The sequence below is a fragment of the Aestuariibaculum marinum genome (assembly GCF_014596975.1).
GTDB classification, from domain to species: Bacteria; Bacteroidota; Bacteroidia; order Flavobacteriales; family Flavobacteriaceae; genus Aestuariibaculum; species Aestuariibaculum marinum.
Genome location: NZ_JACVXD010000001.1, coordinates 130,944 through 188,614 on the forward strand (window position 1 = coordinate 130,944; position 57,671 = coordinate 188,614).

At 35.4% G+C, this 57,671-nt stretch carries 48 protein-coding genes, 1 tRNA gene and 1 pseudogene (2 of these 50 cut by a window edge); 16 read left to right on the forward strand and 34 right to left on the reverse strand.

Annotated features, from left to right (window positions below; translation table 11 throughout):
• From ICJ85_RS00550 to ICJ85_RS00575, 6 genes are all read right to left on the reverse strand, one after another.
• Window positions 1-146, reverse strand: partial view of a TolC family protein gene (locus ICJ85_RS00550; RefSeq protein WP_188221821.1) — the start only. The gene continues 1,270 nt to the left of window position 1, outside the view; 146 of the gene's 1,416 nt are visible here — the first part of the coding sequence; it begins with the start codon at window positions 144-146; its stop codon lies off the left edge, out of view.
• A gap of 41 nt (window positions 147-187) precedes the next feature.
• A complete protein-coding gene (locus tag ICJ85_RS00555; protein ID WP_188221822.1) occupies window positions 188-1,546 on the reverse strand; it encodes an HlyD family secretion protein in 1,359 nt (452 codons plus the stop codon).
• Window positions 1,547-1,551: 5 nt separating this feature from the next.
• A complete protein-coding gene (locus tag ICJ85_RS00560; RefSeq protein WP_188221823.1) occupies window positions 1,552-3,216 on the reverse strand; it encodes a peptidase domain-containing ABC transporter in 1,665 nt (554 codons plus the stop codon).
• Complete coding sequence (locus ICJ85_RS00565) at window positions 3,206-3,886, reverse strand: TetR/AcrR family transcriptional regulator (RefSeq protein ID WP_188221824.1); 681 nt, start codon at window positions 3,884-3,886, stop codon at window positions 3,206-3,208. Before ICJ85_RS00565 ends, ICJ85_RS00560 begins: the two co-directional genes overlap by 11 nt.
• Before the next feature lie 285 nt (window positions 3,887-4,171).
• Window positions 4,172-5,689, reverse strand: coding sequence for a DUF4091 domain-containing protein (locus ICJ85_RS00570; RefSeq protein ID WP_188221825.1), 1,518 nt, complete (start codon window positions 5,687-5,689; stop codon window positions 4,172-4,174).
• Window positions 5,690-5,763: 74 nt separating this feature from the next.
• A tRNA-Ser gene (locus ICJ85_RS00575) sits at window positions 5,764-5,848 on the reverse strand.
• 194 nt (window positions 5,849-6,042) lie between these two features.
• On the opposite strand from ICJ85_RS00575, the gene ICJ85_RS00580 reads away from it, so the two are divergent.
• From ICJ85_RS00580 to ICJ85_RS00590, 3 genes are all read left to right on the forward strand, one after another.
• Window positions 6,043-6,672 carry an NAD(P)H-dependent oxidoreductase gene (locus ICJ85_RS00580; RefSeq protein WP_188221826.1) on the forward strand — a complete coding sequence of 210 codons (630 nt, stop codon included), beginning with the start codon at window positions 6,043-6,045 and terminating at the stop codon, window positions 6,670-6,672.
• Window positions 6,673-6,786: 114 nt separating this feature from the next.
• Complete coding sequence (locus ICJ85_RS00585) at window positions 6,787-7,983, forward strand: DegT/DnrJ/EryC1/StrS family aminotransferase (protein ID WP_188221827.1); 1,197 nt, start codon at window positions 6,787-6,789, stop codon at window positions 7,981-7,983.
• Window positions 7,984-8,105: 122 nt separating this feature from the next.
• On the forward strand, window positions 8,106-9,071 hold the full coding sequence (locus ICJ85_RS00590; RefSeq protein WP_188221828.1) for a hypothetical protein: 966 nt from the start codon (window positions 8,106-8,108) through the stop codon (window positions 9,069-9,071).
• Here the strand turns inward: ICJ85_RS00590 and ribB are convergent.
• The 6 genes from ribB to tpx all read right to left on the reverse strand — a co-directional run bounded on the left by ribB (window position 9,068) and on the right by tpx (window position 16,263).
• The gene (gene ribB, locus ICJ85_RS00595) at window positions 9,068-10,213 is read right to left on the reverse strand and encodes a 3,4-dihydroxy-2-butanone-4-phosphate synthase (RefSeq protein ID WP_188221829.1); all 1,146 of its coding nucleotides are present in this window, start codon (window positions 10,211-10,213) and stop codon (window positions 9,068-9,070) included. The two genes, ICJ85_RS00590 and ribB, sit on opposite strands and share 4 nt — an antisense overlap.
• A 30-nt stretch (window positions 10,214-10,243) precedes the next feature.
• A complete protein-coding gene (locus ICJ85_RS00600) occupies window positions 10,244-12,211 on the reverse strand; it encodes an LptF/LptG family permease (RefSeq protein ID WP_188221830.1) in 1,968 nt (655 codons plus the stop codon).
• An 11-nt stretch (window positions 12,212-12,222) separates the two neighbouring features.
• Window positions 12,223-12,858 (reverse strand): LolA family protein, encoded by a 636-nt coding sequence (locus ICJ85_RS00605; protein WP_188221831.1) that lies wholly within the window; start codon window positions 12,856-12,858, stop codon window positions 12,223-12,225.
• Between the two features lie 13 nt (window positions 12,859-12,871).
• Complete coding sequence (locus tag ICJ85_RS00610) at window positions 12,872-15,313, reverse strand: DNA translocase FtsK (RefSeq protein ID WP_188221832.1); 2,442 nt, start codon at window positions 15,311-15,313, stop codon at window positions 12,872-12,874.
• A gap of 64 nt (window positions 15,314-15,377) precedes the next feature.
• A complete protein-coding gene (locus tag ICJ85_RS00615) occupies window positions 15,378-15,746 on the reverse strand; it encodes a diacylglycerol kinase family protein (protein ID WP_188221833.1) in 369 nt (122 codons plus the stop codon).
• 16 nt (window positions 15,747-15,762) lie between these two features.
• Window positions 15,763-16,263 (reverse strand): thiol peroxidase, encoded by a 501-nt coding sequence (gene tpx, locus ICJ85_RS00620; RefSeq protein ID WP_188221834.1) that lies wholly within the window; start codon window positions 16,261-16,263, stop codon window positions 15,763-15,765.
• 280 nt (window positions 16,264-16,543) lie between these two features.
• On the opposite strand from tpx, the gene katG reads away from it, so the two are divergent.
• Window positions 16,544-18,718 (forward strand): catalase/peroxidase HPI, encoded by a 2,175-nt coding sequence (katG, locus tag ICJ85_RS00625; protein WP_188221835.1) that lies wholly within the window; start codon window positions 16,544-16,546, stop codon window positions 18,716-18,718.
• An 86-nt stretch (window positions 18,719-18,804) separates the two neighbouring features.
• Here katG and ICJ85_RS00630 read toward each other — a convergent pair whose 3' ends face one another.
• Window positions 18,805-19,122 (reverse strand): outer membrane beta-barrel protein, encoded by a 318-nt coding sequence (locus ICJ85_RS00630; protein WP_241739462.1) that lies wholly within the window; start codon window positions 19,120-19,122, stop codon window positions 18,805-18,807.
• Window positions 19,123-19,677: 555 nt separating this feature from the next.
• Window positions 19,678-20,799, reverse strand: coding sequence for a histidine decarboxylase (locus tag ICJ85_RS00635; RefSeq protein ID WP_188221836.1), 1,122 nt, complete (start codon window positions 20,797-20,799; stop codon window positions 19,678-19,680).
• A gap of 183 nt (window positions 20,800-20,982) precedes the next feature.
• Between ICJ85_RS00635 and ICJ85_RS00640 the strand changes: the two genes are divergently transcribed.
• A complete protein-coding gene (locus ICJ85_RS00640; protein ID WP_188221837.1) occupies window positions 20,983-21,435 on the forward strand; it encodes an Lrp/AsnC family transcriptional regulator in 453 nt (150 codons plus the stop codon).
• Window positions 21,436-21,440: 5 nt separating this feature from the next.
• Here ICJ85_RS00640 and ICJ85_RS00645 read toward each other — a convergent pair whose 3' ends face one another.
• From ICJ85_RS00645 to ICJ85_RS00700, 13 genes and pseudogenes are all read right to left on the reverse strand, one after another.
• Complete coding sequence (locus ICJ85_RS00645) at window positions 21,441-22,235, reverse strand: cation transporter (protein ID WP_188221838.1); 795 nt, start codon at window positions 22,233-22,235, stop codon at window positions 21,441-21,443.
• An 87-nt stretch (window positions 22,236-22,322) separates the two neighbouring features.
• The gene (locus ICJ85_RS00650) at window positions 22,323-23,342 is read right to left on the reverse strand and encodes a TQO small subunit DoxD (RefSeq protein WP_188221839.1); all 1,020 of its coding nucleotides are present in this window, start codon (window positions 23,340-23,342) and stop codon (window positions 22,323-22,325) included.
• Window positions 23,343-23,356: 14 nt separating this feature from the next.
• A complete protein-coding gene (locus tag ICJ85_RS00655) occupies window positions 23,357-23,779 on the reverse strand; it encodes a sulfur reduction protein DsrE (RefSeq protein ID WP_188221840.1) in 423 nt (140 codons plus the stop codon).
• Between the two features lie 175 nt (window positions 23,780-23,954).
• Complete coding sequence (locus tag ICJ85_RS00660; RefSeq protein ID WP_188221841.1) at window positions 23,955-24,329, reverse strand: hypothetical protein; 375 nt, start codon at window positions 24,327-24,329, stop codon at window positions 23,955-23,957.
• A 64-nt stretch (window positions 24,330-24,393) separates the two neighbouring features.
• Window positions 24,394-24,840 carry an SRPBCC family protein gene (locus ICJ85_RS00665; RefSeq protein ID WP_188221842.1) on the reverse strand — a complete coding sequence of 149 codons (447 nt, stop codon included), beginning with the start codon at window positions 24,838-24,840 and terminating at the stop codon, window positions 24,394-24,396.
• A gap of 263 nt (window positions 24,841-25,103) precedes the next feature.
• Complete coding sequence (locus ICJ85_RS16630) at window positions 25,104-26,621, reverse strand: outer membrane beta-barrel family protein (RefSeq protein ID WP_317173036.1); 1,518 nt, start codon at window positions 26,619-26,621, stop codon at window positions 25,104-25,106.
• Window positions 26,622-26,939: 318 nt separating this feature from the next.
• Window positions 26,940-27,479: pseudogene (locus ICJ85_RS16635) on the reverse strand (carboxypeptidase-like regulatory domain-containing protein); the annotation flags it as partial.
• A 181-nt stretch (window positions 27,480-27,660) separates the two neighbouring features.
• Window positions 27,661-28,479, reverse strand: coding sequence for a helix-turn-helix domain-containing protein (locus ICJ85_RS00675; RefSeq protein ID WP_188221843.1), 819 nt, complete (start codon window positions 28,477-28,479; stop codon window positions 27,661-27,663).
• A gap of 196 nt (window positions 28,480-28,675) precedes the next feature.
• A complete protein-coding gene (locus ICJ85_RS00680; protein WP_188221844.1) occupies window positions 28,676-28,933 on the reverse strand; it encodes a DUF6952 family protein in 258 nt (85 codons plus the stop codon).
• Window positions 28,914-29,228 (reverse strand): thioredoxin family protein, encoded by a 315-nt coding sequence (locus ICJ85_RS00685; protein ID WP_188221845.1) that lies wholly within the window; start codon window positions 29,226-29,228, stop codon window positions 28,914-28,916. The genes ICJ85_RS00680 and ICJ85_RS00685 overlap by 20 nt, the downstream gene beginning before the upstream one ends.
• Window positions 29,229-29,235: 7 nt before the next feature.
• Window positions 29,236-29,877, reverse strand: coding sequence for a peroxiredoxin (locus ICJ85_RS00690; protein ID WP_188221846.1), 642 nt, complete (start codon window positions 29,875-29,877; stop codon window positions 29,236-29,238).
• A 139-nt stretch (window positions 29,878-30,016) separates the two neighbouring features.
• Entirely contained in the window at window positions 30,017-31,486 is a 1,470-nt protein-coding gene (gene nhaC, locus ICJ85_RS00695) for a Na+/H+ antiporter NhaC (RefSeq protein WP_188221847.1), read from the reverse strand.
• Window positions 31,487-31,711: 225 nt separating this feature from the next.
• Window positions 31,712-32,926, reverse strand: a complete 1,215-nt coding sequence (locus ICJ85_RS00700) for an aminotransferase class I/II-fold pyridoxal phosphate-dependent enzyme (RefSeq protein ID WP_188221848.1) — start codon at window positions 32,924-32,926, stop codon at window positions 31,712-31,714.
• Window positions 32,927-33,086: 160 nt separating this feature from the next.
• Here ICJ85_RS00700 and ICJ85_RS00705 point away from each other — a divergent pair, with 160 nt between their 5' ends.
• The 4 genes from ICJ85_RS00705 to ICJ85_RS00720 all read left to right on the forward strand — a co-directional run bounded on the left by ICJ85_RS00705 (window position 33,087) and on the right by ICJ85_RS00720 (window position 35,710).
• Window positions 33,087-33,548 (forward strand): Lrp/AsnC family transcriptional regulator, encoded by a 462-nt coding sequence (locus ICJ85_RS00705; protein ID WP_188221849.1) that lies wholly within the window; start codon window positions 33,087-33,089, stop codon window positions 33,546-33,548.
• A gap of 95 nt (window positions 33,549-33,643) precedes the next feature.
• Window positions 33,644-34,150, forward strand: coding sequence for a hypothetical protein (locus ICJ85_RS00710; RefSeq protein WP_188221850.1), 507 nt, complete (start codon window positions 33,644-33,646; stop codon window positions 34,148-34,150).
• A 21-nt stretch (window positions 34,151-34,171) separates the two neighbouring features.
• Window positions 34,172-34,885 carry a hypothetical protein gene (locus tag ICJ85_RS00715; protein WP_188221851.1) on the forward strand — a complete coding sequence of 238 codons (714 nt, stop codon included), beginning with the start codon at window positions 34,172-34,174 and terminating at the stop codon, window positions 34,883-34,885.
• A gap of 24 nt (window positions 34,886-34,909) precedes the next feature.
• Window positions 34,910-35,710 carry a sensor histidine kinase gene (locus ICJ85_RS00720; protein ID WP_188221852.1) on the forward strand — a complete coding sequence of 267 codons (801 nt, stop codon included), beginning with the start codon at window positions 34,910-34,912 and terminating at the stop codon, window positions 35,708-35,710.
• Here the strand turns inward: ICJ85_RS00720 and ICJ85_RS00725 are convergent.
• Genes ICJ85_RS00725 through ICJ85_RS00740 form a run of 4 tightly spaced genes read right to left on the reverse strand, consistent with a single transcriptional unit; the run spans window position 35,707 to window position 39,943 of the window.
• Window positions 35,707-36,402: an RluA family pseudouridine synthase gene (locus ICJ85_RS00725; protein WP_188221853.1), complete on the reverse strand. Its 696-nt coding sequence runs from the start codon at window positions 36,400-36,402 to the stop codon at window positions 35,707-35,709. The two genes, ICJ85_RS00720 and ICJ85_RS00725, sit on opposite strands and share 4 nt — an antisense overlap.
• A 21-nt stretch (window positions 36,403-36,423) precedes the next feature.
• Window positions 36,424-37,242, reverse strand: a complete 819-nt coding sequence (panB, locus tag ICJ85_RS00730; protein ID WP_188221854.1) for a 3-methyl-2-oxobutanoate hydroxymethyltransferase — start codon at window positions 37,240-37,242, stop codon at window positions 36,424-36,426.
• Window positions 37,243-37,283: 41 nt separating this feature from the next.
• Window positions 37,284-38,582: an acetylxylan esterase gene (locus ICJ85_RS00735; RefSeq protein ID WP_188221855.1), complete on the reverse strand. Its 1,299-nt coding sequence runs from the start codon at window positions 38,580-38,582 to the stop codon at window positions 37,284-37,286.
• 5 nt (window positions 38,583-38,587) lie between these two features.
• Entirely contained in the window at window positions 38,588-39,943 is a 1,356-nt protein-coding gene (locus tag ICJ85_RS00740; protein WP_188221856.1) for a rhamnogalacturonidase, read from the reverse strand.
• Window positions 39,944-40,098: 155 nt separating this feature from the next.
• On the opposite strand from ICJ85_RS00740, the gene ICJ85_RS00745 reads away from it, so the two are divergent.
• Window positions 40,099-40,560, forward strand: coding sequence for a nuclear transport factor 2 family protein (locus tag ICJ85_RS00745; RefSeq protein WP_188221857.1), 462 nt, complete (start codon window positions 40,099-40,101; stop codon window positions 40,558-40,560).
• Between the two features lies 1 nt (window position 40,561).
• On the opposite strand, the gene ICJ85_RS00750 is transcribed toward ICJ85_RS00745, so the two are convergent.
• The 3 genes from ICJ85_RS00750 to ICJ85_RS00760 all read right to left on the reverse strand — a co-directional run bounded on the left by ICJ85_RS00750 (window position 40,562) and on the right by ICJ85_RS00760 (window position 43,643).
• Entirely contained in the window at window positions 40,562-41,983 is a 1,422-nt protein-coding gene (locus tag ICJ85_RS00750) for an L-serine ammonia-lyase (protein WP_188221858.1), read from the reverse strand.
• A gap of 125 nt (window positions 41,984-42,108) precedes the next feature.
• Window positions 42,109-42,606: a hypothetical protein gene (locus ICJ85_RS00755; RefSeq protein WP_188221859.1), complete on the reverse strand. Its 498-nt coding sequence runs from the start codon at window positions 42,604-42,606 to the stop codon at window positions 42,109-42,111.
• 44 nt (window positions 42,607-42,650) lie between these two features.
• A complete protein-coding gene (locus tag ICJ85_RS00760; protein WP_241739464.1) occupies window positions 42,651-43,643 on the reverse strand; it encodes a BamA/TamA family outer membrane protein in 993 nt (330 codons plus the stop codon).
• Window positions 43,644-43,941: 298 nt separating this feature from the next.
• Here ICJ85_RS00760 and dnaK point away from each other — a divergent pair, with 298 nt between their 5' ends.
• The 6 genes from dnaK to ICJ85_RS00790 all read left to right on the forward strand — a co-directional run.
• The gene (dnaK, locus tag ICJ85_RS00765) at window positions 43,942-45,849 is read left to right on the forward strand and encodes a molecular chaperone DnaK (protein WP_188221861.1); all 1,908 of its coding nucleotides are present in this window, start codon (window positions 43,942-43,944) and stop codon (window positions 45,847-45,849) included.
• A gap of 272 nt (window positions 45,850-46,121) precedes the next feature.
• Window positions 46,122-46,571, forward strand: a complete 450-nt coding sequence (locus tag ICJ85_RS00770; RefSeq protein ID WP_188221862.1) for a hypothetical protein — start codon at window positions 46,122-46,124, stop codon at window positions 46,569-46,571.
• A gap of 343 nt (window positions 46,572-46,914) precedes the next feature.
• On the forward strand, window positions 46,915-48,225 hold the full coding sequence (locus ICJ85_RS00775) for a hypothetical protein (RefSeq protein WP_188221863.1): 1,311 nt from the start codon (window positions 46,915-46,917) through the stop codon (window positions 48,223-48,225).
• Window positions 48,226-48,429: 204 nt separating this feature from the next.
• Complete coding sequence (locus ICJ85_RS00780) at window positions 48,430-49,869, forward strand: T9SS type B sorting domain-containing protein (RefSeq protein WP_188221864.1); 1,440 nt, start codon at window positions 48,430-48,432, stop codon at window positions 49,867-49,869.
• 1 nt (window position 49,870) lies between these two features.
• Window positions 49,871-52,570, forward strand: coding sequence for a PorP/SprF family type IX secretion system membrane protein (locus ICJ85_RS00785; protein WP_188221865.1), 2,700 nt, complete (start codon window positions 49,871-49,873; stop codon window positions 52,568-52,570).
• A gap of 73 nt (window positions 52,571-52,643) precedes the next feature.
• A protein-coding gene (locus ICJ85_RS00790) for a T9SS type B sorting domain-containing protein (RefSeq protein WP_188221866.1) crosses the window boundary here: on the forward strand, window positions 52,644-57,671 show its beginning. The gene runs 8,781 nt beyond the window's last position; 5,028 of the gene's 13,809 nt are visible here — the first part of the coding sequence; its start codon is at window positions 52,644-52,646; its stop codon lies off the right edge, out of view.

The window sequence follows — 57,671 nt, forward strand, 5'->3', positions numbered from 1 at the left end:
TTTACAATGGGATGGTATTGTTTTACATAACCTAAATATTCCTCAAGAGTAAAAATACTATCAGATACCGATTGTGCTTGTGTCTTAAAATTGAAACACAAAATAAACAGTAACAGTGTTGTTAATTTAAGTTTTGTAAAATGCATATGATGTAAAACCATTATGTATAATTGAATGATTTGTCTTGTTACTTTTCTTTACTTTTTTCAGAAGTATCTGCGTTATCCGGAACATAGAAATTAGGAGGGAAACTGTTAATCTGCCTCCATATCTCAAACCAAATAGGAACATCTTCTAAAAGCGCTATGGTTTTTGCTCCAGAGCCAACACGAAGGGCTTCAGGCCAAGGTCCGTACTCAGGATCTCTGGTAATTAAGACACGGTACTGACCATTTTTACTGGCAAAATTTTCAATAGCAACAATAGTTGCACCGTAGGTTCCATACGATACATTTGGCCACCCGCTGAAGACAATAGCAGGCCAGCCTTCGAATTCTACCTGAACGTGTTCTCCTTTATGAAGAAGCGGTAAATCTATAGGTCTTACCCACATTTCAACAGCCAATTCGTAATTAGCCGGCATAATGCCAACCAAAGGCTCACCTTCTTTGAATGTCTCTCCAATACCGGATTTAATAGCCTTATTAATGTATCCGTCTTGAGGAGAAGTGATATATAATAAGCTGTTTCGTTTTTCGTAGTTTGCTAGACTGTTTTCAAGTTTCGAAACTTGAGCCTCTGTATCTAATGCACTAGATTCAGCAGAATAAAAATCACTTTGTGCTTTCGATAGTTTATCAGCATAAGTTGCTTTGATGGTTGAAATATTCAATTTAGCATTTATCACTTCATTTTTAGAGGCTAGCCATTTGTTTTCTTGAGATACATATTTAGCATTGGCTTCCTGTAATTTGTTTCGATATTCTTCAACATCTTTAACAGCTTTAAGCCCTTGTTCTTGTAATGATACCGTACGAGCAAACTGAATTTCGGCAATTTTAGCTTTCGTTTTAGCAGCTTCTAAATCTATACTATCTGATTCTACTTTTAATTTAGATTGCAGGTACTTGTTTTTTGCTTGTTCTAACTTAAGTTGTTGCTCTTGTTGTAACGCAGCGTATTGATTTTTTAAAGCTTGAACTTTTGAGCGGTAAGCATCAACAGAAGCTGATTTTGCTTTAATTTGATCACCGGTACGCTCGGTAAGTAAGTCGTCGAAATATTCGCTTTTAATTTCTGAAATTTTAAGAATGGTATCGCCTTTTTTTACAAAATCACCTTCTTGAACAAACCAACGATCAATGCGTCCCGGAATGGGAGACTGCAAGGTTTGCGGACGTTGGTTTGGTTTTAAAGTGGTTACCAATCCTTTACTAGTTACATTTTGTGTCCATGGTAAAAACAAGATAATGATTACCAATATGCTACTCACCAAAAGCACACGTCTAAACAAATTATGCTGATTGGTATGTTGTGTAGCTTTTCCCGATTTAAATTTGTTTAAATCCAGGAGTTCAGAAACTTTATTATGAGATATATTTAGCATGTTTTTTACGAATTAATTATGTGACCTTCCTCTAAAATGATGTGCTTATTACACATACGTTTCCAGAAATTAAGATTGCTAACCACTACAACACTCCAAGGGTTAGATTTATCACATAGGTACTCGAATATTTTTTCAGATTCTTTATCATTAAATTGTTTTAAGGGCTCTTCTAAAATAAGTACTTTAGGTTTCTTTAAAATAGCTCTTGACAATAGTAGTTTAGCTGAAATAAAGTACGGAATTTGTTTTCCTTCAGGTTTTAATAAGGTATTAAGTCCTTCAGATTGACGTTTTAGGAACGTACTTAAGCCAACTTTTTCAAATACTTCAAAAATTTCTTCGTCGGTAATATCTTTATTGCCAAAGGTGACATTCTCTCTTATCGTACCCTCAAAAGGTGATTCTTCAGAAAGAACCATTCCTAAAAGCGATCGGTATTTATTAATTTGTAAACTTTCAATAGAAAGATTATCAATGTAAATGAAACCGTCGGTAGGAGCAACAACACCAGAAATAAGTTGTAACAGGCTTGATTTTCCTGCTCCACTTTCTCCTTGAATTAAAACACGATCTGTAGGTTCAATTTTAAATGAGATATCCTCTAAAATTGGTTTTTTTCTGTTAGCAACTCGATAACCGGCATTTTTTAATTCTATAGTAAAGGGTCTTGAGTTAGAAACTTCTTCGCCATATTGGTTTTCAATAGACTTGTCTACAACCTGTCCTAGCTTTTCAATAGAGGTTAATACATCGTAAAATGATTCCAGACTTAAAATTAGCTTTTCAACAGAAGCGATTATTAAGATGATAATGATTTCGGCCGCTACAAATTGTCCGATATTCATTTGTTGTTCCAGTACCAAATATCCCCCAACAAGCAGCAGACCTGCTGTAACAATAACCTTAAAGCTAATCATTTGCTTAAACTGGAGCATTAAAATTTTAAAATGTTTTTCTCTTCCGTTTACATAGTCCAGTACTAAATCATCGGTTTTATCGATGGCTAAACTGGTTTTTCCAGATAGTTTAAAACTAATAACCGTTCTTGCAACTTCCTCAAGCCAATGGGCCATTCGGTATTTATATTTTGATTCTTTTAAGCTGGTGTCTAATCCTTTTTTAGCTGTATACTTAAAAACAACAAATATGAGACCTAGTAATAAGAGTCCGAAAAAGATAAAGAAGGGGTGATAGAATGAAAGTAGGATGAGTGCAAAAATAACTTGTAAGAAGGCCGAAGGAATATCAATTAAAATTTTTGATAACCCTTTTTGGATAGTTAGGGTATCGAAAAAGCGGTTGGCTAATTCCGGTAAATAATAATTACGCATTTCGTTCATTTTAATTTTAGGAAACCTATAAGCTAAATCGAACGAGGCTCTTGCAAAAATACGTTGTTGAATACTTTCAATAATACGAATTTGTATCAATTTTAAAATACCCGTGAAAGCAACACCAGAAGTAACCAGAACAACTAAAACAATCCAGGATGTAGATACCTGTCCGCCTTGTAAAAGTGTTATGATGGCTTGTATTCCCAAGGGGAGGGTTAAGGCTAAAATTCCTTCGAATATAGCAAAGTAGGCAACTCTAAAAATGTCTTTCTTTTCAAGTTGAACGAGGCCTAAAAAACGTTTCCAAGGTGATAAAACGCTATTATTCTTCATGCTTTAGGGTGTTTAGGATTAAGTTGGTATAAAATTCGGTAACTGAATGATATTCATTGCAGTTTGTTATGGTTTTTATGTGCTGTTGAAAAAAATGTTGATGCAAAGCGCCTTCAATGGTAGAACTAGCTAAACTTAAAGGGTGTTTATAGGTTTTGCTGAACTCTAAAATTATTTCAGAAAAACGCGTTACTACTCGCTTGAAAGGTTTAAAGAAACCTTCTTCATTTTCTGTGTCTACATCGCAGGTTAGGTAAGCTTTTGCATTTTCACTGATGATTATTTTGTTTAGAATAACCTCGTTAATATGTTCAAAATTACTATCCTCTTCGGTAGTTCTGGTAAGGACTTTAATGGCGCTTTTAAGCTTTTCTTCGGTGTTTTTTAAAGCAAAGGTTTCTAAGACCAGCTGATATTCTATCCAAACCCAATACCAGGAGGTGAGGTACATTAATAAATGATGTTTACTCTCAAAATATCTGTAAATAGAACTTTCATTCGAGTTAATAGCTTGTCCAAGTTTTTTAAAAGTAAACTGCTCAAAGCCTAGTTCATCAATTAATAAAATACTATGCTTAATGATGCGCTTTCCTAAATCTGATGTTTCCGGGTCTTTAATAAAAATGCCTTTCGGGACTTCTATTTTAAAGCTTTGTAAAAGGTTAATCATACTTTTTAAATGTGTACCTCACAAATTTAATAGTAATACTTTTAAAATAGTGTTATTATATATTAAAAATTTGTGAATGTTTTTGAGATATTGATAATTCTAATCGGTATAACTATGAGATACCTAAATTAAGAATAAATTGGTTTTTAATGAATTATAGTAGTGGAATTGTTGGTTTTTATTTACAATAATATTGGTAAAAATAGAATTCTTTAAAAATTATGAAACCCCATGTAAATTAAAACATGGGGTTTGAAGAGTTTAACTATTATGATTAAAACTAAATTATTGGTCAAGTATCTTTAGCATCTTTAATCTAAAGGCATCAACAGTTTCAGCATTATTAGTTGATATGTTTGGTTTTGTGTATACTGTACTTAATAACTCCAAAGCCTTCTGACGATTATATTTTTCTTCAATCATCTTAAGAAGTTCATAATCTTCTTCACTATCACGAAATCGTTCTAATCGCAATGTTGAAAGTGGATAGTTTTTACCAAATTCTTCTCCTCTGTAAATTAAATGGCCGTCTCCTGGTTTTGTCCATTCTGGAATAACATCGGGGTCAATGCTTTCGTAATTATTCACAGCCCAATACAAAAAGCCCTTACTTTGTTCTTTAAAACTTCTCCATAATATTGATCTTGTTCCAAAAGCCGATGTGTTGTAGGTAAAGCCTGGTTTAGCTCCGCAGCAGGTGTAGGTCCACCATTCTTGTTTTGGGTAGACTTTTTCTAAACATTGTTTAGCTCTTTCTTCATTGCTTTGCAATGGGTAAAATCCGGTATTTACAATAACGGGGTAATCTTTATAATAGTCGAAAACCTCAAAAATATCATCACTTTCTTCTGTCATGCCGCAAAAAATGGGGAGTTGAATTTTTAGTGAAGGTGCAATGTTAGAAAGTTTTTTAACGTAGTCTAACACTTTTTCATGATCTTCATAGTTTCGTGGTTCATCATAAAAATAGACATACGCTTTATTTACAAGTCCGGCCTGCTCAACCCTACTGTAAAGTTCCTTTAGTTCTTCATCTGTATAATCATAAAATGGAAGACCAATGGCTGCAAATCTAGGATCCTTAATATAGTTTTTAGTTCTTGGATCACTCCATTCATAAGGCGAAGATTGAATGTGAAGATGTCTGTGCGGTGGTCCCCAATTCACCAGATAAGGAGATAGTCTGTTTTTAAAGCACAACTCGAAATACTGTTTTCTTTTTTTTATAATGTCGTTTTTCTTATTGGATGACGTTAGCGCCGCATCGTAAATTCCAAAGGTTAAAGGAATTGAAGGAGTAATGGGAATAGTTATATCTTTTACCTCTATTGTAAACGTTAAGGTTTTTAAGCCGTTAGTGGTTTTTATATTTAAATAATCGGTATATCTTCCTGGCTTTATTTTTCTGTTAGCATAATAGGTGACCCAAAGAAATACCGTTTTTTGTTTAGGAAGGTATTTATTTTCATCAATAGGAACCAGAAGATCCAGGGCGCCATTGTATTCAACGATTTCACTTATTTCAAAATTTAAAGATTTATTAGACGATTTTTTATTGAACTCTAGATAATCAGTTGTTTCTAATTCAAGAGCTATTTGAAAACTTTCCGATTCGCCTTTGGCTAAAACTAAATCTGTAGTTTGTGAGCTTTCAGATTTTTTATAATCGTAAGGATTGTTTAAGGAGTGATTAAAATAAACTTTTAACTTGTTTTCTTTTATTTGGTTTGATGTCTTGCAACTTGAAAAAGAAAAAAAGAAAAAACAATAGAAGAAAATGTATAAACTGGGTTTGAAACTCATATCTTAAAGTAAGAACTAGTAATTTTGATAATAATAAAAAAGCCCGTAAACATTACTGTTACGAGCTTTTGTTGCGGAGAAAGAGGGATTCGAACCCCCGGAGGTGTGACCCTCAACGGTTTTCAAGACCGCCGCATTCGACCACTCTGCCATTTCTCCTTGAGTGTCTCATCAGGTATTCCCTGAATGCGGGTGCAAATATAGAATCCTTTTTCAATTCTATCAAAGTTTTGCAAGCTTTTTTTCAACTTTTTTAAATTTAATTTTTAACTCTCTCATTCCTAATGTTTTTAAAAATTAGTGATGAAAATTAAAAATGCAAACCTTACTTTTGTGTAAAGCAATACTAAAAAATGGATATCATAAAACAGCTCAAGTGGCGATATGCAACTAAAAAGTTTGATACAAATAAGAAACTATCACCTGAAAAGCTTGACACTTTAAAGCAAGCGTTTAACCTTACAGCAACCTCATTCGGTTTACAAACCATAAAATTACTTATTGTAGAAACAGAGAGTATACGTCAGTCGTTATTACCCCATGCCTATAATCAGCGCCAGGTTACCGATGCCTCTCATTTATTGGTTATATGTATACAGGAAGACGTATTAGATCATGATGTGGTTAATTATTACGAAAACATTAAAGACATACGAAAAACATCTGAAGATATTTTAAAGCCGTATCGTGAGGACTTAATTAAAATGATGAACAAGATGTCTGTCGAAGAGCGTCAACAATGGTCAAAACATCAAGCTTACATTGCTTTGGGGAATTTAATGACGGTCTGCGCTGTTGAGAATATCGATTCTTGTCCTATGGAAGGATTTAAAGCGTCAGAATACGATAAAATTTTAAATCTTCAGAAAAAGGGCTTAAAATCGGTATTGTTACTTCCGGTAGGATATCGTTCAGAAGACGATATGTTTTCAGATTTCGCTAAGGTTAGAAAACCACTTGAAGAAGCAATCATAGAATTATAAAATAAAATTAATGGCGTTACCCAAAATGGCTTTTGGGCCGGGCTTTAGGTAGTCGCTCTCTGCGAGGAGCTTCAACAATACCTTAATCCCTAACGCAAAAAAACATAAAATAATATGCCAGGATTTGAATTATTTGGAGATTTAGAACGTAAAGAAGTGAACGACGTTTTAGATAGCGGTGTACTAATGCGCTATGGTTTCGATGGTATGCGAAATGGACACTGGAAAGCCAAAGAATTAGAAAAAGAATTAGAAAATACGTTTAAAGCAAATCATGTTCAGTTGGTTTCTAGTGGAACGGCTGCCATTTCTGTGGCTTTGGCTGCAGCAGGAGTAGGAGCAGGAGACGAAGTCATTTTACCAACGTTTACCTTTGTGGCAAGTTTTGAAGCCGTAATGATGTTGGGGGCAACTCCTGTTTTAGTGGATATAGACGATACTTTAACGCTTAGTCCAAATGCTGTAGAAGCAGCAGTTACCTCTAAAACTAAAGCAGTTATGGTTGTTCATATGTGTGGAAGTATGGGCGATATGCATGCTTTACAATCTATTTGTGATAAACATAATTTAATCTTGTTAGAAGATGCTTGTCAGGCCATCGGCGGAACGTACAATGGAAAAGCTTTAGGTAGTATTGGTGATTTAGGTTGTTTTTCGTTCGACTTTGTTAAAACCATAACCTGTGGTGAAGGTGGTGCGGTAATTACAAATAATGAAAACTATTATTTACACTCCGATCACTACAGCGATCATGGTCATGACCATGTTGGTAACGACAGAGGCGCAGAATCACACCCTTTTTTAGGTTATAATTTCAGAATTTCAGAGTTGCATGCAGCGGTTGGTTTAGGGCAGTTAAAGCGCTTACCTGAGATTATAGCCGTTCAAAAGAAGAATTTTACCATAATACGAGAAGCTTTATCACTTATTCCTGAAGTGACGTTTAGAACGGTACCTGAAGGAGGAGAAGAAAGTTATGGCTTTTTAAATTTCTTTTTACCAAATTTAGAAACCGCTCGTAAAGTGTCTGAAGCTTTCAAAGAAAATGGAGTTGATGCCTGTTTTCATTACTACGATAATAACTGGCACTACGTTCGTAAGTGGGAGCATTTAAAAGAATTAAAGTCCTTGTATCCAATTTCAGATGAAGTTAAGAATGGAATAGCCTATTTAAAGGGTGCTGAATTTGCTGAATCTAACTACTATATTGGGCGAAATATTTCCAGTTTAATTAAATTATCGTGGACTGAAGAAGAGGTGAAAGCCAGAGCTTCTAAAATGGTTCAAATTATTCAAAACATACTGAAATAAAGGAGATAACACAATTTTGTGTTATATATCTTTTATCATTTGTTACATATTTTATATTCTCTTCATAGTTGAAGCTTTAAATTTGATTAAGCTATTATCAGTAAAACATTAAAGTTTCAATTATGAAGAGATTTTTTACGTATTCAAGTTTACTACTTTTTATTTTCCTTTTTCAATCCTGTAAATCAAAAACCAAATCTGAAACAGAAATTACTGTAGAAGAAAAAACACCGGTTAAGCCTTATAAGACTTATAAAGATGCTATAGTTTTTAAAACCTTGTCTATGGAGTTTATTGGTCCGGATACCATTTCATCTGGATGGAATACATTTAAATACATGAATAGGGCTAATGAAACACATTTTATACTGTTCGATAAATACCCTGAAGGTAAAACTATTGAAGATGGAGAAAAGGAGATTATCCCTGTTTTTGATAAAGGCATGGATTTAATTAATGAAGGGAATGCAGAGGCCGGTTTTGCCGAATTTGGAAAACTTCCCGAATGGTTTCCTCAAATTGTCTTTACAGGAGGTTCTGGATTAATTGCTGGCGGACAAACGAGCATAAGCACACTTTATTTAGATCCTGGTTATTACGTTATGGAATGTTATGTAAAAATGCCAAATGGTAAATTCCATAACGCCATGGGGATGGTAAAAGAACTCATTGTAACAGATAAAGTTTCTGGTGAAGCTGAACCTGAAGCCGATGTTGATATAACAATTTCGAATGAAGAAGGTATTGTAATTAAAGATAGTTTACCGAAAGGTCAAACGGTATTTAAAGTGACGTTTAAAGATCAAAAATTACATGAGAATTTTGTGCAAACCGATATCCATCTGGCCGAACTTTCTAATGAAGCTAATCTGGACTCACTTGAAGCTTGGATGAATTGGGCGAACCCTAAAGGTTTAATAACCCCTGTACCGGATGGTGTGAAATTTTTAGGAGGCGTTCAGGAAATGCCAGCCGGAAAACATGGATATTTTACGGCTGACTTGAGACCTGGTCGTTATGTTTTAATCTCCGAAGTTCCAGCAACGAAAAGCAAAAACTTACTTAAAGAATTTAATATATCAGACTAATAATTTACGTAATCTACGATTTCTAAACCGTAACCAACCATACCAATGCGCTTAGTTTGAGCACTGTTCGAAATTAAGCGCATTTTATGAATATCTAAGTCGTGTAGTATTTGGGCTCCAATACCAAAGTCTCTCGCATCCATATTAATTCTTGGAGCCTTAGATACTGCATTAGGTTGCTGATTCTCTTTCAAGAAACTCAATCTACTCAAAATATCCATAGACTGTACTTCCTGATTGATAAAGATTATTGCACCTTTACCTTCATCGTTAATTACCTTAAACATATTTTCTAATTGCTCATCAACATTATTGGTTAATGTTCCCAGAATATCGTTATTTATTAAAGTAGAATTGATTCTGGTAAGCACAGCATCGTTTTCGTTCCAAACGCCTTTAGTTAGAGCTAAATGTATTTGATTATTAGTTGTTTGTTTGTAAGCTCTTAATCTAAAACTTCCAAAACGCGTTTCAATTTCAAAATCTTCTTTCTTTTCAATTAAAGAGTCGTGCTGCATTCTGTAGGCCACTAAATCTTCAATAGAAACGATTTTAACATCTAGTCTTTTGGCAACTTCCATAAGTTGTGGTAAGCGTGCCATTGTACCATCCTCATTCATGATTTCAACGATAACTCCTGCTGGCTGTAATCCAGCCAAACGCGCAAAATCAATGGCAGCCTCGGTATGCCCGGTACGTCTTAAAACGCCACCTTCTTTAGCAACAAGTGGGAAAATATGTCCTGGCCTTGCCAATTCAAATGGTTTGGTCGAAGGATCCACCAACGATTTAACTGTTTTAGCTCTGTCACTAGCAGAAATACCTGTTGAAACTCCTTTTCCTCTTAAATCTACAGATACGGTGAAAGCAGTTTCCATATGATCTGTATTATTGGCAACCATCATATTTAACTCCAATTCTTTACAGCGTTTTTCAGTAAGTGGAGCACAAATAAGTCCTCGACCTTCAGTAGCCATAAAGTTGATCATTTCAGGTGTAACCTTGTCTGCAGCAGCTAAGAAATCACCTTCATTTTCACGGTTTTCATCATCTACTACAATAATTACTTTACCATGTCTAATGTCTTCAATGGCTTCTTGTATTGTGTTAAGTTTTATTTTAGAAGTTGTATTATTTGTCATTGTCTCAGTTATCATGATGCAAAGATATTGCTATTTTAAGGAATTTAAACAATTTTGCTTTAAGTCTTCTTTCATTTTAGAATTCAGAAAAACATATCCAATAAAATAAAGTGGTAAGCTTATAATGATTAGTATAATATGGGGTTTCTTTTCAGTTTTATTAATATGCTTGTAAAACTGATTGATATTTAAAATAGTTTTTAAGTAGTATATAATGTACATCGCAAAAGACACGATACTTAATTGTATAGATGCGGTTGCAACAGAGGGTAACTTATTATTGGCAAAAACAAAGTGTAAAATGAGTAAAATGGCGCCAATCGTGTATAATGTAATCGCAAATGAACTATGATCTTTATAATCTTTATAGATGTCTTCTGAAGTATCAAATGCAGGATCAATTTCTAAACCTTGACTTCGTAAAGATCGGGTTGAATAGCCTCTGAAATTTAGAAGTTTTAAAGCTTCGTAACGTGTGTTTTCATCATGACCCAAAGCTTCATAGTTAGCAATAACATCTAGAATTCTATCGTTTTTATAAGAATGCATAAACGTATAATCTACAGTATCCTTATCCTTTATTTTAAGGGCTTTCTTGATAGGTTCAATTAAATGATCGAATTCAAATAGTCCTTTGTCGGCTGTAGCACGTTTGGTTAAGAAGACACCAAGTGGCAACATAACAAGGGTAGAAAACCAACTAGCCAGTATAGGATTAAAACCGCCGTTTTTAGCACTATTGGTTGCAAAAATTCCAATAAAATGATAGGTTAGGAATAATAAAATGGCAACCACCATTGGTAAGCCAATACCTCCTTTTCTAATTAAAGCTCCTAAGGGGGCGCCAACGAAAAACAAGACAATACAGGCCAGACCTAAGGCAAACTTTTCGTGTAGCGAAATATAATGCCTGTTAATCATTGATTCAGCTGCTTTAATTGGGGTTTCCCTCGAAACTATAAGTTGTTTAGCACTTCCCATAGTTTTCTGAGCCATATCAACAAGTTCAACTTGGCGTTTTAAATCAAGACTATCTAACAGAGGACCTAAATTAACTGAATCTCGTTCTTTAACTTTGGATATTCTATGGTTATTAGCCATAATACTTGTACGCTGAAAAATACTTTTTGAAAACGTTTCGTGGTCATCTTTGCGTTTGATTTCAAGCGAATCTATGGCTTTATTTAAATCGACCACATCCAGCATGCTGTACTTATCGGTTTGCGATTCTTCATCCATATCTACATCATTAATCTGAGAGATATCGATATTTATAGTATAGGTCTCGAATGTACTTTTGGCGAAAGGTTTCTTGTTACGTTTTTTAGGATCTTTTGAATAGATATCACTGTAATAGTTCCCATCCTTTAAAATCAATTTTATAACATTCGAATCTTCTCGACTGGCAAGTTCACCCGTTTTAGAGCGGATAACCGTCGCGTTTTTACGACCATCGTTTCCTTTTATATGAATGGTAACGCTATCTAAATACTGACCACGCTCTCCATGCTTTTTGTCAAACTTTATATTATAAGTTCCAACAGGATTAAATTGTCCTTCAGCTAATACCATAGCAGGTTTTAACTTGGCAATATTTCGACGTAAGTTATACGATTTTAATTCAGCCCACGGAATCACATTATTAGAAAAGAAGAAGGTGGTGATTCCTAAAATAACTATAAAAATACTCAGCCCCGACATGGCGCGTTGTAAGGATATTCCTGTGGATTTCATTGCCGCGAACTCGTAGTTTTCAGCAAAACTTCCAAAAACCATAATAGAGGCTAATAGAATAGTTAAGGGTAATACTAACGGAATTAACTTAGGTGTAAAATAAAACAGAAATTTAAAAATTACTTCTATGTCTAGGTCTTTCCCGGCAAGTTCTTTAATGTATAACCAAATGGTTTGTAATACAAAAATGAGCATGAGTATAATAAACACGCTCAAAAAAGTCTTTAGGTAAGACGTTAGGATATATCGGTCTAGTATTTTCAAGTGTAGGTAGCTTAATCTAGATTGTTGATGTAAAAATCTTTGTATTTATTGGCGTCAAAGGTAAATAAGCTTTTTGATAAAGGCTCGTTTGTTTTAAAAGAATTAACAGTAAGCGTTGTTTTCGTACCGTTTTTGCCAACCTGAATTAGATTATAAATGTGTTTGGTTTGTTTGTCGATACCTAACAAAATATTCTTAATTTCTGAATTTGAATCGATAGGTGTTAACTTCACATATTGAATTTTTCTACCGTTAATGTTTTGTTCAATATCCATAGCATAGGTATAGCCATCTTCATAAAACGATAACATTTTACTAGGGGTAACAGAGTCTTCTTCATTATTACCTTCAGAAGAAACGGTTACTTCTTCATCTTCTAAACTTATACTGTATAGTTTTTTACCATCAAAAAGGCGGGTTACACCTAAGATGTTTAATCTGTATTTTTCACCTTCCATCACCACATCACCTTTTGTTTGTTGCTTGATGTTTTCTGCTGTGTTTTCTAATACATATTTAAAGGTAATAGAAATGTTGTTATAACTTTTAACTTTGGTTGATACCTCATTCAAAAGGCTTTTTGCATTATTTTGGGCAAAAGCACAAACAGATAAAGTTAATAGTAAAACAGTGATAATCTTCTTCATTCTCATTTTTTAATTATTGTATTTCGTTTTCTAAATGGTTATCCAAAGCTGTTAAATCTGGTATTAAAACCTGTCTGGCTTTACTACCTTCAAACGGACCAACAATACCTGCGGCTTCCAATTGATCGATTAAACGCCCCGCTCTGTTGTAACCTAATTTTAATTTTCGTTGTAATAAAGATGCCGACCCTTGTTGTGCTGTAACGATAACAATTGCTGCATCTTTAAAAAGTTTATCTCGATCTGATATGTCTACATCAAGACTTGTGCCACTTTCTTCACCAACAAATTCAGGTAACATATAGGCTTCAGGGTAAGCTTTTTGTGATCCGATAAAGTCGGTTATTCTTTCTACTTCCGGGGTGTCAACAAAAGCACATTGCACACGAATTAAATCATTTCCTTGGGTGTAAAGCATATCTCCACGACCAATAAGCTGATCAGCTCCTGCGCCATCTAAAATAGTTCTGGAGTCAATTTTAGAGGTTACCCTAAAGGCAATACGCGCCGGGAAGTTTGCTTTAATGATACCAGTAATAACGTTAACCGACGGACGTTGGGTTGCGATAATTAAATGGATTCCAATAGCACGTGCCAACTGGGCTAAACGCGCAATAGGAGTTTCTACTTCCTTACCAGCCGTCATAATTAAATCAGCAAACTCATCAACGACCAAAACAATATATGGTAAGAACTGATGCCCGTCATTAGGGTTTAATTTACGCGCTTTAAATTTGGCATTATATTCAGCAATGTTTCTACACATGGCAGACTTAAGCAATTCATAGCGATTGTCCATTTCAATACACAAAGAGTTTAATGTATTAATCACTTTAGTATTGTCTGTAATAATGGCATCTTCACTGTCAGGTAATTTTGCCAGATAGTGTCGCTCTATCTTATTGAATAAAGTCAACTCTACTTTTTTCGGATCGACCAAAACGAATTTTACTTCGGCAGGGTGTTTTTTGTATAATAAGGATGTTAAAACTGCATTTAATCCAACCGATTTACCTTGTCCCGTAGCACCAGCCATAAGCATGTGAGGCATTTTAGCAAGATCGACAACAAAAGTTTCATTGCTAATGGTTTTACCCAAAGCAATTGGTAATTGCATATCGGAACTCTGGAACTTTTTAGAGGCAATAACCGAACGCATCGATACGATGGTTGAATTTTTGTTTGGTACCTCGATACCGATTGTACCTTTCCCTGGAATAGGTGCGATTATACGAATACCTAATGCGGAAAGCGATAGGGCAATATCGTCTTCTAAGTTTTTAATTTTTGAAATACGAATACCAGCCTCAGGGACAATTTCATAAAGCGTAACGGTTGGTCCGATGGTTGCTTTAATATTCGAAATCCCAATATTGTAGTTTTTTAGGGTGTCTACAATTCGGTTTTTATTTTCTTCTAACTCCTCCTGATTGATGGTAATGCCTTCGGAATCGTATTTTTTAAGTAAATCTAGTGTAGGAAATTGGTATTTCGCTAATTCAAGAGTTGGATCGAACTGCCCGAAATCGGCAACCAGTTTATCTGAAAGATTATCGGTTTCCGATTGTTCTTCTGCAACTTGTTCTACTTCTATATCTAAATCTTCTTCAATTTCTTCCTCAGCTATATTGACTTCAAGAGATGTGCTGTTTAAAACTGGTTTTTCTTCAGCTTCAACAGTGTTTAATGTTACACTATCACCAAGAATATCATCATCAATGTTGTCTTCAACAGGTACATTAATACTCTCTTTTTCTTTAATATCGAAAGCCGATTTAAAAGCTTCGGCTTCATCTGTTAGGTTATTGTCTACACCAACAACAATATCTTCGTTGGCGGTTGTAAATTCATCTTTAATATCTTTTTTCGCCGAATAAAATACGTTTGCAAAATTTTGGAACGTTAGTCGGAATCGGATGGCTAAATAAGTAATTACGCCAAATAATAATAAAAGAGATACGCCTATTTTACCAATATAATCCTGTAAATACGAATTAACTTCATAACCAATAGTACCGCCAAGGATATCTGTTTTAGCTCCAAAAAAACCGAAAAAAACCGAAAGCCAAATAATGATTAAGGTGCCCCAAAACCAATGCTTTCTCAATTTGGTTTTATTGCTTTCGGTTAAAATATATACTCCAGATAAGCAACAAAGCCCCGAAAAAATAAATGAAGCAATACCAAAACCACGTTGAATGAATAAATCACTTAGCCACGCACCGGTTTTGCTCAACCAGTTTTTAGGTTTTACCTCTCTGGAAGCGAAATCAGAAAGGGTACTTTGGTCCGCTTCACCAGTAAATAGAAAAGATACAAATGCAATACAAAGTACGATACCGAAAATAACCAAAAAGCTTCCGAAAACCAGTTTTTGTTGGCTTGATAATTGAAAGCTAGGTAGTTTAAATTTTTTATTGGTAGAGGTTTTAGTTTTGGTTTTTTTCTTCGCCATTCATGCACGTTTAGGTTAAAACAAAAATACAAATTACTAACGTTTATCCTAACGATATATTATTTTAAAAAATCTTAGGGAGATATATTATGAATCCTATAATTGAGGCGAAAACAGAAGCTATAAAAACAGCTCCAGCAGCTATATCTTTAATATAACCTATTTTATGATGATGTTCTGGGTGAACAAAGTTGGCAATTTCTTCGATAGCGGTATTAATACCTTCAATACTCATTACTAAACCAATAGCAAACAATTGCAAAATCCATTCGGTAGGAGAGATATTAAAAAAGAATCCTGCTGCACAAACACATAAAGCGATTACAAACTGAATTTTTATACTGGCTTCTTTCTTTAAAAGCAGGACAGCACCTTTAAAAGCATAGCCAACACTTTTTAACCGGTTAATGAAGAAGGATTCTTTTTTTGTCACGTAAATATGTGGGATGTTATTTTAAAGCTTCTAAAGCAGCTTGATAATTAGGCTCATCAACAATTTCAGGTACCTGTTCTGTGTAGACCACATTTCCTGTTTCGTCTAAAACCACAACACATCTGGAGTGTAAAGTTTCTAAAGGACCATCGGTAAAGTCTAAACCGTAAGTTTTACCAAAGCTTCCGTCTTTATAGTCCGATAGGTTAATCACATTATCCAAACCTTCAGCACCACAAAAACGTGCCATAGCAAAAGGTAAATCATGAGAAATACAAAGCACTTTAGTGTTCTCCAGAGTACTAGCTTCTTTGTTAAATGCTCTTACCGAGGCAGCACAAGTTCCTGTATCTACACTAGGGAAAATATTTAAAACCACTTTGCTTCCAGAAAAATCACTTAAGCTAACGGTTTCTAAATCGGTATTAGTTAATTTAAAGTCAGGTGCTTTTGTTCCTGTTTTTGGAAGTTCACCCGAAGTATGTATTGCATTTCCTTTTAACGTTACTGTTGCCATTTTTTTATTGTTTTAAATTTCATTAAAAGTAGTAATTAAATGAGAATAACAAAGAAAAGGGCTTTCGGTTTTACAAATCTTTAACGTCTTTATCGGTTACGGAGTTAACAGGTTGTTATCCAAAATAGAGCAAATCCTAATATTATTTGGTGTTGCGAATCCTTCAATAAATTTTATCGATTATTAAATAGTTAATAGAAATATAGATTTATGGTTTTCTAATTACTATTTCTTAACTTTAAGGGAAAGAAATAACCTATAAAATTTTAAATCTCAAAATATGGAAGGAAATTCAAATTCATCCGGCGGAAAATGTCCGTTTATGCACGGCGCAAACACCGAAACAAATCAATCGGTAATGGATTGGTGGCCTAATGCTTTAAACTTAGACATTTTAAGTCAGCATGATACTAAAGTTAATCCTTTGGGAGAACAATTTAACTATCAGGAAGCCCTAAAATCATTAGATGTTGAGGCTTTAAAGAAAGATGTAACCGATTTAATGACCGATTCTCAAGATTGGTGGCCTGCCGATTGGGGGCACTATGGTGGATTAATGATTCGTATGGCATGGCATGCTGCCGGGTCTTACCGAATCTCTGATGGTAGAGGTGGAGGAGGAACGGGGAATCAGCGTTTCGCTCCGCTTAATTCCTGGCCTGATAATGTGAGTTTAGATAAGGCCAGACGTTTACTTTGGCCAATCAAGAAAAAATATGGAAATAAAGTTAGTTGGGCAGATTTAATCATATTGGCAGGAACCATTGCTTATGAAAGTATGGGATTAAAAACCTACGGATTTGCGTTTGGTCGCGAAGATATCTGGGCACCTGAAAAAGATACCTATTGGGGAGCAGAAAAGGAATGGTTAGCACCTAGTGATGGTCGTTATGATGACGTTTCTAAACCAGAAACCATGGAAAATCCATTAGCTGCTGTACAAATGGGATTAATCTATGTGAACCCGGAAGGAGTTAACGGAAATCCAGATCCATTAAAAACTGGTGCGCAAGTGCGTGAGACCTTTAAGCGTATGGCCATGAATGATGAAGAGACAGTAGCACTAACTGCCGGGGGGCATACCGTTGGTAAAACACACGGTAATGGTGATGCCAGTATTTTGGGGCCGGATCCAGAATCAGCTGCAGTTGAAGAACAAGGTTTCGGATGGTCTAACCCAACGCGATCAGGTGTAGGGAAAGACACGGTAACCAGTGGACTTGAAGGAGCATGGACAACTTATCCTACCAAATGGGATAACGGCTATTTTGAAATGTTATTTAATCATGAATGGGAATTAAGAAAAAGTCCTGCAGGAGCGCACCAATGGGAGCCTGTGAGTATTAAGGAAGAAGATATGCCTGTGGATGTTGAAGATATGACAACCAGACATAACCCAATGATGACTGATGCCGATATGGCCATGCGTGTAGATCCAATTTACAAGGAAATTTCATTAAAGTTTAAAGATGATTTCGATGCCTTTTCAGATGCTTTTGCAAGGGCATGGTTTAAGCTAACACATCGCGATATGGGACCAAAAGATCGTTGGTTTGGTCCAGATGTACCTAGCGAAGATTTAATCTGGCAAGACCCTGTTCCAAAAGGAAAATCAGATTATGATGTGGATGCAGTAAAGTCTAAAATAGCGGATTCTGGTTTAACTATTTCAGAGTTGGTTTCAACAGCTTGGGATAGTGCCAGGACGTTTAGAGGTTCAGATTTTAGAGGAGGCGCAAATGGCGCACGTATTCGTTTGGCACCACAAAAGGACTGGGCAGGTAATGAACCTGAAAAGTTATCAAAAGTACTTTCTGTTTTAGAGCCTATAGCTTCTGAATTTGGTATTAGCATTGCCGATACTATTGTTTTAGCTGGTAATGTGGGTGTTGAAAAAGCAATAAAGAATGCAGGAATGAGTGTTACTGTTCCTTTTGCTCCGGGACGTGGCGATGCTTCACAAGAAATGACAGATGTCGATTCTTTTGCGCCGCTTGAACCATTAGCAGATGGATTTAGAAACTGGCAGAAGAAAGATTATGTGGTTAGTCCAGAAGAAATGTTGTTAGATCGCGCTCAGTTAATGGGACTAACGGCGCCTGAAATGACTGTTTTAATTGGAGGTATGCGTGCGATGGGAACCAACTATGGCGGAACTAAACACGGAGTGTTCACTAATAATGTAGGTGCTTTAACGAACGATTTCTTTGTGAATCTAACTGATATGGCCTATAAATGGAAACCTGTGGATAATGGAGTTTACGAAATTGTAGATCGTAAGTCAGGTGCTGTAAAATGGACGGCAACTCGCATTGACCTAGTTTTCGGTTCAAATTCCATATTAAGATCTTATGCTGAAGTATATGCTCAGGATGACAGCAAAGAGAAGTTTGTAAATGATTTTGTGAATGTCTGGGTGAAAGTTATGAATGCCGATCGTTTTGATTTGGCATAGTTGAATCACACTTTCTAAATGTAAATAGAAAATCCACTTTCATCGAAAGTGGATTTTTGTTTTTTATATAGTTTTGGTTAATTTTTTTAAATATTAAAGCTATAATTAAAAATTAGATTTAAAGAATTAGATTTTGTGTCATCAAAATTTGGATTACTACCATTATCCATATCTGTAATCCTGAAATTTTCTCTTATTTCTAAAGAGATGTAATCGTTATTATTCATTTTAAATCCATATCCAAAACCCAAAACAAGATTATAACTTGCTTTTCTAAAGTTATTATTAAAATCTAAATCACTTTCGCTACCGTCATCAATATTTTTAATATTCAATAAATAATCTAACGAAGATCCTCCACTAAAGAAGAAATCATAGCTAAAACCAAAATGATACTTAAACATGATAGGAATAGAAATACTCTCAATTCTGGTTTTAAATTTAAACTTTTCGGCAGGTTTAGGAGTTTCACCAATAGGTGTTCCTATTACAGTATAAGAATTTTTTTAGTAATAGAAAAAAGAAGATTTTCTGTCATAATTAATGTTTAGTGCAAGTGACATATTATTTTTTAATTTATATCCAGACGACAAGCCAACCAATAAATCGATGTTATATTTATACTTTTTGAAAAAGTAAGTACTTGTAAATTTGGAATGTGTCACTCCAGAGTTAAGTCCGATAGAAAATTTTTCCTGACTATTCGAGTAATAAAAAAAAGTGAAAAAAACTAAGGTTAGAAGTTTGTTCTTCATTAAATTTTGAGGCGTTTAAGCTTAAGTTTTTTTGATTAACACTATTTCATGTGTTTGTGTGATAAAAAAGTTACAATTATATGAATAAATAGAAGGGAATTCCTAATTTTTTTCTGTTTAGATAAACAAAAAAGAGTCTCCTAATAACAAAAGGAAACTCTTTTTTTATGAGATAATTTAGCTTGGCTCTTGGTTTACATAAGGTTACACTAAAACAGGTTCGGTTTTCTTTTCCCTAATTAAATCTTCAACAAACGCATCAATATGCTGTTTAGTAACGTTAGGCATGCAAATGAGATGGGTTACATCGTCTTCAGTGGCTAATTGCCATTTGTCCTTGAGGGCTTCTGAAGTTTTTGGTAATACCACTGTAATCGACCCGCCGTTACTCCAGGCTTTAATACCGTGTTCGCACAATCTGGTCTTACAATATTCAGCGACTTCTAAGCTATGCTTGTAACGTGCTTTTAATCCGTCGACTCCCATATGTTTAATGGCATACCACAGGAATAAAACACTATGTCCATTTCTTGAGCCAGTAATAGTGGTATCTAAAGAGCCGATATAACTTACGCCTTTTGAGACACGATCTCTAAGTGAACGTTTGGTGATAACTACACCACACGGAATAGGAGAGCCAATAAATTTATGACCGCTTATTGAAATACTATCGGCGCCATCGGTAATATCATAAGGAATTCTGTCATTTAAAAATGCACCGTAAGTTCCAGATAATGCACCATCGCAGTGAATATAATGATCTTGAATGGCTAATTTTCTTAAAATGCCTTTTATTTTAGAAATATCATCTTTAGCCTCTTTCATTGTGGTTCCAAAATTCGATAAGATGATAGCTGGTTTATGTCGATTATACTGAAGCGTGTTCTGTAAATCTTCATAATCTATTTCACCATTTTCCTGCGAACGAATTACAATACCTGGAATGTTAAGTAAATGGATATTTTTCTTAACGCTGTAATGTGTTGATTCAGAATAGTAGACCATAGCTTTTGGGTACAACTCACGAGCAATGTATAATCCATAAAGGTTACTTTCCGAACCTCCATTGGTAATATAACCCCAATAATCATTAGCGTTAGCTCTGAATAAATCAGCAAAAAACTCGATAACCTCACGTTCCATCTCATGGGTTTGTACTTTATAAGTGCTATTAATAAAGGGGTCGCCCACATTGTTTATCGGGTATTTTAAGAATTCGAATAATGGTGCATAATCAAAGTCTTTGGAAATGGGATATCCTAAAAACAAGTTGCTGGCTTTTTTTATGTTTTTTAAAGTGTGTTGTAGTTGGGCTTGTATATTCATGTGTTATGATGTCTTTGTTTTGTTTATTTTTAAAGAATTTAAACACTTCAAAATTAAATTTTATAATTATATATTTTTGTTAATGTAATTTATTTAGAAAATAAATCTTTATATGTTATTTTTGTAGACGGTTTGTATTGATTTGGTGTAAAGCATTGATGAAATTTAGAAATATAATCTACAATGGATAAAATAGATAAAAGCATACTGAAACAACTTCAGATTAACGCGAAGCAAAATATTAAGGAAATTGCAGGTAAAGTTGGACTAAGTGTAACACCTACTTATGAGCGCGTAAAGAAGTTGGAGCAGGCTAAGATTATTAAATCTTATGTAGCCCTACTGGATAGAGAGGTAATAGGGAAGAAGTTTGTAGCGTATTGTCAGATTACGTTAATCAGACATCATAAGGGTTTGATAAATGATTTTAAAACATACACCCTAAATTTTCCTGAGATTATGGAATGCCATCACATCTCGGGAAATTTCGACTTTTTATTAAAGATTGTCGTTGATGATATCACCCAATATCAACAATTTATTACAGACAAGTTGTCGCTGTTAGATAGTATATCGACCATTAACAGTTCGTTTGTTATGGAGTCGGTTAAAGATACTACCGTTTACGAATTGTAGAGGGGTTATTTACTTAGTTTTAAAATTCTGAAGGCGCCTTGAACTACTAAAATAAAAACTATAGTACCAATAATTAAATCGGGTTTACTTGAATGCAACCAATTTACTAAAAGTCCCGCTACAATAACTCCAAGGTTAATGATAACATCGTTAGATGTAAAAATCATACTGGCCTTCATGTGAACTTCTTCTTTACTTTTCGATTTTTGTAAAATATAAAGGCATATACCATTTGCGATAAGCGCAAAAAATGACACTGTAATCATAGTCGAGAAATTTGGGAGTTGTTCTGCTCCAAAAAATCGTCGAAGGACTTCTATAAAGCCAATTAAGGCAAGGGTAATCTGAAAATAACCTGCAATTTTAGCAATGCGTTTTTTTCTAATGATGGTACCTCCAACAGCAAATAAACTAATGCCGTAAACAAAACTATCAGCGAGCATATCTAAACTGTCAGCAACTAGGCCCATGGATTTTGAAAATATGCCGGTCGTCATTTCAATAAGAAAGAATCCGAAATTAATGGCAAGAACTGCCCATAGAAGTTTTTTTTGGTTGCTTTGCTCTTCAAAATGAACTTCCTCTGTTATTTCTGATGACAATCTCTGACTTCCTAAATTTAGCTCCTTTAAGGCTGAATCGATGGCTTCTGGTGATTCTGAGTGAAAAACAAATAATTTTCGGTTGGGTATATCGAAATCTAAATGGTTTATATTGCTAAGACCTTCCAGTTTCATTCTAATCAGGTTTTCTTCAGAAGGGCAATCCATTTTAGTAATTTCAAAAGTGGTTTTGTTCATCTTAAAAAGTTCGGTTTTCAATACTAGTAACAAATTTAAATAAAACGGTTTAGATCTATTGTCTAAACCGTTTTGAACTTATGATCTTTAAGGAATAACGATGTTATGTTCCCAATAAAGTCCACTAATATCGGTGATTTTTAGCGTGTATTTGCCTTTAGACAGGTGTGTTAAATCCGGACTTTTAAACGTTAATTTAGCTTTGGCTCCCAAAGGAATAACCAAACTATGCATTCCGGGTTCAATTTTGGTAATGTAATAGTTTCGAATGTTTTCGTTTGATAATGCAGACAAATCATCTTGATTGTATTTCAAAACACGTTGATCTTTATCGTTAAACAACTCAATTGCAATAGTCCATGAACCATAAACATCGACACCTTCCGTTCTAAAAACATCAAACGAAAGTGTGTTATTTTGTATTGTTCCGTTGGTAATCTCTAGTTTTGGTTTTACAGATTTGTTATGAAGTGTACCCCATAAACCACCGTGAAATATTTGATTGGTTGATAGCGTAATTCCTAGAATAACTAAAGAACCAATCAAAACCAATTTAGAAAACCTATGGGTTTTGATTGGCAACTCACCGGAGCCTAGCCATCTAAACCAATTCTTTGTTGTAAAGGTGTATTTCCTTTTGGAGAAATAATTATCTAGAGAATACGTACTACTACCACTTAAGAATAGAACAAATCCGATAGCGATACCAAGTACGCCAATTTGCCATTCATCTAAACATGTCGTGCCAATCCAGCCAGATCCTAAAAGTATACCCATGGCTAAGCCAAAAACTCCAATACTTGATAAGCGCGTAAAGAAGCCCAACATAATAAAAAGGCCGACAACCCCTTCAATAATGGTAAATAAAACCATGTTCCACCAAAGGATATCTGGGTTTTCAACCATATATTGAATTAGCGGTTTTATACCTAAAGCATTTGGGAGAAAGTGATTAAACTTTTCACCGATATAACTGGCGGTGTCCGGATCTAATTTATTAGTTAAAATAGTACGTCTCCAGAAAGCCGAAAAATAGGTCCAACCAACAACCAGCCTTAAAGCAAGTGTTAAAAGTCCTGCATCGTTTTTTATTTTATATGTATTCATTTTAAGTGTGGTTATTAAATGGTTAGAGTTATAAATCCTTGTTTTTTCATCTGTAATGCGTAGAGTATACCATTGTCAATAACCTTGATGTTTTCTGGTAGATTATCAGGGGTAACGTTAAATTTCTTCAGACTCAGGCCACAAACAAATATTTTAATAGGTGCTGATTTACTATCCTCAAGAAGTTGGTTAAAGAAGGCACTGCCAGGGATATCCCGAACCGTTTTTCCGCAGAACACGACATGTAATTCACCATGATTTTTTGGGTCTTCTTCAGCTAAAGCATGAGCCGTAATAGTTATGGGTTTAAGTTGTTGAATGTTTTTAGAAAGAATGAAGTAATTATGCTTTTCAGGGTTAACGTGCTGTGCATGTAATGTTATTGTGCTCAACAACACCAAGCCCAAAATTGTAATGTAATGTATTGGGGTTTTCATAATGTTTAAATGTTAAATATTAAATACAACAAAGCCTTTTAATCAAGTAATACGCGCGGAAGTTTACTGCCATTTTTACCTGATTGTAAACGATATTAGAGTTGTATTTTGAAAAATTGTTATAATGCTATTTCAGTGAATGAATAACAAAATGTAAGAAGTAGCGGTGCTGTTATTACAGGTAGTCTTTAAAATTCTGGTATAGAATGTAAAAGGGTATTGACGAAACTGTATGGGCGCCATAGCTTTCAGGAAGCAAACAAGATCGCTTAACCGCTAAAGTATTAAACGAAAAATCAAGATAATTTAGAACACCAAAAACATTTGAAACTGTATTATTTTCAAGGTCTAAGTGTTTTAATGAAAGTTCGAAATCACTACAGCTTTCACTAAAAGTGGTTTTATTCTTATTAGAGATTTCAGTCTGAGGAACCCCTAATTCATCTTGAATGAAGTTTCTAACCTTGCACGGTGAAAGCACCAATGCCAGGGTTAGCCCCAGTAATGCAAGTGCTTTAGATATGGTTTTTAGGTTAGATTTTTCGAGCATAAAAACAAATATATAAAAAGCATTAGGCTTACTATGTTATAGTTTTCTTAATAAATACTAAGAATTAATCGGGAATATTGGGTTCCACCAATTTGGTAAGTTTATCTAAAGATTCCTGCCAGCCCAGATAGCACATCTCTAAAGGAATGACTTCAGGAATATTTTCCTGTGTGATTTTTAATTCTGTACCGCAGGATACTTCTTTAATCCAAACACTGGTAATCATGACATTTGGCAAGTTAGGATCATCAAAACCATCGGTATGTTTTATAAAACTATTAGGTTCCAGTTCAAGAAATTCACCACCAAAAGAATGACTATTACCTGTTGTGAAATTTGTAAACGACATTTTGTATTTACCACCCACAGTAGCATCAAACTCATGTACGGTACATAAAAAACCATACGGCGGACTCCATGCTGCCAAAGCATTGGGTTCGGTAAAGGCTCTAAAAATTTTTTCGGGAGTGCTTTTAAGAATTCGGTGAAGTGTGACTTTGTTTGCTGCCATGATGAAAGAGAATTAAAAAATCGTATTCTTCTTAAAAATAGTAAAAATTTTAGTTTTTATAATTAGTTAGTTCAGCTAGGTGTTTTAGGGGTTTCCTTCGAGTCATGTTCGATATTCCTTCGGGATTTCTTCGGTAAAAGCTAGTATTTACGAAGAAAACTCGAACAAATCCCGAAGGAATATCGAATGAAACCCAAAATAAAACGCCACAATTCAATAAAGAATCGTGGCGTTTTAATAAAGTTTTTGAGGATTATACTCTGTTAAAACTCGCGTTTACCGAATTCACTTTCTATAAATTTCGATTTGTTTTTTCCGTTTTTAAAGGTGTATGATAAGTTGATAAATACCATGTCTACCTCGTAAATGTAGTTGGTTGTGGTATAAAATTCACCTGGTCTGTACGTAGTTATACGCTGCTCGTTAGTGCTTAATAATCCCATATCTATATTCTGCCATTGCAGGGTAGCAGTTAGGGCATCATTAAAAAATGATTTTTGAAAGGTTAAATTCGGAGAATAAAACCTGGAGTCTTCACCTTGTGCTGTAACACGTTCAGACAGATAGTTAAATGTAAATTGTAGTGATGCATTTTGCCAGAACGTATAGGTAGAATTCAGGTTGACGGAGTACTGAGTGGATTCAGAATCTACAGGTCTGTTATCAAAACGACCATCAATAGCGTAATTATAAATATTGGCACCTATAAAATTAGTCCAGTTTTTAGTAGGTTTTAGTTCAGCGCCTAATTCAATTCCGATAGCTTTCGCTTTTCCTACGTTAGAGTATATACGATTTAAAATAGTATCGTTATAGATGGTATTTACGCGATTCACCAGGTTTTGTGTGTTTCTGTAATAAGCCGTAGCAAAAACAGTGTTACCACCTTTTATTTTTTTGTTAATGCCTAATTCAACTAAATCAATAAATTCTGGTTTTAATTCCGGGTCTCCCTGCTCTAAAGTTTCAGAGTGTTCGCGTTCGGGAAACGGATTCATTTTAAAAGTCGTGGTACGTTCTACACGCTTACTATAGGCAGCTTTAATGTTGGTTTTGTCGTTTATAGCGTATTGAATTGATGCGGAAGGGTACAACTTGGTAAAGTCGTAATTATAGGTGTCATCAATGGTGTTGGCTTTATCTTTTAAAGTTAAAACACGATCCATAACTTCTAATCGAGCACCTGCCGAATAATCCCAGTTGCCTTTTTTACCAGATATCTGTGAATAAAACGAATTGATGTTACGGGTTAAATTTACCTCACTTGAAAATTCTGGTACCAAGGTGAAATCATCATTAAAATCGGTGCGGCGTTCATAAATAAAATCTCCGGTATGGTCCAGATTACGGTATTGATAACCAACCTCTAGTTGTCCGAAATCGAAAGGTTTAAAACTATAGTCTATTTGCGCACGAATACCGTGTAACGGGTTGTCGTTGGTGTTGTATTCATCTTGGTATAGCACCGAAGTATCAGGATATCCCAAATTCTGATTTACGGTTGGACCTCCTAAAAGTGTGTATTCGTATAAAACAGAGGTTGATAATTTAGAGGTGTTTTTAAATGTGTGATCGTAGTCAAAACTTCCTAAAGCGAAATCACTTGTACGATTTCTTAAATTGTGATTGTAATATTGGAAGGTATACAGTCGGTTATCACTGTCAGCAGGTGATACCGCATGGTTATCGTAGTACACAATATCGGCTAGTCGGTCTTTATCACGTTTACCGGCAAAAACACCCAACGAGAATGTATTTGTTGTATCCGGCGTGTACTCCACAGTAAAACGTCCGCTGTAATTAATTTCATCAAAACTGCGTTCTCCTGTAGATGGAAACTGTGTTTTTTCATCATTAATAATCGTATATACATCACCTTCACGACGACCACCTAAGTCGTTTCGTTGATAGCTCGCCCCTAATGAGACGTTCCAGAAATCGTTTCTAAGGTTATACGTCGCATCTACGCCGTAACGCTGGTGTGCTTTATCGTTATCATACGTTTCAATAGAAGGAAGTCCGCCTTTTACATTAATTTGACCGAAAGCACCATTGGCAGCACCTTTTTTGGTAATGATGTTAAGTAAACCAGCTTTTCCTTCGGGATCGTATTTTGCTGAAGGCGCAGTAATAACTTCTACACGTTCTATAGCATTGGCAGGTAGTTGAGCAATTAAGGCATTGGCATTACCCTGTACAGGTTTGCCATTTAATAAGACAACAAAACCTGAAGATCCACGAACACTAATGTCTCCCTGACCATCTATACTTACCGATGGCAGGTTACGAATCACATCAATTCCTGAACCTCCTTGAGCGCTTTTAAATTCGTTTGCATTAAATACTTGTCGGTCAATTTTATTGGTTACGGTAGCTTGTTTACTCTTTACAACTACTTCATTTAAGGTGTTTCCTAAAGCTAATTGTATATCACCTAAATCGATAGTTTGGTTTGTATGCTGAAGCGTGATACCGTTAACCGGTTTTGTTTCGTAGCCAATAAAAGAAGCTTTTAAATAATACTCTCCTTTTCTAAGGTTTTTAATTTCGAAGTAACCATTGGTATCTGTTACCACACCAGTAACCATTTCATTGTTATTCTGACTATAGATTACCGCCGTGGCGTATTCTAAAGGCGAGTTGGTTTCATCCTAGATTCGGCCAGTTATTTGAGAAAAGCCAAATTGGTAAGCGAAAAAGAAGGTTAATAGGAATAAAAAGGTATTCGGTTTAAGCATAAATTTAGGTTTGAATTAAGCAGTGCAAGCTACATTATTAAAGAGATTGATTTTGGTCTAAATGAAAAATTAATGGTACATATTAAACAAGAACCTCTTGTTTTCTGAATTGAAGCGGGGTTAAACTTGTATGTCTTTTAAAAAATTTGGTAAAGTTAGATGTGTCTTTAAACTCCAGACTGTAGGCAATATCACTAATGTTTTTTGAAGTATATAATAACTGCCGTTTAATCTCTTTAATTAAATGCTCTGCAATAATATCAGAAGCAGACTTTTGATAGGCTTTTTGGCAGATATTATTAAGGTTTTGGGCACTGGTATTAAGTGCTTCAGCATAATATCCCACATTGTTTCGTAAGGTTTCAGAAAGCAATTGAATGAATTTTGTTTCAATACCATCTGCAGCAGTCTTTACATGTTGATTTGTATAGGACAGGAGTTTCGAAAACAAAGCTTTTAGTCCGCCTTCAATCACATCGTTTTCAGGGGCTTGGTTTTTCATCTCTAAGCATAAGACCTGAAATAACGCATCAATAATAGGGTTTTGAGGTAGAGATATGGCATCAAAAGACGATAGTTTGCTTAGCAACAAAGGAATAGAGGCATCTAAAACAGTTTCTAAAAACCGTTCTTTTATGATGATAACATAACCTTTAGGTATGGTGTTGATATGCCAATGGTGTACCTGGTTTTGATGGATTAGAAAGGCCACTGGTGGTTGAATTTTGAAAGGCGTCGTGTCGAGATAATGAAACCCGCTACCTTCAGTAAAATATACGAGTTCTAAATATTTGTTATGCCTGTGAGGTTTTGTGTAGCGTTTATTGACATCGAAAACTTCAATTTTCAAAAAATCGGATGCTGGTATTTTGTCTTTTATGCGAATATCTGTAGTCTGCAAATCACATGTATTTGAAGTGCAAATTTAACAGGAATCAGGAGTAGGATGGAGGTTTTTTTAGTCAATTATGGTTTAATAATTGTCTTTCGGGGTTATAACATATAAAAAAGCCACAATTCAATAAAGAATCATGACTTTTTTTAGTACTAAATAATTTCTATGCTACTCGATGATCGAGCTAGAAATGTGATAAAGTTTATTTATCAATTGAACCTAAAACGCGACCCATAAAGTTATTCAGGGCTTCTTTTTTAGGTGTACCGTCCTTAATCATTTTATTAACCTCAACAGCACCATACATATTAGAGATTAATTCTCCAATAACATCTAACTCTTCATCTTTCAACGAAGGAACTTCGGTTAACGCCTCAAGGGTCTCGATGGTTTCGATTACGAAATCTTCATCATTTTCCTCAATAAATTGCGTTAAATGCTTAATTACTGGTAACTTCATTTACTAGATCTTTTAAAACATCGAATTTGTTTGTTTGAACTTGATTAACAAAAGCTCCACCTTTGAAAGTTGCAAATGTAGGTAAGTTATCTACTGTTGCTAATTTTCTAGACTCAGGAAACTTTTCGGCATCAGCCATAACAAACGTAACGTTTTCGTTTTCTGTTGCTAATTTTTTGAATTTAGGTTTCATAATGCGGCAGTTACCACACCATGTTGCAGAAAACTGAACAACTACAGTATCGTTTTGCGATACAAGTTCTGTTAAATTATCTTGTTCTAATTCTTTAATCATGGGTAGATTAGTTTAATTGAGCTAAGTACTCAGCAGTTCCTTTAGCGTTAGCTTGCATTGCATCTTTACCTTCTTCCCAGTTTGCAGGACAAACTTCACCTTTTTCTTGTACGTGAGTTAAAGCATCGATTAAACGTAAGTATTCGTTAACGTTTCTTCCTAATGGCATGTTGTTGATGCTCTCGTGTTGTACTAATCCGTCTTCATCGATTAGGTAAGTAGCTCTGTAAGTTACGTTATCACCTTCAACTTGAACAGTACCGGTTTCTTCGTCGTAAGTTTCTTTAGTGATATCTAAAATACCTAAAATACTAGATAAGTTTCTGTTGCTATCTGCTAATAATGGGTAAGTAACACCTTCGATACCACCGTTATTTTTAGCTGTGCTTAACCAAGCAAAGTGTACTTCAGGAGTATCACAAGACGCACCAATTACAATTGTGTTACGTTTTTCGAACTCACCTAAAGCTGCTTGAAAAGCATGTAATTCTGTAGGACATACAAAAGTAAAATCTTTTGGGTACCAGAATAAAAGTACTTTTTTCTTGTTGTTAATCGCTTCTTCTAGAACGTTTACTTTAAAAGTATCGCCTAAATCGTTCATTGCGTCAACATTTAAATTTGGGAATTTTTTTCCTACTAATGCCATGTGTTTTTTATTTATAGGTTATTAATTTTAACACTGCAAATATAGAAACGAGACACGATTATTTGGATTAATAAAATCTTAAAAATCTATTGGATGATAAGTTTTGATTATAGAAACTTGTTTAAAGTATAGTACGACGTTATTTATCAGTAAGTTGTCTGATTTTAATAGATAATGCGGCAAATAATAAAGTTGTAAACGGACTTAACCAATTAAAGATAGCGTATCCGGCATAATGCAAAGTATCTACCCCTAAAACACCGCTTTGGTAAGCACCACAGGTATTCCACGGAATTAACACTGATGTAACAGTACCCGAATCTTCAAGCGTACGGCTTAAATTTTCTGGAGCAAGTCCTTTTTCTTTAAACGCCTTGGCATACATTTTTCCGGGAACAACAATAGCTAAATATTGATCGCTGGCAGAGAAATTAATCGCCAAACAGCTAGCCACCGTACTGGCGAATAAACCAAATGTAGTGTGGAATAATTTTAGGAGCGATTTTGTAATGCGTGCTAAAGCCCCAATACCATCCATAATACCACCAAATACCATAGCAGAGATAATTAATAGTATGGTCCAGATCATACCTTCCATACCACCTGAAGAAAATAATTCGTTTAATGTTTCATTTTCGGTGGTGATTTGAGTTTCGGTAAAAATGGCATTTACTATAGCCTCATACCCAGAGCCCGATAAAATGTCTAATACAGACGTTTGAAAAATAAATGCAAAAACAGCAGCTAACAATACACCAATGGTTAATGCAAGAACGGGTTTGGTTTTAAATAGAATTAAAACAATAACGACTACAGGTACAACAAAAAGTATTGGTGTAATATTAAAAGTAGAAGCAATCGTGCTAAGCAAATCACCTAAATCGGCTTTTCCTGAGGTTTCTACATTTAAACTTAATACCGTAAAAAATACAAGAGTAACCACTAACGTTGGTACAGTGGTCATACTCATATAACGGATGTGTGTAAACAAGTCGGTTCCAGCCATAGCTGGGGCCAGGTTAGTTGTATCGCTTAAAGGGGACATTTTATCACCAAAGTATGCTCCGGAAATTACAGCTCCGGCAATCATACCCGTGTCGATGCCTAAAGCGGTTCCTATACCCACTAAAGCTATACCAACGGTTGCCGAGGTAGTCCACGAGCTTCCGGTTGCAATCGAGATGATGGCACAAATAATAACCGATGCAGGTAAAAATATAGAAGGGTTAAGTACTTGTAATCCGTAGTACACCATGGCAGGAATTACACCACTTATAAGCCAGGTTCCGGCTAAAGCGCCTACTAAAAATAAAATTATGATAGGAACAAGTACACTCTTTAAGTTTTCCCATATTTCTTTTAGCATAATTTGAATACTAACTTTATTTAAAAAGCCAACAATGGCAGCAATGGCACCACCTAACAATAAAATTATCTGATTGGTATAGGTGCCAAACCACTCCTGATCGTCAACAAAACCTATATTATAAACCAGTAGACAAATTAAGAGTACCACTGGGATTAAGGCTTCCCAGATACTTAATTCTTTATTTTTAATGACATGTATGTTACCGGCTTCAAATTCAGAGATATTGTTGTTGTCGTGCATTGTAAAGAAATTAGAATGTAATGTTACAATTTTGAAAGAAGTTACGCAAATTCAAATTTTACAAGTTGCTATAAAAGAAGAGGGGTAAAAAGTAGGTTCGATGTTATATTTAGCTTGTCGAAATATTTTTATCGAAGTTATAATCATTATCAGTTTCGACAGGCTCAATTTGACAAACCAAATTTTAAAGACTTTTAGACTTCTAGTTATTGTATTTCAGTAATCCTAAACCATTGTGGCTTCAAGAATACCTAATTCTTCCATGCATTTTCGCATGGTTTTATAGGTGCGTTCTATATCGGCATCAAGACCAATGGAGAAGCGAATTAATCCATCGCTTAAACCCATAGCATGTTGTTCTTCCAAAGGAATTTCAGATGATGTCGAGGTTCCCGGAGCCGAAAATAAGGTTTTATAAAAGCCTAAACTAACCGCTAAGTACCCAAGGTTTTTATGTTGCATGAGTTCCATTAAGGCGTTGGCTGTATCCAAATTACCAACATCAATTGTTAGCATGCCGCCAAAACCGTATGTTTCATTCATCATGCTTTTAAATAAATTATGTGAAGGGTGTGATGCTAACCCAGGATACACGGTTTTTAAGCCATCAGCTTCAAATTTTTCAGCTAGATACAGTGCGTTTTTGCTATGTTGCTGCATACGGATATGGAGCGTTCTTAAGTTTTTTAAAATTGATGCCGCACGAAGGCTATCCATTGTAGGGCCTAATAACATTGCCGCGCCGGTATTTACATTACGTAAATCATTAATAAAATCCTGTGTGCCACAAACCACGCCACCAACGGTATCGCTCGCACCGTTTATGAATTTTGTTAAACTATGAACCACCACATCGGCACCTAAAGGTTTAGGAGAAATGGATAGAGGAGAAAAGGTATTATCGACCACCAGTTTTAAATTATGAGCTTTGGCAATTTTCGATAACCCTTTAATATCCGCAACTTCTAATAAAGGATTACTTACCGTCTCACAATAAATAACTTTGGTTTTTGTGGTAAGGGCCTGTTCTACGGCTTCTAAATTAGTAATGTCTACAAACGATGTGGAGATATTAAATCGTGGTATAAAGTTTTTTAGAAAGGTATAAGTGCCGCCGTAAATCGTGCGGCAGGAAACTACATGATCGCCGCTTTCGCATAATTGTAATAGTACCGATGTAATGGCGCCCATACCAGAGGCGGTTACACAGGCGGTTTCGGTGCCTTCCATCGCAGCCAAAGCTTCTCCCAAATATAAATTGGAAGGCGAGGAGTGTCTGGAGTACAGGTAGCAACCATCGGCATTGCCTTCAAAAGTGTCGAACATGGTTTTTGCCGATAGAAAGGTATAAGTCGATGAATCGGAAATGGATGGGTTTACACCTCCAAATTCACCAAAGTACTGTAAATCCTGAATGTTATTTGCGGGTTTAAATGCCATAGTGGGTTGTGTTTAAAGTAGTTCATAAGTTACAATATTTTAGAATGAATTACAATCAGTTGTATTTTTATTAGATTTTAAATCTGTAAATTGTATATTTAATAGATTAATTTTTAGTATCTAAGGAATTTGCCTCACTCTAAACGAAAAATTTTCAATTATGATTTTTGATACTACTGATAAAAAGCTTTTAGAGTTTCTGCAAGCCGACAGCAAACAAACCAATAAAGAACTGGCTAATAAATTAAACTTGTCGGTTACTGCCGTTTACGAACGCATTAAAAAACTGGAAAAGGAAGGCTTTATTAGCAAGTATGTGGCACTGGTGAATAAGCATCAGGTAAATAAAGCGTTTGTGGCGTTTTGTCATATTAAACTGGATAAGCATGCACAGGATGTAGTTATAAAGTTTGAAAAAGAAGTAGCTAAACTAAACGAGGTTCTGGAGTGTCATCATATTAGTGGAGAGTACGATTACCTGCTTAAAGTAATGGTTGAAGACATGACCGCCTTTCGGGAGTTTATGGTAACAAAGCTCACCAACATTAATCATATTGGCAGCACACACAGCATGTTTGTGATTAATGAAGTAAAATACAGCACCGCTATAAATTTCGAATAATATGAAAAGGATTACTCGAGTAATCAATAAACACCTATTTAGTGAAATCTTTTTTATACTTTTATTACACTTAAAAACTCACAAACCAATTACATATGAAAAAATTAAGTTATGTATTTCTTGGTATCGTTATAGGAGGGTTGCTTACCTTTTTTTTAACGCCAAAACCTGTTAAGGAGGCGGTACCAATAGTCATGAAGCCCAAAGGGGTTATTCCGCAAGCGGAAGCCATTAAACTGAATAATAACTGGACGAAGTACCGGAAAAAAGCAGTTGATTCGGCTGCAAAGGCACAAGGCGCAACCAAAGACGATACCCGTTCTGTAGAATGGTCTTTGAGTGATATTCAGGACTATTTAGCCTGGGCACAGCAGGAAGCAGATACTTTAGGATATACCATGACCGGTATTCGCGTGTATCTTGGGGTGTATGGTAAAAATGCCGGTCAGGCAAAAAAAGATCTAACAACCATGTTTATTGCACCTATTGGTAAAGTGAACAAAGCACAAGCTAGTAGTCTTAATTTAAGAGTTGATGATGATGAAGACCTTCCTGTAGACCCTTTAAATAAAGGAGGAGGAGGTCAAGGTGATTATCCTTGATAAATTTTAATTACAGGCATTTTGGAAGATTTTTTACTTAAAAATTATTTCTTATTAACCACTATTGTTGAATGTTTAGCAGCTGCAACGGGTTTAATACTTTATAAAAGGTATAAACATACAGCTGCTAAATATTTTATATGGTTTTTATGGTATTTGTCCATCTGTGATTTTGCCAGTAATTATACCTATTGTATTAAAAACGAAGGGCTTTTTAGTTTTTTAGAAGGCACTGTTTTTATAAACAATTATTGGTTTGGGACCTTGTATTGGGATATTGGAGCTATTCTTTTTGTGTCTTTTTATTTTCGAAAAATTTTAATTCATACCGTATTTAAAAACACAATAAAATATGCGACTTATATTTTTGTGTTAATGTCGTTTATATGGATTTTTACCCATTGGGATGCATTCTTCAAAATGTTTTTTCCTGCTATTAGTGTAAATGGTGCTTTTATTGTGTTCATGTGTATCATGTTTTATTTTATTGAAGTGTTGCTGAGTGATAAAATTTTAAACTTTTATAAGTCATTAAATTTTTACATCAGTTTCTCGTTTTTTATTTGGTGGATTATTACAACGCCTTTTGTGTTTTATGGAATTTATTTTGGAGGCGGAGACATAGTATTTAGAAATTTACAAAGCCTAATATATTTAATCGCGAATATGGTTATGTATTTAACCATTACTTTTGCTTTAATCTGGTGTAGACCGGAGAGTGAAACAGAAGTTTAATTTATGTTTAAAACGTTTTTTAATATGCTACAAACCACAGAACGATTAGCCAGTACAGCTTCAGAGCGGTATTTATTAATTTATTCGGTTTCGGTATTATTTATCGTTACGGCATTGGTGGTAATCTTTTTTGTCGTGTTTTTAAAACGAAAAAACAAACTGATGCTGGAAAAACTCGAGCAGGAGCAGGCTTTTGAAGCCGAGATTGTTCAGGCACAATCCGAAACACAGGAACAAACCCTTAAAAACGTAGGGTGGGAGTTACACGATAATATCGGGCAATTACTGTCGTTTGCCAATATGCAGCTCAGTATTTTAAAAATGCAGGTTGATAATGAGACCAAAGAAAAGTTTAAAGATACTACAGAAGCTTTAAAGGAAAGTTTGGCTGAAGTCCGCGCGCTGTCTAAAACCTTGAATAATGAAGTGGTGCTTAACCAAGGATTTGAAAAGTCGATTACCAACGAGTTAAACCGACTGAAGAAAATGAAATTTAAATCGGCAGAACTGGAAATTATTGGAAATAAAAGTGAGTTTAAAAACCGAAAACACGAAATTATTATTTTTAGGATTATTCAGGAATTTTTATCGAATTCCGTAAAATATTCCGAAGCCGATAACATAATGGTTAAACTTAATTACCAACCCACAAATTTAGTCGTAACCCTACAAGATGATGGAAAGGGATTTGATGTCGATGAAGCCGAAAAAGGTTCCGGGTTAATTAATATGCGTAGTCGCGCTTCTTTAATTAATGCTAATATAGATTTACAATCTAAACAAGGCGAAGGCGTACAGCTCGTTTTAAATTATCCGCTTAATTAATTACAGGCGTTCCATACGGGGTCGTTTGGCAACGGCGCGATAATGCTAATAGGTTCTTTTTTTACAGGGTGTTCAAAGGTAATATGTCTGGCGTGCAAATGAATACTGGCGTCTTTATTACTGCGATCAAAACCATATTTTAAATCCCCTTTAATCGGACAACCAATATTTGATAATTGCGACCGAATCTGATGATGTCTTCCGGTTTCCAGATTGACTTCAAGCAAGAAATAATTATCAAGTTGCTTTAAAGTTTCATAATGAAGAATGGCCTTTTTACTATCTTTTACTTCCTTCGGAAAAGCGGTAGATTTATTGTTTTTAGGATTTTTCCTTAACCAGTTTATTAAGGTGTCTGCCGGTTTTGGTGGCTGATTTTTAACAATGGCCCAATAGGTTTTATGAATGTCTTTAGACACAAACAGCGCATTTAATCGAGGCAAGGCCTTACTTGTTTTTGCAAATAATACAAGCCCGGTAGTGGGTCTGTCTAAGCGATGTACCACGCCTAAATACACATTACCGGGTTTGTTATACTTGTCTTTTATATATGCTTTTACAACGTCGCTAAGCGGTTTGTCACCGGTTTTATCACCCTGCACGATATCGCCCGCACGTTTATTAATTGCGATAATGTGATTGTCTTCATATAAAATCTGAAGATTGTCTTTATTAGATAGTATTTTAGACATTGTCTAGAGCTCTATAAGATGTTAATATTGCTCCTTGTCGCTTGGGAAGTCTTCAGCTTTTACATCATCAACGTATTGAGAAATTGCAGAAGTCATGCCTTCATATAAATTCATATAGCGACGTAAAAAACGGGGGTGGAATTCATGCGTCATACCCAGCATATCGTGTACCACCAGTACTTGTCCGTCAACGCCATTTCCAGCACCAATACCAATAATCGGGATGCTAACGCTTTCGGCAACCTGCTTAGCTAATGCCGCTGGAATCTTTTCCAGAACAATAGCAAAACAACCTATCTTTTCTAGCATTTTAGCATCAGAGATTAGGCGAGCCGCTTCTTCTTCCTCTTTCGCACGAACCGTATAGGTCCCGAATTTATAAATCGATTGTGGTGTTAAACCAAGGTGTCCCATAACCGGAATACCCGCATGCAATATACGTTTTATAGATTCTTTAATTTCTTTACCACCTTCAAGTTTAACAGCGTGTCCGCCACTTTCTTTCATGATTCTGATAGCAGAACGCAACGCTTCTTTCGGGTCACTCTGGTAAGAACCAAAGGGTAAATCTACAACAACCAAGGCGCGTTCTACAGCACGGATTACAGACGATGCATGATAAATCATTTGATCAAGTGTAATGGGTAAAGTGGTTTCATGACCTGCCATAACATTACTAGCAGAATCTCCTACAAGAATGACATCTGTACCAGCTCCGTCAACAATTTTAGCCATGGTATAATCGTATGCCGTAAGCATGGATATTTTTTCACCGTTAGCTTTCATGTCAACTAAAGTTTTGACAGTGACGCGCTTATATTCTTTTTTTGCAGTAGACATTGTGTTAATTTTTTAAGATAGAGTGCAAAAATACTAAAATGTTAGTCGATAGCACAGGTTTGTTTTAGCCATTTTATAGACTTTTCGTTGGTTTCTGAAAAACGCCAGTGTCCGGAAATGGGTGTGATAACGATTTCTTTTTTAGCATTGATACTATTAAATGCCGATAAAACCGAAGTAGGAGCACAGGTGTTGTCATTGTAACCAGTAGAATAAAAACCCGGGATATGAATCCGTTTAGCAAAGTTTACCACATCGTAATACTGCATAGTATTTAGTTTTTCAGGAGTCGCAAACTGGTATTTTGAACTGAACATATGTGGCCATCCACCGGCACGATGGTTTACATATCCTGAATTATCACATAACGCCGGATAGAAAGCCGAAACTGCCGTTACACGCTTGTCTAATGCCGCGGTAACTATACTTAAAGCACCACCTTGACTACCTCCGGTAACCACCACGTTTTTACCATCAAATTCAGGAAGACTGGTTAGGAAATCAATGGCTCGTAAACAACCCAAATACACACTTTTGTAGTAATACTGGTCTTTATCATCAAGATTAATGCTCCAGTAATCTCCAATGGCATTACTTATGTTTTTATAGTCCTTCATGGTTAATTCTGGGTTTATACCATGAATTTCAGTCGTAAAACTGATAAAACCTTGATTGGCAAACGCTGTTACAGGATGAATCTTTTTTACGCCTGCTCCCGGTGGATGGAAGAGGACCGGGTGTTTTTTATGGTCTTTGGGTTTACTTAAATAACCAAAAATGAATTTCCCTTTTTTATAATTCTGTAATCGTACTAAATACACATCTACCGTTGGTGTGGAATATTCCGGTTTATAAGTAATTACAGGCTGCGACGGAATTGATTTATTTGATTCAATAGCCTGTTGCCAGAAAGTATCAAAATCTTTCGGGATTTCTACTGTTGGTTTAATGTTAAATGGCGAAAACCCAATTTTTATTTGGTTTTTATATGTATGACCATCAATAGTAGTTTTGACTTTAAGTTGTCTGAAACCAGGTTGTTTTAGTGTACCGATATTAATTTCGCCGATGCCGGATTTTAGAGTTAGAGTTCCGCTTTTATCAGGAGTCATCTGGTCGTTTCCTAATTCATAAGTAATTTCAGTGTTTGGGATGGGTACACCGTATTTTAGAACCGTAATTTTAACTAAGGCTTCTTCTTTCAAGTTATAATTCCAATCGCTATGATTTGGTGATAAAACAAACTGCACCAATTTTATTGGTGCAGGTGAATTTTGTGTAAAGGAAAAGTTACTATTAAAAACGATGTATATTGATAATAGTAGTTTTAAAATTTTCATAGATTTTATTGAATTAATTCGCCATTAACTTCAACATTGTTTAAGGTTACATTTTCAATGATCGATTTATCGTAGTTGCCATTTTTAGCATTTACTTTGATGTTTTCAAATGTGAAATTTGAAAGCTTGTCATATTCAGTAATCTTCATATCGTAAAAAATGTCACAATCTAAATCGATGTTTTTCATGGTGATATGATCGGAATAAGACAATGGCACATCCTCACGACCTTTTAAATCGAAAAATTGTGTCCAGGGTTTAATGTAAATGAAGCTATGTGCCTGACCGGTAATGTTTTCAACGGTAATATATTCGTAATATTGAGCAGTGTCCGGGCGCATTTTAAGCCACAGTAAACGTTTAGCATCGGTAACTTTACAATTGCGCATGACAATATTTTTGTTGTGAATGGCTTCACTACCGTTGGTTAATGCCGCATGACAGAAACCAAATTCGCAATCTTCAATAATGATATTAGTGTTTTCTCCGTTGCTGGCGTCTTTGTCTGCCCAAGGACCTTTTCCGCCTTTTAAAGCAATGGCATCATCGTTTACGGCCATATAGCAGCCTTTTACTAATACGTTGTTGCAAACATCAATATCAATGGCATCGGTACTTGGAGCTTTAATTGGTTCATGTGGCGAGGTAATGCGTAAATCAAGAATCTTTACATTATTACACTGGTAATAATGGCTAGACCAAAATCCTGAGTTGCGAAGTTTAACATCCTGTAGTTGCACATTGTTACACTTCCAGATAAATACTAAACGGGGTCTGGACACTTCCAGATTGGTACATTTAGGATTTTCTTTTCGACGTTGCCAGAAGGCTTTCCAATAGTTTAATCCGTTACCATCAATAGTTCCGGTGCCGGTTATAGTAAAGCCATCAACAGCTTTAGCATTTACTAAGGCAGCAAAATATTCAATACTTTGTCCTTCAATTCTGGAAGGTATAAAAGGATAGTCTTTTATATTATCTGATCCTTTTAAAACACCGCCTTCTTCAACGTGTAAATGAGTGTTAGGCTTAAAGAACAGGGCGCCACTTAAAAACGTGCCTTTAGGAATAACAACAACACCGCCACCATTACGGTAAGCTTCATCGATAGTATGTTGAATTGCCTCGGTTTGGAGTTTAGTGCTATCGATTACACAACCGTAATCAGTAATAGAATAAAATTTACCTAAATCAGAAGGATTTATCTTAGAGTGGTCTTTGAACCATTCAGGAATTGGAGTACCGTCAGGAAACAGGTCTTCTTGGTTTGTTGTTTCTGCAATTTCAGCATGTGCTGTTTTGGTTTGTTGATTACATGAAAGCAGTAATAATGTAATAATTAGTAAACTAATTTTCTTCATTTTTAAGTCTTTATATTTAGTAAGGTTTTTCAGTTGGATTTTAAACTTTTTCAAGCAAAACGTAAATGTAATAAAATTAGAAGGTTCTGTTAAACTTTTCTTTAAAGGAATGAACACCTGAGTGTTTTGATTTAATTTTAGTGAAAACCAATCTTATGACACGCTTTATTTTTTATCTCGTTTTATTGATTACGTCGATGCTCTACGGGCAAGAAAACGATAAAATGAAGGCGAAATATGCAGTTGATACGTTTTTTGAAGGCTTTCATAAAGGTGATACGACTCTAATGAAATCGGTTATGATGGACAATGTTATTTTGCAAACCACATTTACCAACAAGGAAGGAAACGCTGTTTTAGTTACCGATAAACCGGAAAAACTACTAAAGGCTATCGCTACAAGAACAAGTGATCAAAAATGGGATGAGCGTTTGTTAGATTACAATATTCAGGTAGACGGAACCATGGCTAATGTCTGGACGCCTTATGAATTTTGGTATAATGACACGTTTAGTCATTGTGGGGTTAATAATTTTCAACTGTTTAAAGACAATGGTGATTGGAAAATCATTTACTTAATTGACACGCGTCGTCGTCAAGGTTGCAAGAAAGATTAAATTAACAATCTACTAAATTCACCCCAATAGCCAGACCACCTTCAGACGTTTCTTTGTATTTAGAATTCATGTCTTTTGCGGTTTCCCACATGGTTGAAACCACTTTATCTAAAGGTACTTTAGCGTTTTCAGGATCGGTATCTAATGCTAATTCGGCGGCATTGATGGCTTTTATAGCTCCCATTGAATTACGCTCAATACAAGGCACCTGTACCAAACCTCCAATTGGGTCGCAAGTTAGTCCCAGGTGATGTTCCATGGCAATTTCGGCAGCAATTAAAACCTGTTCGGGTGTTCCGCCAAGCAATTCGGTTAGAGCCCCGGCAGCCATAGCAGAGGATACGCCGATTTCAGCCTGACATCCACCCATAGCAGCAGAAATGGTAGCTCCTTTTTTAAAGATGCTTCCAATTTCACCTGCGACAAGTAAAAACTTTTTAATATGATTAAAATCAGCCTGATGGTTTTCGATAACCATATAGTACATTAATACGGCAGGAATAACCCCTGCACTTCCATTAGTAGGTGCCGTAACGACGCGACCTAACGAGGCATTGACTTCATTTACACTTAGAGCAAAACAGCTTACCCATTTGAGAATTGCACGGAATTTCACCTCGGTTTTACGAATAGTTTCCAGCCATTCCTGAGGAGAGTTGTAAGGTAAATTGCCTTTAAGTTTTTCGTGTGAATCGTGAGCGCGACGTCTTACATTTAAACCTCCAGGTAAGTTACCTTCGGTGTGACAACCAATATACATGCATTCCAGCATGGTGTTCCATATACGGTGCAATTCGTAATCAATTTCAGCTTCTGTTCGTAATGATTTTTCATTTTCTAAAACAATATCTGAAATAGGTAAGTTTAAGTTTTTACAAAACTCTAAAAGTTCTGTGCCTAATCTTACAGGGTATGGAAAGGTTTTTAATATTTCCTTGTTTCTTTTCGCGTTTTTACGTTCTTCTTTAACCACAAACCCACCACCAATGGAATAGAAGGTTGATTTTTTGTTTTTGCCGTTTATTTTAGCAGTAAAAACCAAGGCGTTGGCGTGGAATGGTAAAAACTTTTTATTGAATTTGATATTTACTAAAGGATCAAAAGCTAAGGTCTTTTCATTGTTAAATCGAATGGTTTTCGAAGCTTTGATATCGTCAATAATGGTTTGAATATTCTCAGTTGGCACAGTTTCTGGGTCGGCGCCACTTAATCCCAGCATAACTGCATAATCTGTGGCATGCCCTTTACCGGTTAAACTCAACGAACCATAAAGATCTACTGATATGCTTTCAACGGCATCAAAACATTTTTTTTGTTTTAATTCGTTAATCCATAGCTCGGCGGCACGCCATGGACCAAGGGTGTGAGAACTTGATGGGCCAACGCCAATTTTAAGCATATCAAAAACCGAAATACATTCCATGTGGTAAAATTTGAATCCTCGCAAATATACAAGAACTTGGTGTCGGTTATTAGTTAAAAAAAGTTTAAAAAAATGTAAAAACCCCTTTTAAATAAGGGGTTTTTCGACACTTATGTTTTGTTCTGTTATTTCTTAAAAGATTGAATGTTTAGCGTTTCAATTACATTATTATAATCGTTAATATTAACGCTATCTACATTGTCTGCAGGAATAACTACAACTCTAAAAACTTGGTTTTGGGTCCATTCGCTACCGAGTATACTAAAGTCGATATCACCATCTAAGAAAAAGCGAACATCATCTTGAGTAAAATCGAAATTGTAAATTAAGGAGCCTTCGTTGAAGTATGTAGTTTGCGGTAAAGCGCGCCAGATATCCTGTCCGTTATCTGTTTCCCAGGAAATATAGACCATAACGACATCGGAAGGGTAGACATCGAAACCGTAGTTTTCAATATACTCATAATTATTACTAGCGTTAAAGTTAACTACAATTTCGAAAGCGCTGGATACAATTAATCCGCCATCTATGCCATCATAGCCATCGCGTCCCGGAGGGCCTTGAGGACCTTCACAGGCGGATATAAATAAAATTAACGTGAATAGTGAAATAAGTTTTTTCATAGCAAAATTTTTAAGTTGTATTAAAATTACAAATACTTTTTCAATTAAAATGCCTCGCCAATTCTGAAATAAATGCCCCAATCACCTTTACCCACAGCGGCATCAAGTCCGATATTAAATTTCATGCCGTCGAAAACATTGTAGCGGTAACCCACCCCAAATCCTGGATAGGCATCCCAGTCAAAATCCTCATTGGTCGAGCCGTAAATGGTAGCGATACCGGCAAAGCCTACCAGTCCCATTTTTCTGTTGAAATTATAGCGATATTCTCCTTGAAGTGAAATTAAGCCATCACCGCGGTATTTCCCTTCTGAATAGCCACGAATGTCTTTTCCTCCAATGGTTTCCTGTTGTTCAAATGGTACATCACCTAAACCAAACTGGCCTGAGAATCGCGCAGCAAGCACGTCGTTATTTTGGCGCATAGGGAAGTAGGTGTTGTAGTTAGAAATGAATTTATTGGCGCTATTTTCGTTACCAAACCATTCCGGATAGGTTATTAACCGAATTTGTGTGTTGATTCCTTTGGTTGGATAATATTGAGAATTTCTCGAGTCGTAAAGCATATTTAATTCTACAGCATTGGTTTTTGTTTTAGATGCAGGTTGAACATCGTCTTCATAAACCGTGTCAAAAAATGAATACGTATAGGTTATTCCGCCATAAAAAGATTCTGTGATTTTTCTTTTTACAGCAGCGCTTACCATTGTTGTGTTTGTGTCATAATCGTAAAAACCACTAACATCAACATCTTCCATAAAAAATTGCGACATATGATTACCTGTTGCACCAAAAAAAGCAACACGCCATTTATTCTCGTTAAAAAACCACCTGTTAAATACAGCTGCAAAGTACGAACCATTAGTTGTATATACTCCGGCAATTCCAGACATTGACTTAGGAGATATACTGTCATTAGCGTTTAACCTATAGTTTGCCATAGGAATGATGCCAAGCATAACTTTTAGATTTCGGTTGTAACTTAAGTAGGGCATAATTTTTAACTCAACCTTTTTTTCTTTCGTTGAGTCTTTCATTTTTTTAGAATTAGAACTGTCACTTTGGGCATTAACGATAGTGAAGCTCAGGGATAAAATAGATAAAAGGAGAAGTTTCTTAATCATTATAAGATAGTCAATAAGTTTAGTTCTAATATACTACCAATTTTGTAATTAAAAAAGTACAACAACATAATAGTCTTTAATAAAAGAATAAAGTTTTCAGGTGTTAATTTGCCATAGTGACATCATGTCAGTTTTTTTGAAATGGCATAATCATTGACTTTTAGTTATCGAATTTAAAAATGAACATTCAACACAATTAATAAAAAATATTATGAGTAAAATTATTGGAATCGATTTAGGTACAACTAACTCTTGCGTTTCTGTAATGGAAGGTAACGAACCTGTTGTAATCCCAAACGCAGAAGGTAAGCGTACTACACCATCGGTTATCGCTTTTGTTGAAGGAGGAGAAATTAAAGTTGGAGATCCTGCAAAACGCCAAGCAGTAACTAACCCAAATAAAACCGTTTATTCTATTAAGCGTTTTATGGGGAATAAATATTCTGAATCACAAAAAGAAGCAGAACGCGTACCATATAAAGTAGTAAAAGGAGATAACGATACACCACGTGTGGATATTGACGGTCGTTTATATACACCTCAAGAATTATCAGCTATGATTCTTCAAAAAATGAAGAAAACTGCTGAAGATTACTTAGGTCAGGATGTAAGTGAAGCAGTAATTACTGTACCAGCTTACTTTAACGATTCACAACGTCAGGCTACAAAAGAAGCTGGTGAGATTGCAGGTTTAAAAGTTCGTAGAATTATTAACGAACCTACGGCTGCAGCATTAGCTTACGGTTTAGATAAAAAAGGTACAGACCAAAAAATTGTTGTATTCGACTTTGGTGGTGGTACCCATGACGTTTCTATTCTTGAGTTAGGTGACGGTGTATTTGAAGTATTATCTACAGATGGAGATACACACTTAGGTGGTGATGATGTAGATGAGAAAATCATCAACTGGTTAGCAGATGAGTTTAATGCTGAAGAAGGTATGGATTTACGTAAAGATGCAATGTCTTTACAACGTTTAAAAGAAGCAGCTGAAAAAGCTAAGATTGAATTATCATCTTCTGCTCAAACAGAAATCAACTTACCATATATTACCGCTACCGCTTCAGGACCAAAACACTTAGTGCGTACATTAACACGTTCTAAATTCGAGCAATTAATCGACGATTTAGTAAAGCGTACTATTGCACCGTGTGAGTCTGCATTAAAAGCGGCTGGTTTAAGTAAAAATGATATTGACGAAGTTATTTTAGTAGGTGGTTCAACGCGTATTCCTGCAGTTCAAGCGGCTGTTGAGAAATTCTTTGGTAAAGCGCCAAGTAAAGGTGTTAACCCAGACGAGGTAGTATCATTAGGAGCAGGTATCCAAGGTGGTGTATTAACAGGAGATGTTAAAGACGTTTTATTATTAGACGTAACGCCATTATCATTAGGTATCGAAACTATGGGTAACGTCATGACTAAGCTTATCGAAGCTAACACGACTATTCCTACTAAAAAATCACAAGTATTCTCTACAGCGGCAGACAATCAGCCATCAGTAGAAATCCACGTGTTACAAGGTGAGCGTGCAATGGCAGCAGATAACAAAACGATTGGGCGTTTCCACTTAGACGGTATTCCACCAGCAAAAAGAGGAACACCTCAAATTGAAGTAACTTTCGATATCGATGCTAACGGTATTATTCACGTTGCCGCTACAGATAAAGCAACAAATAAAACTCAAGATATCCGTATCGAGGCATCTTCTGGATTAACAGAAGAGGAAATTCAAAAAATGAAGCAAGAAGCTGAAGCAAATGCTGAAGCTGATAAAGAAGCAAAAGAAAAAGCTGAAAAATTAAACGCAGCTGATGCTATGATTTTCCAAACAGAAAGTCAGCTTAAAGAATTTGGTGATAAATTATCTGATGATAAGAAAAAACCAATCGAAGATGCTTTAGAAGAATTGAAAAAAGCGTTTGAAACTAAAGATATCGCAGTAATCGATCCAGCTTTAGAAAAAATTAATGAAGCATGGAAAGCAGCTAGTGAAGAAATGTACAAAGCACAAGCAGAAGCTCAAGGTGGTGCTCAACCAGGACCAGATGCTAGTCAAAATGGACAAGCAGGTGATGAGTCTAGTGATGTGGAAGATGTAGATTTCGAAGAAGTGAAATAACACATTAGTTATCATTTATATTTTAAAGGCAGGTGTTTACCTGCCTTTTTTTATTTGTAATTTTTGGAGTGGTAGTAAGAAACGCGATAATTAATAAATATTTAATATTCAGTCGTGAGCAATTGTCTTTCTCTAGTGTAAATGGATTCTTAGCTTTTGGAGGAGTCGATTATTTGTGATATTTTGCTGTTAATTTTAAAAATATCGATAAAAAGCTTGTTTTTAACGATTAATTGCATATTTTTGTGGTATTCAATCCCTAAATGTTAACCATGAAAGTGAAAATTATTTTATTCAGTTTTAGTTTTTTCTTAGCAGTAGGCATAGGTCATGCCCAAAAAAAGAAAGATGAGGCACAAAATATTATCAGTGCAAAAGTGGCTATTAAGAAATATCATAGCAAGGATGAGCTAGATAGAATGCCAAAAGGTGAATTACTGGGGCTTTATACAGAGCGTATCGAAAGTTTGGTAAAAATGTTACCGTATATCGCTTTCGCAACAAAACCAGGAGTTACTATCGAATCTTTAGGAATACCTAATGATAAAGATAATAAGCACGCATTAGAGGATCAATTTAAATCTACTGATGAGTATTTAGAAAATACAGAGGAATTTAACAAAAGGTTTTTGCCATATTCAGATACGAATAGATTAATTTCGGCAATCATTTTTTATGAAGATATAATGAAATCGTTACACGAGTATAGCGAGTATAATTAATATTTGCATATTTATATAAATAAGGTCTTCGAGTTTGTTTACAAGCTTGGAGATTTTTTTTGAAAACGATTTATGTTTTTTTAGGAAAAATAGAAGAAATAAAGGGAGTTTAGGGAAGGGATTTGAATCGTTTTTTAATGTTTTAAAGACAAACAAGAATAGAAAAAGTTAATAAAATCAAAAATATATTACAAAACTATGCTGTTTAACGATATGAATTATCTTAAAATTTTGTTAAAAAGTGTATTTTAACGAAAAAAAAGGTATTTCATGGGATATTTTTATATTTTTGATATTATATTTGAAGTAAAATCTTATTAGTTTTAATCATAAAACCGTAACTATGAAAAACTTTACTCACTCAATATGGATATTCCTTCTTGCATTTGGGAGCTTATTTGCTCAGCAGGAAAAAGGAATTATAGGTACAGATAATTGGTTGTATGGATGGACAGATTTTAAATCCAACACAGCTGATTACGGAGAACCTACCCAAATATTAGCAGGAAACATTTCAGAAGATACTAAGTTAAGTAAACGCGATGTTTATTTGTTATTAGGTAATGTATTCGTTACCAATAATGCAACCTTAACTATCGAACCAGGTACCGTTATTTTAGGAGACTACGACTCTAAAGCAACCTTAACCGTTTCTAAAGGTTCTGCTATAATAGCAGAAGGCACGGAAACCGATCCTATTATTTTTACTTCAAACAGAAGTTTAAAAAGAGCAGGAGACTGGGGTGGTATTATGATTTTAGGAGATGCATCTTCAAACAAGTTTGGGAAAGGATCTGTGGTGTCTTACTATCATAATTTAAATTCTTCGTCTTACCCTTACATTAATTATGGAGGTGAAAATCCAAATAGTAATTCTGGTATTTTAAAGTATGTTAGAATTGAATACGCTGGAAAAAAATTAAGAAATGGTAATCACCTAAATGGTTTGTTATTAGCTAACGTAGGTAGTGAAACCGTTTTAGAGAATATTATGATATCTCATGCAGCTGGAAATTCTTTTGAAGTATGGGGAGGACAAGTTAATATGACTAAAATGGTGTCTTATCGTGCGAATAATAATGATTTTAAGTTTAATTTCGGAACTCAATCGCAGTTAAATAATTCATTAGCAGTAAGATCGCCTTATATTTCTTCAAGTAGTGCAGGCACGAGATGTTTATATGTTTCTTCTTTTGATGATATTGAAGATGTAGACTTTACAAAACCTCAAACAAGTGTTGTTGCTAAAAATCTAACGCTTCTAAATAATAGTGATGATTTGAAGGCAGACATAGAAAAAGGTTTAGTGAAAGAAGCTGTATATGTCGCACAAAGTGCTTCGTTAGATATGAATAAAAGTGTAATTTCCGGATTTAATCCTGCTGTAATTTTCGAAGATAAAATTGTAATCAATCAGGAAAATTTAGAAAAAATTAAGTTTACAGATATGTACTTCAATAACTGTAACGGAAACATATTTGTAGAGAATAATTCAAATAATGAAGATCTTGAAAACTGGTACGGAAACAGTGCGTTTTTTAATGTTTACTCTAAAAGTCAGAATTCTGAAACATTTATTGACTTGAAAAACGAAAGACGTCCAGATTTTAGATTGCGAATTAATAAAATTATAGCGTCAAACGAAAATGACTAGAAATAGTTAGGTGTAATTTGATTAAAATTTAATAAGAATATTATAGCTCTAGGTCTTTTAATCCCCATTTTACTATTAATATAAATAAAAAATTCTTTTGCTCAGCGGTTTTTATATAAATCCAAAGAGCAAAGAATTTTTTGGTAATAGCTTATAAAATAAGGTGATATTCTTTCTTGGAGTTTTATTTAAAAACGAATAGTAATGAGGAACTTTACTTTTATAGGCTTTATCGTTTTTCTTGTTGGGGTTGTTTTGTCTTCAAACGCTCAAACGATTAGTACGCCAAGTTTAGGGTTTACCCAGGCTTGTGCCAGTCCCTCATTCAATACATATTATACAACATTTAGTTTTTCAGCTGATATAGCGGCAAGCTCAAGTAATCAATTTACTATCGAGCTCTCCGATGCTTCCGGTAGTTTTGCTAACGGACAAGTTATTTTAACAACAAATGCTGGAGAATACACATCGTCACCTGCTACGGTTCAGTTTTCATTACCAACAAATACGGCGGGAGAATCCTATAAAATTAGAATAAAAAGTAGTGCTCCATCAGCAACAAGTGTTGGTTCAACTTCATTTCCTGCATATTATAAAATTCAGGATAGTCCCTTTACTATTAATAACTTAATTGGTTCAGCTGCGTTTTGTTCTGGAGGTAGTTATTTGTTAACCATTGACAATCCCGGATCTGGCGATAATGATTCACCTTTACAGTATCCTTCTTTAACCTTTAACTGGTATAAAGAAACAAGTGCAACAACATCAGAATTAGTGGGAACGGGAGAAACTTTCGCAGTAACATCGGCAGGAACTTATTTCTGTGAAACCAATTACGGATCGTGTACTTCAGATTCATATTCTAATCGTGTTACTATTTCCGAAGCTTCTTCAGGAACAACTTCAGAAATTAGTTCAAGTTTAGGAAACCCATATTGTTCTGCTGAAGGAGCAACAACTTTAAGCACTATAAATGCAGATGCATACCAATGGTATAAGGATGATAAAAAAATAGACGGAGCCACAAGTCAGACTTATGTAACAGATGAATCAGGAACCTATTCTGTGAGTATCGATTTAGGACAATGCTCTACAACCGCATCTATTACACTGGAAACTTCAGGCTTTACAAGTAGTATTGATGTCGATGAAACGAACTCTATTCAGGAAGGCGAAACTTTAACGGCTACTGTAATGACCACGGCAAACAACCCTACGTTTCAGTGGTATTTAAATGATGTTTTAATTTCAGGAGTTTCAGGAAATAGCTATGCTGCTTCCGAAACCGGTGATTATAAGGTAGTTGTTACACAAACCAGTGGTTGTGCGGCTTCTGAAGAATTTTTGTTTTCTCTTGTTGTGACAGAACCATTCCCAGATGTGTCTAATATTCCAAATATCATCAGTCCAAATGGAGATGGTATTAATGATACCTGGGTAATCCCTGTAGAGTATACCAGTGGCTCAGATACCGAAGTGGTGATTATGAGTGCTCAAGGAAAAATAGTTCATCAAAGCAATAACTATTTAAACAATTGGCCTGAAAGCCAGATAGATTTTAACGAAATAAATTCAGTGTACTATTACATTATAACAACAGCAAGTAATGCTGTAAAAAAAGGTTCCATTACGGTAGTAAAGTAATATGAGTAAATATTTATTACATATCATTTTATTTTTAGCGACAACGCAATTTTTCTATGCTCAGGAAAATGGTGTTGTTGCCTTGGTATTACCAGTAAGAACATCTTTAAAGTTTAATAAATATGCAATAAACCCTACGTTTAGTTTTGTTCGAGAGCAGAATAAGTACATTACGTTTACTAATAAAAGAGAATGGGTACAGTTTGATGATGCTCCTCAAACCTATTTATTCAGTTATTCTGGAAGATTTGCCGAAAATAGAGGAATGGGGATCGGTTTGTTTCAGCAAGACTATGGGGTTCTAACAACCTTTGGAGGTATTGTAAACTATGCTTATAATGTGGTTTTAGATCGCGATAGTAACTTAACCTTTGGGGCTAATTTAGGATTTTACCAAAGTGGAATTAATGAAGGTCGTGTGGTTTCAAACTATTCCGATCCTGCCTTACAAAACATCCCAAATAATTCTATTTTAACTTTAAACCCTGGAATTAACTACGGAACAACATTTTTAGATTTCGGATTAGCTATCAATAATATTGTTGCCTACAACTTAAAATCATCTAGTCTTTTAGAAGAAAATCCTGAACAAGGTTTGCAAGCACATGTGATGTATACTGGTTTTATGGATAGTCGCGGTTTTTTTGATGAAAGTAAGTTCAGTACGTTAATACAATCTGAGTTTAAAAAAGATAAAACCATTTTATCTGGTTTAGTCATGATTGCGGTTCCTAAAGGAATTTGGGCACAGGCGGGTTATAATACATTGTATGGTATGTCGGCTGGACTAGGAATTAATATTAGCAATCAGATTGCAATTGAATATAATTATGAAAAAGCTATGGGAGATTTGTCCACTTTCGGAAATTCTCACGAGTTCACTATTGCTTACAAGTTTAAAAAGCGATACCGATATAATTATAGTGATGAAGAGCAGGAGGAAGCGCTTTTAATTCAAGACAAGCGTACCAGACAAATTGCGGCAAGGCGTAAGGCTAATGCAACTACAACTAAAGTAGATCGAGAAGCATTGGCGGCAAAACGAGCCGAGGAAAGAGCATTGGCTCAGGCCAGATTAGATTCTATTACGCAGGCAAAAATAGAATTACGAGCAAAACAAAAAGCTGCGGCTGCAGAGCGAATAGAGGAAAGAAAACGTGCTAATAACGATACTAACGGAGCTAATATAGCACAAGCTGTAATAGCAACTGAAGTTGTAGCAAATAAGGACGATAAGGAGACTGAAGAAGCAGCAAGGTTGAAAGCAGAGCAAGAAGAGCAAGCGCGATTAGCTGAAGCAGCAAGGTTGAAAGCAGAACAGGAAGAGCAAGCTAGATTAGCTGAGGCCGCAAGACTGAAAGCAGAGCAGGAAGAACAAGCTAGATTAGCTGAGGCCGCAAGATTTAAAGCGGAACAAGAAGAGCAAGCCAGATTAGCTGAGGACGCAAGATTGAAAGCGGAGCAAGAAGAGCAAGCTAGATTAGCCGAAGCGGCAAGATTGAAAGCGGAACAAGAAGAACAAGCTAGATTAGCCGAAGCAGAAAGGTTGAAAGCAGAACAAGAAGAACAAGCTAGATTAGCCGAAGCAGAAAGGTTGAAAGCAGAGCAGGAAGAACAAGCTCGATTAGCTGAGGCAGCAAGGTTGAAAGCGGAACAGGAAGAGCAAGCCAGATTAGCTGAAGCGGCAAAATTGAAAGCGGAACAGGAAGAGCAAGCCAGATTAGCCGAAGCAGCAAGATTGAAAGCAGAACAGGAAGAACAGCAAAGAGTCGCTGCAGAAAAAGTTTCAGAAGTAACAGAAACAGGTATTGTTTTCCCGGAACCGGAAGATTCTAATACAGATGAGTTATTAACGGTTACAAAATTGGCTTTAGAGACTCAAAATGTTCAAAAGCAATTAATGATTCAATTAAATGAAGTTTTAATTATCAAAGAAAAAGATTTAAAAGATTTAAAGAAAGAAAATGATTTAAGCGAACAGGGTATTGTTAGTGCACCAAAACCGTTTAAAAGTTTAAGCGCTGAAAATGCAAGATTAGAATCTATCAAATTACAATTGGATAATGAGATTAAATCTCAAGATGAAAAAATTATTGAGCTTGAAGCCCTTTACAGTACGAGACTTAAAGAGGTTAGAGATAAGCGTGACGAAACAAATATGTTCTATTCAAGAACAATTAAGGCTTTAAAAGAAAATCAATTTCAAACGATTCGAGCTAGAGAAAACGTGCTTGATAAGTTTGAAAGTGTAAGAGAGGCAACAGAAATAGAACGTAAACGTAGAATTAAACGCGCGTTGTATGATAATGAGGAAGACAGATATAATAAAGATCGAGCAGCATTAAGTTCTATCAAGAAGTTTACTAAGCCAAGTCAGCTACCTTTATCAGAAAAAGATTTTGATTATGGCGAAGAGTTAACCGGTAATATTAGAATTGTTAAAGATGTTAAACATGTTGAAAGTGGTTATTATCTTGTTGTCGCAGTTCATACCGATGTAGCAAAAAGAGACCAGTTCTTACAAAGAGCCATAGAAGCAGGAGAAACTAATATTGACTTTTTCTTCGATGTGAATACAAGTAAATATTATATTTATTATGATAAATTTGATAGCGTTGAAATGGCAAAAAGAGCATTAGATAACAAAGGACCTGAACCATTAAACAGTAAAATGTCAATGGTAAAAATTGAAAATAATTAGTAAATAAAATAAGCCCAACATGTATAACACTGTGCCCCAATTAGGTGTTATAGATGATAAAAAACTAACCGCCATGAAAAAAACTACTTATTTAAAAACAACTTTGGTTGTTTTATTCTTATTGCTGTCCTATTGCGGTATAGCCCAAACATACAAAGCGTTTTCCGTTAGGGAAAAGGTTGATGTTCGTGGGAGTATGCTTGTTATAGGTAATAATATTTTAGGACAAAATGATAATGATTTCTATGATGATAAAGCCAATAATCAGGATTTCAATATGCAATATATTGATATCGATAGTGATGCCTCTACGTTTAGTTCGAGTAGTGCCGATTTAATTTTATCAGATCATCAAGATGGAAGCTCAACCGATTGTTATCGTGTTGTGTTTGCGGGACTGTATTGGAGTGCTATGCTTAAAGATGATGAGACAAGATCTAGTATTTCTAATGTTAAATTAAAATTACCTAATAGTTCGACATATACCGATATCTCTGGTGAAATTGTATATGATGCAATTGTAAATCCTATTTCAGCCTTTAATAACGAGCCAGCTAATACTCCTTATGCTTGTTTTGCTGATGTAACTGATATCCTGTCTAGTTTAGGAGATATTGAAGGAACTTATACTCTCGCAAATGTTGTGTCTAGTGAAGGTACAAACAACTCAACAGGTTTAAGTGCAGGATGGTCTTTAATAGTAATTTACGAAGATCCTGTTTTACATACAAAATCATTCACCCTTTTTGATGGATTTAGTCATTTATATAAAGGACACCAGGAAACTATTCCTGTAACAGGGTTCAGAACTCCGTCAATGGGAGATATTGATTTACAATTTGCTTATGGGGCTTTAGATGGCGATAAAACCCAAAAAGCAAATAAATTAGAAATTAATGGAAAAGAAGTTTCGACTCCATTGCGAGGACCAGCAAATAATTTCTTCAATTCTGTAGTTGAAAATACGAATGGAGTATCTCATCCTAGAAACCCCGAAGGAGACAATACTCTAGGTTATGATACTGGGTTCTTAGAAATTTTGCATGCAAATCCTGAATACATTGATAATGATGTAACTTCTGCAGATTTTAGATTACAGGTAGCCAATGGACAGGCCGATCCTATTTATGCATTTTTTAGTGCGTTTGCTGTGGATATTTTTTCACCAGATATTGAACTGATTAAAACCGTAGTGGATACTGGCGGAGATGATATTGATGGAGATGATGTGTATTTAGGCCAGCAATTATTCTATGAAATTTCGTATCAGAGCGTTGGTAACGATAATGTTACTAATTTCACAATAAAAGATGTACTTCCAGATAATATTGTTTTTGATCCTGCAGATGTTGACTTAACCAACGCAGGGGGGGCTACAATACAGTCTTATGATCCTGTAACGAGAACTATTGTTTTTGCGATACCTGATGGATCAGTGGAAGTTAACGATCCACAATTCACGATAAGAATTCCAGTACGAATTGTCCCTAATTGTTACGATTTAAGTCAGGCTTGTTCTAATGAAATTAAGAATCAAGCTTTTGGTACTTATACAGGTGTTATAAGTGGTACTGTTGTTGTAGATGAGGGTAGTTTTGCTACCGAAGAATGTTTGGGGGTGCCTGGTTCAACCAACTTTTTAGTTGATATTTCTAATTGTACCTTTGAAAAAACGGAGATTTTATGTGGTGAAAGTGTTGTTTTAACAGCAGCCGATGGTTACGATAGTTATTCATGGTCTACAGACCCATCAGGAACTCCGGTTGTAGGTACAGGACAAACCTATACTGCTACGGGAACAGGCACATATTATGTACAAAATACAACTTCATCTACCTGTATTTCTATTCAGGAAACCATTAATGTTATTCCTTACGGAAACACCATAACAAACCCAATTATTCCTTACGCAGATTTATTGCCTATCTGTCCTAATGATGGTAAGGTACTACCTTATATTTTCTTATGTGGGGCTAACGATGTTCGTAATATTCAAACAGGTATAAGTGATGCGGTATCAATTAGCTGGCAACAGTTAGATGAATCCAGTTGTGATGAAATGTTAGTTGATGACTGTGCTAACGAAAATGAATCTTGTACCTGGAATGAAGTTGGTTCAGGACCAGATTTTCTTGTAGACGATGCTGGACAATTCAGAATTGTGATTAACTACCCAGGTGGGTGTTTTAGTATTTTTTATTTCAATGTGTATCAGAACCTATTAGATCCAACTATTACGGCCAAAGATATTATTTGTACAACGCCCGGTCAGGTAACTGTTGGCGGTGTACCGTCTGGATATGAGTACAGTTTAGATCCTAGCGGACCATGGCAATCGTCTAATGTATTTGAAATAAATACACCAGATTATTATACAGTTTATATCCGTCAGGTTGAAGTAGAAACTAATCCTTGTATTTTCCAGACACCAAGTATTTATGTACGTAACCGAGAGGCAGATGTAACTGAATTTGTTACGCAACCTACCTGTAACGGAGATAAAGGAACCATAAAGCTTGCGGTTAACGATGCGTTGCCTCAATATTCATATAGCTTATCCTTAAACGGAACAGTGATTAATAGCGTAGGTCCGATTATGGATAGTGATTATACATTCGATAATCTTAATCCAGGAACTTATACCTATAATATTACAACAGATGATGGTTGTGTATTTACGGGTGATATTGAAATAATAAATCCACCAGTATTAACAGTTACTTCTGCCATAACTAAGGCTTTAACTTGTACTGATGGTGAAATTACAGTATATCCAGTTGGAGGAACCCCTCCTTATCAGTATTATGTAAATGGTAATACCATTTCTCAGGATTCTCCAGTGATTGCTGCACCAACACCAGGAACATACGATATTACAGTAATTGATTTTAATGGGTGTTCGGCTTCAACAACGCAAACTATAGAAGGTATATTACCGCCTGAATTTACAGTGGAACAAATCAATATTTTATGTAATGGCGAAAATTCAGGAAGTATAACTTTTAGCGTGACTAATGCGAATGGTTATAGTATTAGTTATAGCATCGATAATGGAAATACTTTTACATCAAATCCGGAATTTTACAACCTTACAGCTGGTATATATCAAACGCTTATCGAGTATACCTTAGATGGAGAAGAGTGTTTTAGTGTGACTGAAGATATTGTCATTACAGAAACAGATTATCCTTTAAGTGCTTCGGCAGGGGTGTCTCAATTAGCAGGTTGTGGTCCAAATGGTGAAGGTCGTGTGCGTGTTACAAACCCAACAGGAGGAACGCCACCTTACGAGTATAGTTTCGATAACCAAGCATCTTGGACTTCAGATAATGAAGCATGGGTAGCTCCTGGGACCTATACTATTTATATGCGTGATGCTAATGGCTGTATTTATGCAATGCCTGGAATTATTATCGATCCGGAACCAGTACCACCGTCAATTAGTATTTCAGATGTGGATTATAACTGTGATGGAACGGGTAATACAACCGTTGTGGTAAACAATACAGGATCAGATTCGTATTCTTACGGTTATTTATTGGATGGTGTTGAAAATCCGAATTTAGCAGATCCTCAAACCTTCCTAAATGTATCCGAAGGTAGTCATACTATTAGTGTGACTTATAAATTAGAAACCGTACCTACATATAGTAACTTATTATTTGAAAGCTTTGGTTCAGGTGGAGATGTCACCTCACCGGGAATTAATCCGAATTTTTGTTTCGAAAGACAGGTTGAAGCAACAAAATGTAACGGTGATAGATTATTTGGTAACGGGGAATATACGGTTACGAATGAATTACGTAACAATCCTTATAGCGGATGGTGGAGTCCGAGAGACCATACTACTGGAAGCATTCCTGGAAGATTCCTGGCGGTTGATGCTGGTTTTGCAATTCCAGATAATGCGGTAGTTTACAGAAAACCAATTACCGATATCATTCCGAATCAACCAATTCAGGTGCGTTTCTTTGCAACTAACTTATTAAAAGTGGGGAATACACAACCAGATGCATCTCTTACGGTGGAGTTACAGGATAGTAATGGAGTGGCTCTATCGTCTCAATCAATAGGAGGTATACCTAAAACAAACGGTTGGGTAGAGTTCAACGAAACTATAGATCCAGGAAATAATACAGCTTTAGATTTTGTTTTACGATTAGAAATAGCTCAGGTTAACGGAATAGACTTTGCTGTAGACGATATTGAAGTATATCAGTTACCAGTAACTTGTATTACTCAGGAAGATTTTCCATTTATTATAGAATCAGGTCAGGCATTTTCTGCAGGTATTGTATCCACAAGTAACGTAAGTTGTGCAAGTGCAGGTGATGGAAGTATCACTATAGCGGCTCAAAATTTCGATGAAACAAATGGTTATCAGTATTCTATTGATGGTGGTTCAACATGGATTACGACAACAACATCTCCTTTAACCATTTCAAATTTAACCGAAGGAACTTACGATATTGTTGTGCGTTATGATGCCTCATCAGATGGTGTTTGTGATGCAACATTGCAAGCTGAAATTACTGCGCCAACATCGTTAAGTGTGTCGGCAACCACAACACCAGTAACTTGTTTAGATGGGTCAACTGTTACAGTTACAGCAACAGGAGGAACTGCAGCATATACATACGAACTAGTTGATGCAACTTCAAATGTAACGCCATTCCCAGCGACCGGTATTTTAACTAATGTTGCAGCAGGCGATTATACGATTAGAGCAACCGATGCTAACGGATGTACTGCGACAACAACAATAAGTTTAACAGCTCCAACAGCTCCAACAGCTTCAATTGTTAATGCCGATTATTGTTACGATACGGCTAACGGAGCGACTTTAGAGGTTGCTGCTTCTGGAGGACAAACACCTTATGAATATAGTGTAAACGGTGGAGCTTTTCAATCAAGTCCTGTTTTCAGCGATCTAACTCCTGGTGATTATGAGTTTATCGTAAGAGATGCTTACGGATGTGAATCTGCTTTAATAGCTGAAACAATTGCTGCTCAGGTTAATATTTCAGCTGAAATCACAAAAGAATTAGATTGTACAGTATCGCCTGACGCCGTAATTTCGGGAACTATTTCTGAAGGGTAT

Excerpts from the sequence above, each read along its gene's own strand:
- ICJ85_RS00555 (WP_188221822.1), bottom strand. The coding sequence starts at position 1,546 with ATGCTAAATATATCTCATAATAAAGTTTCTGAACTCCTGGATTTAAAC.
- ICJ85_RS00560 (WP_188221823.1), bottom strand. The coding sequence starts at position 3,216 with ATGAAGAATAATAGCGTTTTATCACCTTGGAAACGTTTTTTAGGCCTC.
- ICJ85_RS00565 (WP_188221824.1), bottom strand. The coding sequence starts at position 3,886 with ATGATTAACCTTTTACAAAGCTTTAAAATAGAAGTCCCGAAAGGCATT.
- ICJ85_RS00570 (WP_188221825.1), bottom strand. The coding sequence starts at position 5,689 with ATGAGTTTCAAACCCAGTTTATACATTTTCTTCTATTGTTTTTTCTTT.
- ICJ85_RS00580 (WP_188221826.1), top strand. The coding sequence starts at position 6,043 with ATGGATATCATAAAACAGCTCAAGTGGCGATATGCAACTAAAAAGTTT.
- ICJ85_RS00585 (WP_188221827.1), top strand. The coding sequence starts at position 6,787 with ATGCCAGGATTTGAATTATTTGGAGATTTAGAACGTAAAGAAGTGAAC.
- ICJ85_RS00590 (WP_188221828.1), top strand. The coding sequence starts at position 8,106 with ATGAAGAGATTTTTTACGTATTCAAGTTTACTACTTTTTATTTTCCTT.
- ribB (WP_188221829.1), bottom strand. The coding sequence starts at position 10,213 with ATGACAAATAATACAACTTCTAAAATAAAACTTAACACAATACAAGAA.
- ICJ85_RS00605 (WP_188221831.1), bottom strand. The coding sequence starts at position 12,858 with ATGAAGAAGATTATCACTGTTTTACTATTAACTTTATCTGTTTGTGCT.
- ICJ85_RS00610 (WP_188221832.1), bottom strand. The coding sequence starts at position 15,313 with ATGGCGAAGAAAAAAACCAAAACTAAAACCTCTACCAATAAAAAATTT.
- tpx (WP_188221834.1), bottom strand. The coding sequence starts at position 16,263 with ATGGCAACAGTAACGTTAAAAGGAAATGCAATACATACTTCGGGTGAA.
- katG (WP_188221835.1), top strand. The coding sequence starts at position 16,544 with ATGGAAGGAAATTCAAATTCATCCGGCGGAAAATGTCCGTTTATGCAC.
- ICJ85_RS00630 (WP_241739462.1), bottom strand. The coding sequence starts at position 19,122 with ATGTTTAAGTATCATTTTGGTTTTAGCTATGATTTCTTCTTTAGTGGA.
- ICJ85_RS00635 (WP_188221836.1), bottom strand. The coding sequence starts at position 20,799 with ATGAATATACAAGCCCAACTACAACACACTTTAAAAAACATAAAAAAA.
- ICJ85_RS00640 (WP_188221837.1), top strand. The coding sequence starts at position 20,983 with ATGGATAAAATAGATAAAAGCATACTGAAACAACTTCAGATTAACGCG.
- ICJ85_RS00645 (WP_188221838.1), bottom strand. The coding sequence starts at position 22,235 with ATGAACAAAACCACTTTTGAAATTACTAAAATGGATTGCCCTTCTGAA.
- ICJ85_RS00650 (WP_188221839.1), bottom strand. The coding sequence starts at position 23,342 with ATGAATACATATAAAATAAAAAACGATGCAGGACTTTTAACACTTGCT.
- ICJ85_RS00655 (WP_188221840.1), bottom strand. The coding sequence starts at position 23,779 with ATGAAAACCCCAATACATTACATTACAATTTTGGGCTTGGTGTTGTTG.
- ICJ85_RS00660 (WP_188221841.1), bottom strand. The coding sequence starts at position 24,329 with ATGCTCGAAAAATCTAACCTAAAAACCATATCTAAAGCACTTGCATTA.
- ICJ85_RS00665 (WP_188221842.1), bottom strand. The coding sequence starts at position 24,840 with ATGGCAGCAAACAAAGTCACACTTCACCGAATTCTTAAAAGCACTCCC.
- ICJ85_RS00680 (WP_188221844.1), bottom strand. The coding sequence starts at position 28,933 with ATGAAGTTACCAGTAATTAAGCATTTAACGCAATTTATTGAGGAAAAT.
- ICJ85_RS00685 (WP_188221845.1), bottom strand. The coding sequence starts at position 29,228 with ATGATTAAAGAATTAGAACAAGATAATTTAACAGAACTTGTATCGCAA.
- ICJ85_RS00690 (WP_188221846.1), bottom strand. The coding sequence starts at position 29,877 with ATGGCATTAGTAGGAAAAAAATTCCCAAATTTAAATGTTGACGCAATG.
- nhaC (WP_188221847.1), bottom strand. The coding sequence starts at position 31,486 with ATGCACGACAACAACAATATCTCTGAATTTGAAGCCGGTAACATACAT.
- ICJ85_RS00700 (WP_188221848.1), bottom strand. The coding sequence starts at position 32,926 with ATGGCATTTAAACCCGCAAATAACATTCAGGATTTACAGTACTTTGGT.
- ICJ85_RS00705 (WP_188221849.1), top strand. The coding sequence starts at position 33,087 with ATGATTTTTGATACTACTGATAAAAAGCTTTTAGAGTTTCTGCAAGCC.
- ICJ85_RS00710 (WP_188221850.1), top strand. The coding sequence starts at position 33,644 with ATGAAAAAATTAAGTTATGTATTTCTTGGTATCGTTATAGGAGGGTTG.
- ICJ85_RS00720 (WP_188221852.1), top strand. The coding sequence starts at position 34,910 with ATGCTACAAACCACAGAACGATTAGCCAGTACAGCTTCAGAGCGGTAT.
- ICJ85_RS00725 (WP_188221853.1), bottom strand. The coding sequence starts at position 36,402 with ATGTCTAAAATACTATCTAATAAAGACAATCTTCAGATTTTATATGAA.
- panB (WP_188221854.1), bottom strand. The coding sequence starts at position 37,242 with ATGTCTACTGCAAAAAAAGAATATAAGCGCGTCACTGTCAAAACTTTA.
- ICJ85_RS00735 (WP_188221855.1), bottom strand. The coding sequence starts at position 38,582 with ATGAAAATTTTAAAACTACTATTATCAATATACATCGTTTTTAATAGT.
- ICJ85_RS00740 (WP_188221856.1), bottom strand. The coding sequence starts at position 39,943 with ATGAAGAAAATTAGTTTACTAATTATTACATTATTACTGCTTTCATGT.
- ICJ85_RS00745 (WP_188221857.1), top strand. The coding sequence starts at position 40,099 with ATGACACGCTTTATTTTTTATCTCGTTTTATTGATTACGTCGATGCTC.
- ICJ85_RS00750 (WP_188221858.1), bottom strand. The coding sequence starts at position 41,983 with ATGGAATGTATTTCGGTTTTTGATATGCTTAAAATTGGCGTTGGCCCA.
- ICJ85_RS00755 (WP_188221859.1), bottom strand. The coding sequence starts at position 42,606 with ATGAAAAAACTTATTTCACTATTCACGTTAATTTTATTTATATCCGCC.
- ICJ85_RS00760 (WP_241739464.1), bottom strand. The coding sequence starts at position 43,643 with ATGAAAGACTCAACGAAAGAAAAAAAGGTTGAGTTAAAAATTATGCCC.
- dnaK (WP_188221861.1), top strand. The coding sequence starts at position 43,942 with ATGAGTAAAATTATTGGAATCGATTTAGGTACAACTAACTCTTGCGTT.
- ICJ85_RS00770 (WP_188221862.1), top strand. The coding sequence starts at position 46,122 with ATGAAAGTGAAAATTATTTTATTCAGTTTTAGTTTTTTCTTAGCAGTA.
- ICJ85_RS00775 (WP_188221863.1), top strand. The coding sequence starts at position 46,915 with ATGAAAAACTTTACTCACTCAATATGGATATTCCTTCTTGCATTTGGG.
- ICJ85_RS00780 (WP_188221864.1), top strand. The coding sequence starts at position 48,430 with ATGAGGAACTTTACTTTTATAGGCTTTATCGTTTTTCTTGTTGGGGTT.
- ICJ85_RS00785 (WP_188221865.1), top strand. The coding sequence starts at position 49,871 with ATGAGTAAATATTTATTACATATCATTTTATTTTTAGCGACAACGCAA.